Annotated in this window: 54 protein-coding genes (2 of these 54 running past the window's edge); 41 read left to right on the plus strand and 13 right to left on the minus strand. The window is 64.8% G+C overall.

Features of this window, described 5'->3' with window-relative positions; genetic code table 11:
* Positions 1 to 229 carry the end of a TetR/AcrR family transcriptional regulator gene (locus tag RFA01S_RS15640; RefSeq protein ID WP_052060846.1) on the plus strand. The gene continues 419 nt to the left of window position 1, outside the view, so the window shows 229 of its 648 coding nt (coding positions 420-648); its start codon lies beyond the left edge, outside the window; it ends in the stop codon at positions 227 to 229.
* Positions 230 to 296: 67 nt separating this feature from the next.
* On the opposite strand, the gene RFA01S_RS15645 is transcribed toward RFA01S_RS15640, so the two are convergent.
* Complete coding sequence (locus tag RFA01S_RS15645) at positions 297 to 1439, minus strand: NAD(P)/FAD-dependent oxidoreductase (RefSeq protein ID WP_032408169.1); 1143 nt, start codon at positions 1437 to 1439, stop codon at positions 297 to 299.
* Positions 1436 to 1933, minus strand: a complete 498-nt coding sequence (locus tag RFA01S_RS15650) for an Lrp/AsnC family transcriptional regulator (RefSeq protein WP_027496240.1) — start codon at positions 1931 to 1933, stop codon at positions 1436 to 1438. Before RFA01S_RS15650 ends, RFA01S_RS15645 begins: the two co-directional genes overlap by 4 nt.
* A 172-nt stretch (positions 1934 to 2105) precedes the next feature.
* Here RFA01S_RS15650 and RFA01S_RS15655 point away from each other — a divergent pair, with 172 nt between their 5' ends.
* Entirely contained in the window at positions 2106 to 2672 is a 567-nt protein-coding gene (locus tag RFA01S_RS15655; protein WP_032366526.1) for an antibiotic biosynthesis monooxygenase, read from the plus strand.
* 46 nt (positions 2673 to 2718) lie between these two features.
* Positions 2719 to 3243 (plus strand): peroxiredoxin, encoded by a 525-nt coding sequence (locus RFA01S_RS15660; RefSeq protein ID WP_027496242.1) that lies wholly within the window; start codon positions 2719 to 2721, stop codon positions 3241 to 3243.
* A 3-nt stretch (positions 3244 to 3246) separates the two neighbouring features.
* Here the strand turns inward: RFA01S_RS15660 and RFA01S_RS28185 are convergent, their stop codons facing one another.
* Positions 3247 to 3369, minus strand: coding sequence for a hypothetical protein (locus tag RFA01S_RS28185; RefSeq protein ID WP_255032376.1), 123 nt, complete (start codon positions 3367 to 3369; stop codon positions 3247 to 3249).
* 91 nt (positions 3370 to 3460) lie between these two features.
* Between RFA01S_RS28185 and RFA01S_RS15665 the strand changes: the two genes are divergently transcribed.
* On the plus strand, positions 3461 to 4579 hold the full coding sequence (locus tag RFA01S_RS15665) for a class I SAM-dependent methyltransferase (RefSeq protein ID WP_032408046.1): 1119 nt from the start codon (positions 3461 to 3463) through the stop codon (positions 4577 to 4579).
* A gap of 24 nt (positions 4580 to 4603) precedes the next feature.
* On the opposite strand, the gene RFA01S_RS15670 is transcribed toward RFA01S_RS15665, so the two are convergent.
* A complete protein-coding gene (locus RFA01S_RS15670) occupies positions 4604 to 5029 on the minus strand; it encodes a hypothetical protein (protein ID WP_027496244.1) in 426 nt (141 codons plus the stop codon).
* 197 nt (positions 5030 to 5226) lie between these two features.
* Here RFA01S_RS15670 and RFA01S_RS15675 point away from each other — a divergent pair, with 197 nt between their 5' ends.
* Complete coding sequence (locus tag RFA01S_RS15675) at positions 5227 to 6075, plus strand: Bax inhibitor-1/YccA family protein (protein ID WP_032408045.1); 849 nt, start codon at positions 5227 to 5229, stop codon at positions 6073 to 6075.
* Between the two features lie 64 nt (positions 6076 to 6139).
* Here the strand turns inward: RFA01S_RS15675 and RFA01S_RS15680 are convergent, their stop codons facing one another.
* Together RFA01S_RS15680 and RFA01S_RS15685 are read right to left on the minus strand one after the other, a co-directional pair.
* Positions 6140 to 7360 (minus strand): acetyl-CoA C-acetyltransferase, encoded by a 1221-nt coding sequence (locus RFA01S_RS15680; protein ID WP_032371084.1) that lies wholly within the window; start codon positions 7358 to 7360, stop codon positions 6140 to 6142.
* A 72-nt stretch (positions 7361 to 7432) separates the two neighbouring features.
* Complete coding sequence (locus RFA01S_RS15685) at positions 7433 to 8446, minus strand: SGNH/GDSL hydrolase family protein (protein ID WP_032371083.1); 1014 nt, start codon at positions 8444 to 8446, stop codon at positions 7433 to 7435.
* Positions 8447 to 8541: 95 nt separating this feature from the next.
* Between RFA01S_RS15685 and RFA01S_RS15690 the strand changes: the two genes are divergently transcribed.
* On the plus strand, positions 8542 to 9927 hold the full coding sequence (locus RFA01S_RS15690) for a cystathionine beta-synthase (RefSeq protein ID WP_027496256.1): 1386 nt from the start codon (positions 8542 to 8544) through the stop codon (positions 9925 to 9927).
* Between the two features lie 60 nt (positions 9928 to 9987).
* Here RFA01S_RS15690 and RFA01S_RS15695 read toward each other — a convergent pair whose 3' ends face one another.
* A complete protein-coding gene (locus RFA01S_RS15695; RefSeq protein ID WP_032388183.1) occupies positions 9988 to 11160 on the minus strand; it encodes an acyl-CoA dehydrogenase family protein in 1173 nt (390 codons plus the stop codon).
* 81 nt (positions 11161 to 11241) lie between these two features.
* Here RFA01S_RS15695 and RFA01S_RS15700 point away from each other — a divergent pair, with 81 nt between their 5' ends.
* The 12 genes from RFA01S_RS15700 (at position 11242) to RFA01S_RS15755 (ending at position 25641) form a co-directional block, all read left to right on the plus strand.
* The gene (locus RFA01S_RS15700) at positions 11242 to 12414 is read left to right on the plus strand and encodes a cystathionine gamma-synthase (RefSeq protein WP_032365667.1); all 1173 of its coding nucleotides are present in this window, start codon (positions 11242 to 11244) and stop codon (positions 12412 to 12414) included.
* Positions 12411 to 13181 (plus strand): glutamate racemase, encoded by a 771-nt coding sequence (locus RFA01S_RS15705; RefSeq protein WP_032408044.1) that lies wholly within the window; start codon positions 12411 to 12413, stop codon positions 13179 to 13181. Before RFA01S_RS15700 ends, RFA01S_RS15705 begins: the two co-directional genes overlap by 4 nt.
* Positions 13182 to 13265: 84 nt before the next feature.
* The gene (locus tag RFA01S_RS15710; RefSeq protein WP_027496260.1) at positions 13266 to 14498 is read left to right on the plus strand and encodes an MFS transporter; all 1233 of its coding nucleotides are present in this window, start codon (positions 13266 to 13268) and stop codon (positions 14496 to 14498) included.
* 198 nt (positions 14499 to 14696) lie between these two features.
* Positions 14697 to 15968, plus strand: a complete 1272-nt coding sequence (gene mdo, locus RFA01S_RS15715; protein ID WP_027496261.1) for an NDMA-dependent methanol dehydrogenase — start codon at positions 14697 to 14699, stop codon at positions 15966 to 15968.
* Between the two features lie 83 nt (positions 15969 to 16051).
* Entirely contained in the window at positions 16052 to 17089 is a 1038-nt protein-coding gene (locus tag RFA01S_RS15720; protein ID WP_032408043.1) for a MadB family AAA-type ATPase, read from the plus strand.
* Positions 17086 to 18603 (plus strand): MadC family VWA domain-containing protein, encoded by a 1518-nt coding sequence (madC, locus tag RFA01S_RS15725; protein ID WP_032400165.1) that lies wholly within the window; start codon positions 17086 to 17088, stop codon positions 18601 to 18603. The genes RFA01S_RS15720 and madC overlap by 4 nt, the downstream gene beginning before the upstream one ends.
* 186 nt (positions 18604 to 18789) lie before the next feature.
* Entirely contained in the window at positions 18790 to 19977 is a 1188-nt protein-coding gene (locus RFA01S_RS15730) for an iron-containing alcohol dehydrogenase (protein ID WP_027496264.1), read from the plus strand.
* Entirely contained in the window at positions 19974 to 21326 is a 1353-nt protein-coding gene (locus tag RFA01S_RS15735) for a MadS family sensor histidine kinase (RefSeq protein ID WP_032408042.1), read from the plus strand. Before RFA01S_RS15730 ends, RFA01S_RS15735 begins: the two co-directional genes overlap by 4 nt.
* Complete coding sequence (locus RFA01S_RS15740; RefSeq protein ID WP_032371078.1) at positions 21323 to 22003, plus strand: MadR family response regulator transcription factor; 681 nt, start codon at positions 21323 to 21325, stop codon at positions 22001 to 22003. The genes RFA01S_RS15735 and RFA01S_RS15740 overlap by 4 nt, the downstream gene beginning before the upstream one ends.
* 119 nt (positions 22004 to 22122) lie before the next feature.
* Positions 22123 to 24303 carry a molybdopterin-containing oxidoreductase family protein gene (locus RFA01S_RS15745; RefSeq protein WP_032408041.1) on the plus strand — a complete coding sequence of 727 codons (2181 nt, stop codon included), beginning with the start codon at positions 22123 to 22125 and terminating at the stop codon, positions 24301 to 24303.
* A gap of 37 nt (positions 24304 to 24340) precedes the next feature.
* Positions 24341 to 24655, plus strand: a complete 315-nt coding sequence (gene fdxA, locus RFA01S_RS15750) for a ferredoxin (RefSeq protein WP_032408040.1) — start codon at positions 24341 to 24343, stop codon at positions 24653 to 24655.
* On the plus strand, positions 24652 to 25641 hold the full coding sequence (locus tag RFA01S_RS15755) for an NAD(P)/FAD-dependent oxidoreductase (RefSeq protein ID WP_072692113.1): 990 nt from the start codon (positions 24652 to 24654) through the stop codon (positions 25639 to 25641). The genes fdxA and RFA01S_RS15755 overlap by 4 nt, the downstream gene beginning before the upstream one ends.
* A gap of 18 nt (positions 25642 to 25659) precedes the next feature.
* Here the strand turns inward: RFA01S_RS15755 and RFA01S_RS15760 are convergent, their stop codons facing one another.
* On the minus strand, positions 25660 to 26718 hold the full coding sequence (locus RFA01S_RS15760; protein WP_072692114.1) for an AraC-like ligand-binding domain-containing protein: 1059 nt from the start codon (positions 26716 to 26718) through the stop codon (positions 25660 to 25662).
* 217 nt (positions 26719 to 26935) lie between these two features.
* On the opposite strand from RFA01S_RS15760, the gene moaA reads away from it, so the two are divergent.
* Both moaA and RFA01S_RS15770 read left to right on the plus strand, forming a co-directional pair.
* Positions 26936 to 27994 carry a GTP 3',8-cyclase MoaA gene (moaA, locus tag RFA01S_RS15765; protein WP_072692115.1) on the plus strand — a complete coding sequence of 353 codons (1059 nt, stop codon included), beginning with the start codon at positions 26936 to 26938 and terminating at the stop codon, positions 27992 to 27994.
* Positions 27991 to 29241, plus strand: coding sequence for a molybdopterin molybdotransferase MoeA (locus RFA01S_RS15770; protein ID WP_072692116.1), 1251 nt, complete (start codon positions 27991 to 27993; stop codon positions 29239 to 29241). Before moaA ends, RFA01S_RS15770 begins: the two co-directional genes overlap by 4 nt.
* 314 nt (positions 29242 to 29555) lie before the next feature.
* Here RFA01S_RS15770 and mftM read toward each other — a convergent pair whose 3' ends face one another.
* Entirely contained in the window at positions 29556 to 30383 is an 828-nt protein-coding gene (gene mftM / locus RFA01S_RS15775) for a mycofactocin oligosaccharide methyltransferase MftM (protein WP_032408165.1), read from the minus strand.
* A 277-nt stretch (positions 30384 to 30660) separates the two neighbouring features.
* Between mftM and mftA the strand changes: the two genes are divergently transcribed.
* Genes mftA through mftD (RFA01S_RS15800) form a run of 5 tightly spaced genes read left to right on the plus strand, consistent with a single transcriptional unit; the run spans position 30661 to position 34728 of the window.
* Positions 30661 to 30774 (plus strand): mycofactocin precursor MftA, encoded by a 114-nt coding sequence (mftA, locus tag RFA01S_RS15780; protein WP_069973092.1) that lies wholly within the window; start codon positions 30661 to 30663, stop codon positions 30772 to 30774.
* 2 nt (positions 30775 to 30776) lie between these two features.
* A complete protein-coding gene (gene mftB, locus RFA01S_RS15785) occupies positions 30777 to 31061 on the plus strand; it encodes a mycofactocin biosynthesis chaperone MftB (protein WP_032408039.1) in 285 nt (94 codons plus the stop codon).
* Positions 31062 to 31094: 33 nt separating this feature from the next.
* Entirely contained in the window at positions 31095 to 32327 is a 1233-nt protein-coding gene (gene mftC, locus RFA01S_RS15790) for a mycofactocin radical SAM maturase (protein WP_032408038.1), read from the plus strand.
* A 2-nt stretch (positions 32328 to 32329) separates the two neighbouring features.
* Complete coding sequence (gene mftD, locus RFA01S_RS15795) at positions 32330 to 33508, plus strand: pre-mycofactocin synthase MftD (RefSeq protein WP_032365654.1); 1179 nt, start codon at positions 32330 to 32332, stop codon at positions 33506 to 33508.
* The gene (mftD, locus tag RFA01S_RS15800) at positions 33505 to 34728 is read left to right on the plus strand and encodes a pre-mycofactocin synthase MftD (RefSeq protein ID WP_032408037.1); all 1224 of its coding nucleotides are present in this window, start codon (positions 33505 to 33507) and stop codon (positions 34726 to 34728) included. Before mftD (RFA01S_RS15795) ends, mftD (RFA01S_RS15800) begins: the two co-directional genes overlap by 4 nt.
* A gap of 29 nt (positions 34729 to 34757) precedes the next feature.
* On the opposite strand, the gene RFA01S_RS15805 is transcribed toward mftD (RFA01S_RS15800), so the two are convergent.
* From RFA01S_RS15805 to RFA01S_RS15815, 3 genes are all read right to left on the minus strand, one after another.
* A complete protein-coding gene (locus tag RFA01S_RS15805; RefSeq protein ID WP_032408036.1) occupies positions 34758 to 35489 on the minus strand; it encodes an aspartate/glutamate racemase family protein in 732 nt (243 codons plus the stop codon).
* Between the two features lie 10 nt (positions 35490 to 35499).
* On the minus strand, positions 35500 to 37053 hold the full coding sequence (locus RFA01S_RS15810) for an NCS1 family nucleobase:cation symporter-1 (protein ID WP_032386979.1): 1554 nt from the start codon (positions 37051 to 37053) through the stop codon (positions 35500 to 35502).
* A gap of 94 nt (positions 37054 to 37147) precedes the next feature.
* Positions 37148 to 37873 (minus strand): GntR family transcriptional regulator, encoded by a 726-nt coding sequence (locus tag RFA01S_RS15815; protein ID WP_032371147.1) that lies wholly within the window; start codon positions 37871 to 37873, stop codon positions 37148 to 37150.
* A 70-nt stretch (positions 37874 to 37943) separates the two neighbouring features.
* On the opposite strand from RFA01S_RS15815, the gene mftE reads away from it, so the two are divergent.
* The 13 genes from mftE to RFA01S_RS15880 all read left to right on the plus strand — a co-directional run bounded on the left by mftE (position 37944) and on the right by RFA01S_RS15880 (position 54060).
* On the plus strand, positions 37944 to 38630 hold the full coding sequence (gene mftE, locus RFA01S_RS15820; RefSeq protein WP_032383543.1) for a mycofactocin biosynthesis peptidyl-dipeptidase MftE: 687 nt from the start codon (positions 37944 to 37946) through the stop codon (positions 38628 to 38630).
* 126 nt (positions 38631 to 38756) lie between these two features.
* Positions 38757 to 40154, plus strand: a complete 1398-nt coding sequence (gene mftF, locus RFA01S_RS15825) for a mycofactocin biosynthesis glycosyltransferase MftF (RefSeq protein ID WP_027496281.1) — start codon at positions 38757 to 38759, stop codon at positions 40152 to 40154.
* A 3-nt stretch (positions 40155 to 40157) separates the two neighbouring features.
* The gene (mftG, locus tag RFA01S_RS15830) at positions 40158 to 41705 is read left to right on the plus strand and encodes a mycofactocin dehydrogenase MftG (RefSeq protein ID WP_052060844.1); all 1548 of its coding nucleotides are present in this window, start codon (positions 40158 to 40160) and stop codon (positions 41703 to 41705) included.
* Between the two features lie 57 nt (positions 41706 to 41762).
* Positions 41763 to 41900 carry a hypothetical protein gene (locus RFA01S_RS27780; protein ID WP_167326762.1) on the plus strand — a complete coding sequence of 46 codons (138 nt, stop codon included), beginning with the start codon at positions 41763 to 41765 and terminating at the stop codon, positions 41898 to 41900.
* A gap of 109 nt (positions 41901 to 42009) precedes the next feature.
* On the plus strand, positions 42010 to 43305 hold the full coding sequence (locus RFA01S_RS15840; protein WP_032408035.1) for a sigma-54-dependent transcriptional regulator family protein: 1296 nt from the start codon (positions 42010 to 42012) through the stop codon (positions 43303 to 43305).
* A gap of 121 nt (positions 43306 to 43426) precedes the next feature.
* The gene (gene exaC / locus RFA01S_RS15845; protein WP_032386983.1) at positions 43427 to 44950 is read left to right on the plus strand and encodes an acetaldehyde dehydrogenase ExaC; all 1524 of its coding nucleotides are present in this window, start codon (positions 43427 to 43429) and stop codon (positions 44948 to 44950) included.
* Positions 44950 to 45489, plus strand: a complete 540-nt coding sequence (locus tag RFA01S_RS15850; protein ID WP_052060843.1) for a DUF779 domain-containing protein — start codon at positions 44950 to 44952, stop codon at positions 45487 to 45489. Before exaC ends, RFA01S_RS15850 begins: the two co-directional genes overlap by 1 nt.
* Positions 45490 to 45602: 113 nt before the next feature.
* Entirely contained in the window at positions 45603 to 46586 is a 984-nt protein-coding gene (locus RFA01S_RS15855) for a cation diffusion facilitator family transporter (protein WP_027496286.1), read from the plus strand.
* Positions 46587 to 46707: 121 nt separating this feature from the next.
* Positions 46708 to 48162 carry an ethanolamine permease gene (eat, locus tag RFA01S_RS15860; protein ID WP_032383547.1) on the plus strand — a complete coding sequence of 485 codons (1455 nt, stop codon included), beginning with the start codon at positions 46708 to 46710 and terminating at the stop codon, positions 48160 to 48162.
* Complete coding sequence (locus tag RFA01S_RS15865; protein WP_032383548.1) at positions 48159 to 49571, plus strand: ethanolamine ammonia-lyase subunit EutB; 1413 nt, start codon at positions 48159 to 48161, stop codon at positions 49569 to 49571. Before eat ends, RFA01S_RS15865 begins: the two co-directional genes overlap by 4 nt.
* Before the next feature lie 59 nt (positions 49572 to 49630).
* On the plus strand, positions 49631 to 50404 hold the full coding sequence (gene eutC / locus RFA01S_RS15870) for an ethanolamine ammonia-lyase subunit EutC (protein ID WP_032408034.1): 774 nt from the start codon (positions 49631 to 49633) through the stop codon (positions 50402 to 50404).
* A 52-nt stretch (positions 50405 to 50456) separates the two neighbouring features.
* The gene (locus RFA01S_RS15875) at positions 50457 to 52073 is read left to right on the plus strand and encodes an AMP-binding protein (RefSeq protein ID WP_174557271.1); all 1617 of its coding nucleotides are present in this window, start codon (positions 50457 to 50459) and stop codon (positions 52071 to 52073) included.
* Positions 52074 to 52104: 31 nt separating this feature from the next.
* Positions 52105 to 54060, plus strand: a complete 1956-nt coding sequence (locus RFA01S_RS15880; protein ID WP_032408032.1) for an acetoacetate--CoA ligase — start codon at positions 52105 to 52107, stop codon at positions 54058 to 54060.
* On the opposite strand, the gene RFA01S_RS15885 is transcribed toward RFA01S_RS15880, so the two are convergent.
* On the minus strand, positions 54036 to 54470 hold the full coding sequence (locus RFA01S_RS15885) for an acyl-CoA thioesterase (protein WP_027496292.1): 435 nt from the start codon (positions 54468 to 54470) through the stop codon (positions 54036 to 54038). The genes RFA01S_RS15880 and RFA01S_RS15885 overlap by 25 nt on opposite strands.
* A 76-nt stretch (positions 54471 to 54546) precedes the next feature.
* On the opposite strand from RFA01S_RS15885, the gene RFA01S_RS15890 reads away from it, so the two are divergent.
* The 3 genes from RFA01S_RS15890 to RFA01S_RS15900 form a co-directional block, all read left to right on the plus strand.
* Positions 54547 to 56004 carry an amidohydrolase gene (locus tag RFA01S_RS15890; RefSeq protein ID WP_032408031.1) on the plus strand — a complete coding sequence of 486 codons (1458 nt, stop codon included), beginning with the start codon at positions 54547 to 54549 and terminating at the stop codon, positions 56002 to 56004.
* Between the two features lie 112 nt (positions 56005 to 56116).
* Entirely contained in the window at positions 56117 to 56560 is a 444-nt protein-coding gene (locus tag RFA01S_RS27785; RefSeq protein WP_051365094.1) for a hypothetical protein, read from the plus strand.
* A protein-coding gene (locus tag RFA01S_RS15900) for a sensor histidine kinase (RefSeq protein ID WP_139278455.1) crosses the window boundary here: on the plus strand, positions 56557 to 57671 show its 5' portion. Its footprint extends 376 nt past the window's final position; only the first 1115 of its 1491 coding nucleotides appear in the window; it begins with the start codon at positions 56557 to 56559; the stop codon falls past the right edge of the window. Before RFA01S_RS27785 ends, RFA01S_RS15900 begins: the two co-directional genes overlap by 4 nt.

Here is a 57671-nt window from a genome sequence, read left to right on the forward strand (position 1 = left end):
CTTCGCGGCCGACGCGATGACACTGTGCCGCGTCACCGATGCGGTGACCGAGCGTCTCGGTGACCACGAATCACGTTCGTATGCACGACTGTTGGTCGAAGGTGCCGGTATGGCCCTGCGCATCGCCTTCGACGACTGGGCGGTACGGATCGACGGCGGGCAGGATGCCGACCTGCTGGACATCTATCGGACGACAGTGCGCGATCTGCGACGCGTCGTCGCCGGCTGAGGTCTCACGTCGTGAGTGGAACTTCGTAGCCCAGGTCGAGTTTCCGCGCACGTGGCGCGCAGCGCCTCTAGCCGAGGCGGCGGGGCGACAGATCCGCTTCGAGAAGGCCGCGCTCGGCCACGTCGGCCGGAACCGGTTCTCCGCGAACGACAGCCGCGCCCACCCGGGCCAGCGCCGCGCACGTCTGGATTCCGTAGCCGCCCTGCCCGGCGCACCAGAAGAAGCCCTCGAGCTCGGGGTCGAACCCGACCACCGGGGTGCGATCGGGAACGAAGCTGCGCAGTCCGGCCCAGGACGAACGAACGTGTCGCGCGGTCAGGGTGGTCACCTCGGCGATGTCGTCGAACGCCCGCGCGATCTCCAGCTCGTCCGGACGGGCATCGCTCGGTTCCACCGCCGTCTCGTCGGCCGGCGAACACAACAGTTGTGCGCCTTCGGGTTTGATGTAGAACTTCTCGTCGATGTCGCTCAGTGTCGCCAGATCCTTTGTGTCCAGATCGTCGGGTGCGGCGACCATGAAGACCGACCTGCGCTTGGGAACCAAGCCGATGTGGCGGGCCCCGGCCATCGCACCGACGACATCCGCCCAGGCCCCTGCCGCGTCCACGACCAGTGGAGCCCGGTGAGTCGTCCCGTCCGAGGTGTGTACGTGCCACAGACCGTTCACGCGCTCGAGCTCGGTCACCGAGGCCTTGGTGTGGATCCGACCGCCCCGCTGTCGCAGCCCTCCGACGAATCCCTGATGCAGAGCATGGACGTCGACCTCCATCGAATGCGGTTCGTACAGAGCGCAATCGATCAGCTCGGGCCGTAGCGGTGGGAAGAATGTGCATGCGTCGGTGGGGGAGATCAGCTGCGCGTCGGGAGTGAGGCGACTGACGTCGGTGTACATCGCTTCGAGGGCATCGCCGCGTCCCGTGGCCGCGAATTGCAACAGTGGACGCGGAGTGAGCAAATCCGACCGGAAGCAGTCGGGTGGGTTCACCAGAAAGTCTCGGCTGGCGGTCGTCAATGCGCGAATCGTGCTGTTGCCGTACGTCTCCAGAAACAGAGCCGCGGATCGACCGGTGGTGTGGAACGCCAGCGTGGACTCACGCTCGAGCAGCGTGACACGGCGGTCGCCGGCGAGTTCGTATGCGAGTGAGACACCGCCGATGCCGCCGCCGATGACAACGACGTCCGAGAGGGCAGGCTGTTCGGTGGCGCTCATGGATGTCTCCTGTTCGGCTTCGGCGTGAACCACTGCGCTCCGGGGCCGACTGCTTCGTCGAAGATCAGCCACGTCCGCGTCGAGAGTATCCCGTCCAGCCCTTGCAACTTGTCGAGTACCAGGTGTCGCAATGCCGAGTTGTCCGGAGCGCGCACGAGGACCAAGGCGTCGAAGTCTCCGCCCATCAGACTGACGTGTTCGACGAAGGGGAACGTGCTGAGGTCGTCGGCGACAGCCCGCCAGGAATCCTGCCGAATCGACAGTGCGACATACGCGGATGCGCCGAATCCGGCTTTCTCGTACGCGATACGGGCGGTGAAACCCTCGATCACACCTTCGTCGACGAGGCGGTCGACGCGAACGTAGGCATGTGCGCGGGAAATGTGGGTGGCCTCGGCGAGGGCCCTCATGGACATGCGCCCGTCTCGGCTCAGTTCGGTGACGATCCGTCGGTCGACGTCGTCGAGTTCGTACTCGGTCTCGCTCGGTGCCATACGTCCACTCCAGACCGATCTCGATGTAAGCTCGTGGACGAATAGTCACACAGCGAGCTTCAGTATGCCATCGGTCTGCAATCCGGTTCCTGATTTGATAGTCGGTCCATTTCGACACAGTCTGTGTAGAACGCACCGACGACGAACCAGCGCAGGAGGGGACCCCATGGCCATGACCGACACGCTCGAGCACGTCACGACCTCGGTCGCACGACGCGTTCGCGAGGGACACGAGGCGGACTTCGTCGAATGGACCGACCGGGGCATCGACCTGGTGCGAACCTTTCCGGGCTTTCTCGGCGGGGGCTGGCTGCGCAGCTCGGCCGAATCCAGTGACTATCACGTGGTGTATCGATTCGAGACGCACGACCATCTCGAGGCGTGGTTGCGTTCGGAGGCGAGGCGCGATTGGCTCGGCCGTGGCCGACCGATAGCGGACGACGTTGTGACACATCGGCTTTCCGGCGTGGAGGGATGGTTCGAGCCACAGTCGAACTTGACCGACGCCGTGCGCGTCGTGGGCGGTCCGCCGCCGCGGTGGAAGCAGGCCGTGTCCATCGGTGTTGCGTTCTATGCCGTCAGCCTGTTGGTGAACCTCGTGATCACTCCACATCTGACCCACCTGAACGTGGCCCTGCGGACTGCGGTCGTAGTGATGATGTGCACTCCGCTGATGGTGTACGTGGTGATGCCGTTCGTCACCGCACGACTGCGAAAGTGGCTCGTACCGCGCGGTTGACGGCCACGGCCCTGCTCGTTGCAAGCCGAGCGGTACCCTCTGCGTCATGCGAATCGGACAGACCGCCCCGGATTTCGAGCTGCCCGATCATTCCGGTGAACGTCGTGCGCTCACCGAGCTCACGGCGTCGGGGCCGGTGGTCCTGTTCTTCTATCCGGCTGCGAACAGTCCGATCTGCACGGCCGAGGCGTGCCATTTTCGGGATCTGGGAGCGGAGTTCGGCAGGTTCGGTGCGCAGCGAGTGGGGATCAGCACCGATACCCGAGACAAGAACCAACATTTCGCGCTGCAGAGGTCGTTCGACTTCCCGTTGCTCTCGGATTCCGACGGTGCGGTGGCCGAACAGTTCGGAGTGCGGCGCGGCGGGTGGTTCGCCCGCAGGCGTCGACTTCGGGATTTCGAGCGCGGCCACTCGAACGTGGCTCGTCGCAGTTATCTACGGCAGTTGTTGTCCGTGAAGCGGACGACGTTCGTGATCGATCGGCACCGAACGGTGCGGATGGTGGTGCAGAGCGAGCGCGGTCACGTACACGCGACCAAGGCGCTGGAGTACCTGCGGTATCTGTCGTGAGCGTCAGTCGTTGGCACCGCTGAAGAGGGCCGTGTAGACGGCGGGCTTGGTCGCTTCGGCCGAGGCATCGGTCGATGCGTCGTCGGGGTGGCTGAAGAGCGCCTCGTTCTTGTCTTTGTGTTCCATTCCCCGAGCATGCACCTCATCGGTCGCAATAGCCACTTGCCGCGCGGAACGACCGCGCTCGGCCGGTCGCGTTCGGTGGAATACTGCCCGGGTGTCCGATGAAACGTTGTTCGAAGCTCTGCGGCGTGAGCCCGATGCCGAGGCACCCAATCTGCATGCGGTCGACGCGGCAGATCGTCTGCTGCTCGATACCGTCGACGAACTGGGGGTCGACCGCACGGCACCGATTGCTGTGATCGGTGATCGCTACGGCGCTCTGACTCTGGGTGCGGCGGCCCTGGGGTTCACCGACGTGCGAGTGCACCAGGACGCTGTTACCGGCGTACGCGCTCTGGAGCTGAACGCGGCGCGTGTGTCGATGGTCGGCACGTACACCCACCACGGGCTGGGTGCGGAACTGCTCGACGGCGTCGGCACCGTGTTGATGCAGTTGCCGCGAGGTCTGGCCGAGCTCACCGAGATCGCCGAGCACATCGCGGCGCATGCGCTCCCGAACGTCGTCGTCCTGGCCGGCGGCCGGGACAAACACATGACGCCTGCGATGAACGACATCCTCGGGCGGTCGTTCGAGACCGTCACGGCGGGTCGGGGACGGCAGAAGGCGCGGGTACTGACCGCGACCGGGGCAGTGGCGTCGGAGATGACGTATCCGGTCGACAAACGAATCGACGACCTCGGCCTGACGGTCGTGGCTCACGGCGCGGTCTTCGCCGGGGCCGGCCTCGATATCGGGACGAGATTTCTACTGGGGTTCGTGCCTAAGATGGCACCTCGCGCAACCAACGCCGTCGATCTGGGGTGCGGCAGTGGAATTCTCGCGACCGAATTGGCTCGAACCAGGCCCGGTCTCGAGGTGATCGCGACGGACCGATCCGCCGCGGCCATCGCGTCGGCCGCTGCCACCGCCGAAGCGAACGGGACCACGATCTCGGTGGTGGCCGACGACGCGATGTCGACGTTCGAGTCCCGGTCGGTCGACCTGATCGTCTGCAACCCGCCGTTCCACGAGGGCGCTGCGGTACACACAGGCGGGGCAGGCAAGTTGTTCGAGGCCGCCGGACGCGTGCTGCGGCCGGGCGGACAGCTGTGGACGGTGTTCAATACGCACCTGAACTATCGTCGGGCTCTCGCCGACGCCGTCGGGCCCACCGATCCGATGGGACGCAACACCAAGTTCACCGTCACTCGCTCGGTGCGCCCGAGCGAGTGACAGTGAAGACCAGATGCGAGAGCGTCAGGTGACGGGGCCGCCGTCTTCCGGGGTGCCGTCGATCTGGCCCCTGTCGCGCCCACGATCCTCGACGAGAGTCCCTTCGACGATCTCGGCCTGACGCTGGCCTTCCGCGTAATCGATGTCGGGATCCTCGTCGGACTCCTCGATGACGTGGTCGACCAGTTCTTCGGTCAGTTCGTCGTCCGGGGTCTCGGTGATCGGGCGGTCGAGATCCTCCTCGACGGCGATGTCGGGTTCTTCCTCGCTGAGCTTGAGGTCGAGGCTCTCACCCTCGGCTGCTTCACGGGCGGTCGTGCCGAAACTGTTGGCTTCGCTCCAGTGGTCCGGGGGATCGACCACGGTGTCGCCGTCGTCGTTGCGCACCTCGTCGGAGTCGAGGCTTTCGCTTTGGTCCAAGGTCTGGTCGGGTCCGTCTTCGATTGCCATTTCCTCATAGTGCCCGTTTCGATTCGGTGTCACACACGCGGTCGTGGCTGCCTGTCGAGGGGCGACCCGGTAGAGTCCGGTTTGTCCGACGTAGAGGTTCTCGTCACGGGAACTTTTGTCCGGATGTCGAACGTTCTACTGATGACCGACGGGGAGATCCCCGGTGGGGATCAGAACTTACGAAGGGAAGAGACACGGTGCGCACCTCCAGCAACCCGGTGTTCCGCAACCTGCCCAAGCAGCAGGGCGGCGGATACGCCACATTCGGATCTGCGACGGCTGGAGCCTCGCAGGCCGCAACGTTCGGCCAGCATCCCGGAACACAGGCCGACCCGTACACCACGCAGCCCGCTCAGCGGGCCATGACGATCGACGACGTGGTCACCAAGACCGGCATCACCCTCGGTGTGCTCAGCGTCACGGCGATCATCTCGTACTTCCTGGTCTCGGGTAGTCCGGGCTTGGCCATCCCCTTCGTGATCGGCGGCGGCCTCATCGGCTTCGGCTTGGTCATGTTCGCGACGTTCGGTCGCAAGATGGACAACAAGGCAATCGTGCTGGCCTACGCCGCGGCGGAAGGTGTGTTCCTCGGCGCGCTGTCGCTGATGTTCACCGACGTCTCGTTCGGCGGAGTCGGCGGATCGGCACTGATCGGCCAGGCCATCCTCGGCACGTTCGGCGTGTTCTTCGGCATGCTGATCGTCTACAAGACCGGCGCTATTCGCGTCACGCCGCGTCTGACTCGCATGATCGTCGGTGCCCTCATCGGTGTCGTCGTGCTCATGCTCGGCAACCTCGTCGCCAGCTTCTTCATGGACGGTGGATTCGGGCTGCGTGACGGCGGACCCATCGCCATCATCTTCAGCCTCGTCTGCATCGGCATTGCGGCGTTCAGCTTCCTGCTGGACTTCGACCAGGCCGATCAGCTGATCCGCGCACAGGCTCCCGAGAAGGCAGCCTGGGGCGTCGCCCTCGGTCTGACCATCACGTTGGTCTGGCTGTACGTCGAGATCCTGCGTCTGCTGAGCTACTTCCAGAACGACTAGTACTCACGCGAAAAGCCCCGCCCTCCGATTCGGAGGGCGGGGCTTTTCCGTTGTGCGTCTCGGATCAGCTGAGACGTTCGAGCACCATGGCCATGCCCATGCCGCCGCCGACACACATGGTCTCGACACCGAACGTCTTGTCCTGTGTCGTCAGGTTGTTCAGCAGAGTCGTGGTGATGCGGGCACCGGTCATGCCGAACGGGTGGCCGATCGCGATGGCACCGCCGGAGACGTTGAGCTTGTCCTCTTCGATGCCGAGGTCGCGTGCCGAGCCGAGGACCTGCACGGCGAAGGCCTCGTTGATCTCGAACAGGTCGATGTCGGAGATGGACATGCCCGCGATCTTCAGCGCCTTACGGGTGGCCTCGATCGGCCCCAGGCCCATGATCTCGGGAGACGTGCCGGTGACGCCGGTGGACACGATGCGAGCCAACGGGGTCAGGCCCAGCTCCTTGGCCTTGGTATCGCTCATGATGACGAGCGCTGCTGCGCCGTCGTTGAGCGGGCATGCGTTACCGGCGGTGATGGTGCCGTTCGGACGGAAGACCGGCTTGAGCTGGCTGATCTTCTCGTACGTGGTGCCGGCGCGAGGGCCGTCGTCGGTGGTGACGACGGTGCCGTCGGGCAGGGTCACCGGGGTGATCTCCCGCTCGAAGAAGCCGGCGTTGATGGCCTCTTCGGCGCGGTTCTGGCTGCGGACGCCCCAGCGGTCCTGGTCCTCACGGCTGATGCCGGTGAGCAGGGCGACGTTCTCGGCCGTCTGGCCCATCGCGATGTACGCGTCGGGCAGCTCGCCGTTCTCGCGGGGATCGGTCCAGCTGTCCGCGCCCTCTTCCTGTGCCTTCTTGGTACGGGCCTCGGCGTCGGCGAAGATCGGGTTGTGGCTTTCCGGAAGCGAATCCGAGCTGCCGTGGATGAAGCTGGACACGCTCTCGACGCCTGCGGAGATGAACACGTCACCCTCGCCTGCCTTGATCGCGTGCAGCGCCATGCGGGTGGTCTGCAGCGAGGACGAGCAGTAGCGCGTGATCGTCGTTCCGGGCAGCGAGTCGTAGCCGAGCTGAACCGCGACGATGCGCGCGAGGTTGTTGCCCTGCATGCCGCCGGGCAGGCCGCAGCCCAGGAGCAGGTCGTCGATGTCCTTCGGGTCGAGCGAGGGCACCTTGGCCAGCGCAGCGGCGACCATCTGAGCGGTGAGGTCGTCGGGACGAATGTCCTTGAGCGACCCCTTCATTGCCCTGCCGATGGGTGAGCGCGCGGTGGCGACGATGACTGCCTCTGGCATGAGATCTCCTTCGATATCGATACTGCTTACCTGCTCTGTTACCGCCGAGTAGGCGATGTCTCCTGATCGAACTTACAACCCTGCCTGACGGCCATCTCCACGACGTAGGAGATCCTCCGCCGCGCTGTCGATCTCGGCGTCGAGCTCGGCAGTTCTACGCCGGAGAAAGCGGTCCACTGCGGCGGTGGCGCGGGGTATGGCTCTGCGTGATTCGGCGGCGGCGGACACCGTCGGCAGTTCGGGCAGTGGACCGCCGTGCCAGACGCCGAGGGCCGAGGCGAGCACCGGCAGAATCTGTTGCGCGGCCAGCTCGTACCCCGCAGCGGACGGGTGGAAGCGGTCCGCCGAGAACATCGTGTCGGGGGCGGCCAGAAACTCCGGTGCCAGCAGATCCGCCAGGGCAACCGGATGCCCGCCGGCGCCGAGAGTCCTGGCCGTCTGGGCATGGGCCAGCCGCCGACCCCAATTGCGGACGACGGTACGCAGCGGTTGCGGAATGGCCGTCACGACACCGAGATCGGGGCACGTTCCCACGGCGACGACGCAGCCCTTGGCCGTCAATCGTTCGACTGCATCGCCCAGCCTGGCCGCTGACGCCGGAATGGAGAACTTCTTCGTGACGTCGTTCGCGCCGATGAAGATCACCGCGGCGTCGGGCGGCGGGCCCGCGACGAACATGGCGTCGACCTGACCTTCGAGTCCCTTGGACGTGGCACCGGCAATTGCTTTGGTGCTCAAGCGAATTCGTTGACCGGTTTCCTCGGCCAACCCGCGGGCGAGCAGGACACCCGGGACCTCGTCGGCCACAGTGCAACCCACGCCTGCCGCGGTGGAGTCGCCGAAGATCATCAGATGAATATCTGCTGAACTTCCCATGCGCCACCGCTCAGGTGCTGCGCAGCCGGCGGTGTAGACCCCGTCGGCCTCGGGTGGCTTGGCAATGTTGCGTCCGATGACACCGCGAGCCGCGGCGGCCTGCCCCATCAGATGTCGATACGCGGCCCAGGACGCAGTCCCTGCTCCTGAGCCTGCAAGTACCGTCGCGGCGCTCGCTTTCGCGGCGGTGCGCCATCCGCTCGCCGTCACAGATCGATCCCTCTCGTCGTGCCCCCTCACCATCGTATGCGGGTGTCGACAGCCGTGGCCGTGAGTCCGATACCTGCATCTGGGAAGATGGAGCAATGCGCATCGCACAGCACATCACCGAACTCATCGGCAACACCCCGTTGGTGAAGTTGTCCTCCGTCATCGGCGACGGCGCCGGCACGGTCGCAGCCAAGATCGAGTACCTCAACCCGGGTGGTTCGTCGAAGGACCGCATCGCCGTCAAGATGATCGACGCAGCCGAGGCCTCGGGCGAGTTGAAGCCCGGCGGCACCATCGTCGAGCCCACGTCCGGTAACACCGGCGTCGGCCTCGCGCTCGTCGCTCAGCAGCGTGGCTACAAGTGTGTGTTCGTGTGCCCCGACAAGGTCGGTGAGGACAAGCGCAACGTGCTGCGTGCCTACGGTGCCGAGGTCGTCGTCTGCCCCACGGCCGTCGCGCCCGAAGACCCCAACAGCTACTACAGCGTCTCCGACCGACTCGTCCGCGAGATCGAGGGAGCGTGGAAGCCGAACCAGTACGCCAACCCGGCCGGCCCGGCCAGCCACTACGAGACCACCGGGCCCGAGATCTGGGCCGACACCGACGGCAAGATCACGCACTTCGTCGCAGGCGTCGGCACCGGCGGCACCATCTCCGGCACCGGCAAGTACCTCAAGGAGGTCTCCGGCGGCAAGGTCAAGGTCATCGGCGTCGACCCCGAGGGATCGGTGTACTCCGGTGGCACGGGACGTCCGTACTTGGTCGAGGGTGTCGGTGAGGACTTCTGGCCGACCGCCTACGACCCGTCCATCCCGGACGAGATCATTGCCGTGTCCGACAACGACTCGTTCGACATGACTCGTCGCCTCGCTCGCGAGGAAGGCCTGCTGGTCGGCGGCTCGTGCGGCATGGCTGCTGTCGCGGCCATTCAGGTTGCCGAGCGCGAAGGCCCCGACGCGTTGGTCGTCGTCCTGCTGCCCGACGGTGGCCGCGGCTACCTGGCGAAGATCTTCAACGACTCGTGGATGTCGTCGTACGGATTCCTGCGTTCGCGCTTGGACGGCACCACCGAGGAGACCTCGGTCGGCGCAGTGCTGCGTGGCAAGTCCGGCGCTCTGCCCGATCTGGTGCACACCCACCCGTCCGAGACCGTGCGCGACGCCATCGAGATCCTGCGCGAGTACGGCGTCTCGCAGATGCCCGTCGTCGGAGCCGAGCCGCCCGTCATGGCAGGCGAGGTCGCCGGCAGCGTCACCGAGCGCGATCTGCTCAGCGCCGTGTTCGAGGGTCGCGCAGCGTTGGCCGACCCGGTCGCCAAGCACATGAGTGAGCCGTTCCCGCTGATCGGTGCCGGCGAAACCGTCTCCGACGCCACCAAGGCCCTCGGGGAGTCCGATGCGCTGATGGTCGTCGAAGAGGGCAAGCCCGTCGGCGTCATCACCCGCCACGATCTGCTCGGATTCCTCAGTAAGGGTGCCTAGGCATGTGAGTGGAACTTCGTAGCAGGCTACGAGGTTCCGCTCACAAGCGGCGCAGCCGCCTTATCGGAAAGCGCTGGAGCCCGTCAGCGCCTGCCCGATCACGAGTTGATGGACCTCGGATGTGCCCTCGTAGGTGAGGACGGATTCGAGGTTGTTGGCATGCCGGAGTACGGGGTATTCCAACGTGATTCCGTTGGCGGCCAGGATGGTTCGGCATTCGCGTGCGATCTTGATGGCTTCACGCACATTGTTGAGCTTGCCGAGGGACACTCGCTCGCCCGGTAGCTCTCCCTTGTCTTTCAGCCGGCCCAGATGCAGCGCGAGCAGTTGACCCTTGCCGAGTTCGAGCGCCATGTTCGCGAGCTTGGCCTGGGTGAGCTGGTATCCGGCCAGCGGCTTGTCGAACACCGCGCGGGTCTTGGAGTACTCGACGGCCGACTCGATGCAGTCCCGAGCCGCCCCCATCGCGCCGAACACGATGCCGAAACGGGCCTCGTTGAGGCAGCTCAACGGTCCGCTCAGGCCGCGGGCCTCGGGCAGCATCGCGTCGGCAGGAAGCCGGACGTCGTCGAACACCAACTCGCCCGTGATCGACGCGCGCAGAGACAGCTTCTTCTTCACCGTGTTCGCGGTGAATCCGGGGGTGTCCGTGGGGACGACGAAACCCCTGACCTTGTCGTCGGTTTGAGCCCACACGACGGCGACGTCGGCGACCGGACCGTTGGTGATCCACATCTTGCTGCCGTTGAGAATCCAGTCGTCACCGTCGCGCTTGGCGCGGGTGAGCATGCCGCCGGGGTTGGACCCGAAGTCGGCCTCGGTGAGACCGAAGCAGCCGATGAGCGAACCCTCGGCCATCCCCGGAAGCCACTGCTGCTTCTGTTCCTCGGACCCGTACTTCCAGATTGCGAACATCGCCAGCGAGCCCTGCACCGAGACCAGTGAGCGGATGCCGGAATCGATGGCTTCGAGTTCGAGGCAGGCCAGCCCGTACGCCGTCGCCGATGTTCCGGCGCAGCCGTAGCCCTCGAGGTGCATGCCGAGCAGGCCGAGCGAGCCCAGCTCCTTGGCGAGTTCACGTGCGGGAACGGTGCCCTCGTCGAACCAGTCGGCGATGTGTGGTCGGATGCGTTCGTTGCCGAACTTGCGGACGGTGTCCCGGATCTGACGTTCTTCGTCGTCGAGGAGGGAATCGATCGCGAACAGTTCGTCGACGCTCTGGGAGTTGGCCACGGTGCCTCTTTCCGCTGGGGGTTGTCTTCGCAGGTTACCCACGCCCCTGCCGGGCGACGCAGGCCGATTAGTGTGGAGGCCATGAGTGAGCAGCGCAGCAAGGCAGACAACACCTCCTGGCAGGGCTTTTCCACGAAGGCGGTCCACGCGGGTTACGAGCCCGATCCACTGACCGGCGCGGTCAACGTGCCGATCTACGCCAGCTCCACCTTCGCGCAAGACGGGGTCGGCGGAATGCGTAGCGGATTCGAGTACGCGCGCACCGGCAACCCGACGCGTCGGCCGCTCGAGGCCAACCTCGCAGCCATCGAATCCGGTACCTACGGTCGCGCTTTCTCGTCGGGCATGGCCGCTACCGACTGCATGCTGCGGTCGGCGCTGCGTCCCGGTGACCACCTCGTCATTCCCAACGACGCCTACGGCGGCACGTACCGATTGATCGACAAGGTCTTCACCCAGTGGGGCATCGAGTACTCCGTGGCCGCGGTCTCGAACGTCGACGAGGTCCGCGCCGCGATGCGTCCGAACACCAAGCTGGTGTGGGTCGAGACGCCCACCAACCCGTTGCTCAACGTCGGTGACATCGAGGCGCTCGCGGGCGTCGCGCACGAGGGCGGGGCCAAGCTGGTCGTCGACAACACGTTCGCGTCTCCCTACCTGCAGCAGCCGTTGTCCCTCGGTGCCGACGTGGTGTTGCACTCGACGACCAAGTACATCGGTGGTCACTCCGACGTCGTCGGCGGCGCTCTGGTGACCGACAGCGAAGAACTCGATACCGCGTTCGCATTCCTGCAGAACGGTGCCGGGGGCGTTCCCGGACCGTTCGACGCATTCCTGACCTTGCGCGGCATCAAGACCCTCGCGTTGCGGATGGAACGGCACAGCGACAACGCGGAGAAGATCGTCGAATTCCTCGACGGGCATCCGGCCATCTCGCAGGTCATCTACCCCGGCCTCGAGTCGCACCCGTCTCACGCGGTGGCCGCGAAGCAGATGCGACGGTTCGGCGGCATGGTCTCCGTGCGGCTGGCCGGCGGCAAACAGGCCGCTCTCGATTTCTGCGCGAAAACCGAGATCTTTACTCTCGCAGAGTCTTTGGGCGGCGTCGAGTCGCTCATCGAGCATCCCGGCGCGATGACGCACGCGTCGACTGCCGGTTCGCTGCTCGAGGTCCCGGACGACCTGGTGCGTCTGTCCGTCGGTATCGAGGACGGTGCCGATCTGGTGGGCGACGTCGAGCAAGCACTGGCATGATCGTCGCACTGATCGACTCGGGGTTGGGAATGCTCCCGACGGCTGCTCACCTGCGTGAGTCGCGTCCCGAGCTCGATCTGGTGCTGATGATGGATCCCGACAACGCTCCGTGGGGTCCGAAGCCGGATGCGTGGGTGATCGAGCGGGTGGTCGGTACCGCTCGGCATGCCGTCGAACTCGGTGCCGAGGTCGTGGTGCTGCCGTGCAACACGGCCAGTGTGACGGCGTTGAGCCAGGTGCGGGCTGCGCTCGGTGATGCGATCCCCGTGGTGGGGACGGTCCCGGCGATCAAGCCCGCAGCGGCGGTCAGTGATCGGATCGCGATCTGGGCGACGGCGGCCACGACGGCAAGTGCGTACCAGGCCCGGTTGATCGACGAATTCGCCTCTCGTCGGACGGTGACCAGCGTGGCCTGCCACGGCCTGGCCGATTCGATCGATCGCGGAGACTCGACCGGAATACGTGCGGCCATCGACGCTGCGGTGGCCGCCACTCCCGACGACGTCGAGTCCATCGTGTTGGGGTGCACCCACTACCCGTTGGTGCTGGACGAGATCGTCGCGCGTCTGCCGGACGGCGTGACGATGTTCGACAGCGCGGCGGCCGTGGCCAATCAGACGGTGCGGCGCGCGGACGAGGTCGGTTCGGCGCGGGCCGGCACCGGATCGGTCTCGGTGTGGCTGAGCGGGATCGAAGGCGTACTACCGGACAGTGCACATCGTTACCGCGAGGCAGCGGTACTGCTCGACGGTGCGCGGGCCCGGTAGTTCCGCGCCGCCGGGGAATGCCCGGTGCGTTCGTGCGTTGTCCTTCACTGAGGTAACGGTCGTTGCGGTGGAGGGAATGAGCACATGGTCGGTGTCGACACGCGGGACGTTCAGGGCAGAGCAGCGGCGCGGATTCCGCATCGGTACGCCTTCTGGGTGGTCGGCGTCGCCTTCATCGTCCTCATGGCGTCCTCCGCTGCACCGTCGCCGCTGTACCCGGTGTACCAGCAGTCGTGGGGTTTCAGTGCGATCACCCTCACGGTCGTCTTCGCCGTCTATGCGCTGGCGCTGCTGCTGACTCTGCTCACGGTAGGAAGTCTGTCGGACCACATCGGACGCAAACCGATTCTGGTCGCGTCACTGCTGCTGTTGATCGTCAGTCTGGTGTTGTTCATCGTGGCCGACAGTGTTCCGGTATTGATCGCTGCTCGCGTCGTGCAGGGAATCGCAGCAGGCGCGGCGACGGGGGCCATGAGTGCGGCCATCATCGATCTGCAGCCCACCGTGTCGACCGGCCCGCTGCTCAACAGCGTCGCCCCCTCCTTCGGTCTGGCGGCAGGCGCGATCGGGGCCGGATTGCTGGTGCAGTTGGCACCGGCACCCGAAATTCTCGTGTTCGCCCTGTTGATCGCCGCCGCGGCAGTACTGGCCGTGGCCCTGCTGTTCGTGCCGGAGACGTCGGCGATGCGCGGCTTCGATTCCCGACGTCACCTGGCGTCGACCCTGCTGCCGCGAGCCTCGCTGCCTAAGTCGGTGCGGGCACCGTTCGTGGTCATTGCCCCTGCCCTGTTCGCGACCTGGTCGCTCGGCGGGTTCCACCTCTCGCTGGGCCCGTCGATCATCGGCACCGTCTTCGGTATCGACAACTACATCGTGGGCGGCCTGGAGATCTTCTCGCTGTTCGCCTCGGGCTCGGTAGCAGCTGTCGTCGTGCGCAACGGGCTTCCTCGCACGGTGATGATGATCGGCGCGTCGGTGCTCGCAAGCGGCGTCGCGCTGACCTTGGTGTCGGTCGAAATCGGCTCGGTCGCGCTGTATTTCGTCGGCGCGGTCGTCGCAGGATCGGGCTGGGGAGCAACGTTTCTCGGCGCGATGCGCACACTCGGTTCGTTGGTCCCCGCTGCGGAGCGAGGTGGCGTGTTCGCCACGACATTCGTCATCAGCTACCTCGCCTTCAGCCTGCCTGCGGTGATCGCCGGACTCGCCGTGCACCGGCTCGGATTGAGCACCACGGTCGAGGTGTACGGGGCGTTCGTCATTGCTCTTGCATTGATCTCGGTCGTCGGGTTCTCGGTTGTGCAGCGACGAAATCGATAGCGCAGCAATCACTCCTCGATCTCCCCTCCCGAGGACGGGCACCATGTACTGCCCAATCGGATAGTCCGGCAGCGGTGTTGGAACGGTTCTGCCCTGCAGGTGTTCCGATCTCCTCTCGGTGCGGCCATGGTGGTCATCAGTGAGACGCCGATCACACACCCCAGGCGTTTCCTGACCACACTCACCGAGGAGACACCGATGGCAATCGAGCTCAATCAGATCTGGGAATTCCCCATCAAGGAGTTTCACCCGCTGCCCCGCGCCAAGCTGGGGGTCGGCGCTCACGACATGATCGGCGTCGAGGCGAAGGAACTCGGATTCAAGCGTGCCCTGCTCGTCACCACCGGACTGCGCGGATCCGGGATCATCGAGGAACTGATCGGCAAGATCGAATACCAGGGCGTCGAGGTGGTTCTCTACGACAAGGTCGAGTCGAACCCCAAGGACTACAACGTCATGGACGGTGCCGCGCTCTACCAGAAGGAGAAGTGCGACAGCGTCATCTCCGTCGGTGGCGGCTCCAGCCACGACGCGGCCAAGGGCATCCGCGTAGTCGTTGCCCACGACGGCCGCAACATCAACGAGTTCGAGGGATTCTCCAAGTCCACGAACAAGCAGAACCCACCGCATATCGCCGTATCGACCACCGCCGGAACGGGTTCGGAGACGTCCTGGGCGTACGTCATCACCGACACCTCGGACATGGAGAAGCCGCACAAGTGGCTCGCCTTCGACGAGGCGTCGACACCGACTCTGGCACTGGACGATCCGCTGCTCTACTACACCTGCCCCCAGCAGTGGACCGCGTTCTGTGGCTTCGACGTTCTGGCGCACGGTGCCGAGCCGTACGTGTCGCGTCTCGATTTCGCGCCGTCGCTGGGCAACGCGATCTACTCGATCGGCCTGGTGTCCAAGCACCTTCGCGAGGCCGTCTACGACCCGGGCAATCTGAAGGCTCGTGAGGGCATGATGAACGCCCAGTACATCGCCACGCAGGCGTTCAACTCCGGCGGACTCGGTGTCATCCACTCGATTTCCCACGCGATCAGTGCGTTCTACGACAGTGCTCACGGCCTCAACAACGCCATCGCTCTGCCGCGCGTGTGGGAGTACAACCTGCCCTCACGCTACGAGCGCTACGCGGAGATCGCCGTGGCCATGGGCGTCGACACGAAGAACATGACCACCGTCCAGGCGGCCGACGCGGCAGTCGAAGCCGCCATCAGGCTCGCGAAGGATGTCGGCATTCCCGACAACTTCGGGTCGATCCGTTCTGCGACGTACGACAAGAACCGGATGAACACCGGCAAGTACGCCGGTAAGGGCGACGTGATCAAGGGTGACGAGAAGTCGGTACTCAAGATCTCCGAGCACATCCAAGAAGACTGGTGCACCCCGGGTAACCCCCGCGAGGTCACCGTCGAGTCGATGATTCCGGTCGTCTCGCACGCGATCAACGAGTCGTACTAACCGCCACCCATGTGAGTGGAACTTCGTAGCAGGGTACGAAGTTCCGCTCACATGCGGCGCAGCCGCTCTTCGAAGGGAAACACATGACCTCGCTGTCGACAGTGCGTAGCGACGACACCGACACCGTTCGATTCACCGACGCTGCCGATCTGCGGAGGGCGCTCGCCGAGCAGGACTACATCGCCGACGACGACCTCGCCACCGTGGTGCATCTGGCGACAGCGCTCGATCGCCCGCTGCTGCTCGAAGGGCCGGCGGGTGTGGGAAAGACAGAGCTCGCCAAATCGCTTGCTGCGGCGAGCGGCCGCAAGCTGGTGCGCCTGCAGTGCTACGAGGGCCTCGACGACAACCGGGCCCTGTACGAGTGGGATTACGCCAAACAGCTTCTGCACGTGCAGATGCTGCGTGAACACATCGGTGCGCTGACGCAGCACGTCACCGACATCGACGACGCCTCGAAAATGCTCGCCGCCAAAGACTTCGGTCTGTATTCCGAGCCGTTCCTGTCGGTGCGTCCGCTGCTGGAATCGATCCTGTCCGAGGAGCCGGTGGTTCTTCTCGTCGACGAGGTCGACCGCACCGAGGAATCCATGGAGGCGCTGCTGCTCGAGGTTCTCGCCGAGAAGCAGGTGACCATTCCCGAGGTGGGCACCTTCACCGCACGAAGTGATCCGTGGGTGATATTGACCTCCAACGACACTCGCGAGCTGTCCTCCGCCCTCAAACGCCGCTGCCTGCACTTTCATCTCGACTACCCCTCTGCCGAACGGGAACGTGAGATCGTCACCGCCCGCGCTCCGGAGGTACCCGATCGGGTCGCAGCCGACATCGTGGCGCTGGCAACCGAACTGCGGGCGCTGCCGCTGCGCAAGAGCCCATCGATCTCGGAGGTCATCGACGCGGCTCGTATCGCGTCGGTCCTCGGCCACACGGAGAACACCCGCAAGTATCTGCTCGCCGCGCTGGTCAAATACTCCTCGGACATGAAGATCGCGATGGCAGGCCCGGCGACGGAGACAGCCTCTGCAGCACCATCTCTCGGAGCCGTCGTCAACACGACCGCGACGGCGTTCCGGGGTCATGGTGGACGGGACAAGGGCGGCATCGGGATTCGACGATGACTGCGGTCGAGCCGTTCGCTCCGTCGGTGGTACTCGACGTGCTGTCGGCAGTGTTCGGCCGGACGCTGCGGCGGTTCGGAGTGGCGGCGTCGCCGGCCGAGGTCATCGAAGTCCGACGCGTGCTCGGGCTCCTGGGGGCACGTGACCTGACGGTTCTCCGCACGGCGTTACGCGCCACGTGCGCGAAGTACGATCACGAACAGCAGGGATTCGATCTCGCGTTCGACTCGCTGTTCGCAGTCGGCTCGAACACTGTTGTCCACGAACACACTTCGCCGGTAGGCGCGCAGGTGGCGGGTGGCCTCCCGACCGACCTCGACGTGGGAGCCGACCAGGAGGCGGCGAAGTACGCCGAATACAACGAGCGTGCCGTCGAGATCGGAGATCTGCTCGACGCCCCCGAGGCCGACAAGGGCTTCAACCCGCACAAGGACGACGACGACATCAGTCTGTCGTCGGAGGATCACGATCTGTCCATCGATACCGATGGCGACATGGGTCGACGGGGCGTGACCTACACCGTCGATCTGGAGCGTTCCGGTTCGACGGCGGCAGGGGAGTTGGCGTCGAGCACGAGCGGAGCGGTTGCAGGGCAACTGAACTGGGAGGATCCGGCCAGTATCCTGGCATGGTTCGATGCCTACGATCCCAGTAGCGTGTACGGCGATGGCGGAGATTCTGGGCCGCTGAGCGCGGCGATGTTGGACAGGATCACCGATGCCGTCGAAGCCTTCGTCGCAGCTCTGGGTGAGTTGACCGGGACGATGTCGTCACCGGTGCCGGTCGACGGCGCAGGGCGGGGGATCGACAGCCATGCCGAGATCGAGCGCGCAAGTCACGAAGTGTTGCGGCACATGCGCGGGACTCCTCGGCCGCGGCCTCGCGAACACTCTCGGGGCCCGCTGGACATGCGTCGCACGGTTCGGTCGAGCCTGCGCACGGACGGCATTCCGTTTCGGTTGGTCACCAGGACACCGGTTCCGGACAAGGTTCGATTGTTGGTGCTGGCGGACGTCTCGTTGTCCGTTCGCCCGATCACCGCATTCACGCTCAGACTTGCCCAGGCGATGCACTCGCGTGCGCACCGCTGCACTGTGATGGGCTTCGTCGATTCTCCGGTGGACGTGACGACCACCTTGCTCGGGAGCACGGGCGACGGAGCTCTGGCTGCCGTACTCGCAGATGCGCGATTGGACCTCGAAGCGAGCAGCGATTACGGCAAGACCTTCGCGGACCTGCTGGACTCGCACGGGGAGGTGTTGAACAAGCGCACCGCGGTGATCATCGTGGGGGACGGTCGGTGCAACGGACGGCCGCCCGGACTCGATGCGTTGGAGAAGATTCGCTCCAAGGTGCACCGCATCGCCTGGATCACTCCCGAAGCTCGTCGCTACTGGGCGCAGGCCGCGTGCTCGATGGAGGAGTACGAACAATTCTGCGACCAGGTGGTCGTGGCGCGAGACGGGGAACAGTTGACGGCGCACGCCGCCGATTTGGGGCATGCGCTGTCCTGACCCGACCCATCACACCACGTACCTGCCCGATCGGGTAGGTAGGAACCTGGCCCGGTGCTGGTGGGAACGGACCGACTGTGCTCGTAAGGTTGTAACCTGAATCACAGGTCCGGATCGTGTTCGGATCGAAGGACAGCGAGGGTGTGAACGGTGGACCAGGCAGCTACTGCGAACGTCGGCAAGGCGCTGCACGATCTCGATACTCGGCGCAGCCGAGCCGAGACGCCACGTGTCCTCAAGTTCCATGCGCCCGAGATCGTGTTCGGTCCGGATTCGCTCGGAGAGGTCGCGCATGCGACGCGTCGTCTCGGTGGGGTACGGCCGATGCTCGTCACGGACGCCGGCTTGATCGAGAGTGGCTGGGCCGGGCAGCTCGTCGACCTCCTTCTTGCGCAGGGGCTCGAGCCCCAGGTCTGGAGCGCACTGACGCCCAATCCCAAGGACGTCGAAATCGAGGCCGGCCACGGTTACTATGCGGACTTCGGCTGCGACGTGTTGGTGGCGATCGGGGGAGGGTCGGTGATGGATGCGGCGAAAGGGATTGCCGTCCTCGCCGGCAACGGCGGTCGAATCCTCGACTACGAGGGGGTGGATCGGGCCACCCGGCCGATTCCGCCTCTGGTGATGGTGCCCACGACATCCGGCACCGGAGCCGACGTCTCGCAGTTCTGCATCGTCACCGATACCGCGCGCTCGACGAAGATCACCATTCTCGGCCGAGCCCTGGTACCGGACATCACGGTGATCGATCCGATGTTGCTCACCACGATGCCCGAATGGCTGAACGCCGCAACCGGTTTGGATGCTCTGACGCACGGGATAGAGGCGTTCGTGTCGTTGGGCCACAACCAGCTCACCGACCATCATGCGCTCCGAGCCATCACCATGGTGATGTCACAGTTGGCTCGCACCATCGACGAGCCGACCGACATGGTTGCACGAGGGTCGATGGCGCAGGCGAGTCTGGAGGCCGGCCTGGCATTCACGAACGCGATACTCGGTGCGACGCACGCGATGAGCCACCAGGTGGGCGGGCTGCTCGATCTCCCGCACGGGGTGATCAACGGTGTGCTGCTGCCGCACGTCATTCGTTTCAACGCTGCCGAGGATCCGTTGCCGTACGTGGCCATCGCGACGAGTCTCGGGCTACCCGAGGGCAGGGCCAGGCCGGAGGAGGCCGCCATGGCCGTGGCCGATCGGGTGGACCGCCTCGCTCGTCAGGTCGGTGTTCCCGCCGGCCTGGCCGAGATCGGCGTCAGCGAGTCCGATCTCGATGTGTTGGCCACCAACGCATTACGCGATGCGTGCATGTCCACCAACCCGCGCTCGGCCACGCACCGCGAGATGGTCGATCTGTTCAGGACCGCACTGTGACAACCGGACCCGACCTCTCGTTGCTGACGGGACTGCGTTCGGGCAAGAACACGTTCTACCCCCAGTATCGCGGCGCGGCAGAACGTTTGGAACGCGTTGTCTATGCGCTGGAACTGATTTCGCGAGCGCTGGTGCGCACGGTCGACGGTCCGGAAACGCTGGTGTGCGCTGTGGCCGAGGCGGCACGAGCCCATCTGAGTGCGCGTTGGGTCGTGTTCGCTCTCGCCGACGGGGCGTTCCCCGACGCCGGTCCTCGCAGGTTGGTACTCGGACCCGACGCCACTCCGTTTCTGGTCGACAACGTCGAAGGGCCACCGTTGCCGGACGACGTGGTCGACTGCCTCGAGTCGATCCGACAGTCGACGTGCGGCGACGGGCTGACCCCGGTGATCTCCGCCCATCACGCCTTCGTGCCGATCGCGTACGACGGGGGTGTCGTGGGCGCTTTTGCAGCGTGGACCGGTGAGCAACGTGTGCTGGACGCCACCGACGCCGCGGTGCTCAGCATCCTGGCCAGCCAAACTGCGGTGGCCCTGCAGAATTCGGCTCTGTTCCAGAGCCGAAGACAACTCCTCGAGCGCACCGAGAGTGCCTACGCCGAAGCGAATCGAACAGCGGCCGACCTCGCAGCCCGCAATGCCGAACTCCTGCTGACGCAAAGACAATTGGGTGCCGCGCATCGGCATCAGGTGCTCGACGACGAACGGCATCGCATCGCGCGCGAACTGCACGACAGCGTGACCCAGGCCGTGTTGTCGGCCGGTATGCAGATCGAGGTCTGTCGCAGCGACATCTCGGCCGACGAGCGCAGTGACAGGCTGGATCTGGCCAAGGATCTGACGCGTCGGGCAGTGGATCAGCTGCGGTCGGCGATCTACGCGCTCAATCACCCTCAGGACGCCGACCGAACGTCGCTTCCCGAAATGCTCGAACAGCTTTCGGTGGTCCACATGCCCGACGAGTTGCAGGTCTCGCTGCGGGTGGAGGGAACTCCCGTCGAGTTGAGCAGCGAATGCGAGCATGCTTTGCTCCGCATCGCCGGAGAGGCGTTGTTCAACACTGCAGTGCACGGACATGCATCCCGGGCCATTCTTCGATTGAGCTATTCGCTCGATCAGGTACAGCTGTCGATTGCCGATGACGGTGACGGCGATCCGGCGCACTTGCGCATGATGCTGCACATGGCCGAGTCCACCGACGTCGACGGCCGCCACCGCGGGTTGGCGAACATGGCGGCGCGCGCCCGCGAACACGGCGGGGTCTTCGAGATCCGCCGTGCCCGCACCGGGGGCGTGCGAGTGGCAGTGCGTATACCGCTCGACCCGAATTCCACGAAGGGCACAGCATGAGCGTCACAGCGGTACGAGACGGTTCGCCTCAGGCGGCGCCGCCCAGGGTTCGGATCGTCCTGGTCGACGACCACGCGATCCTGCGCGACGGGCTGCGTTCGGTACTCGAGCGTGAATCGGATCTGACGATCGTGGGGGAGGCGTCGACCCGAGAGGAGGGGTTGGCCGTCGTCGCTCGGGTCACACCCGACATCGTGCTGATGGACCTCAAGCTCTCTGCCAGCTCCGATTACGAGGGTCTCGCCCTGTGTGCGCAGTTGTCCAAGGCACACAACGGAATCGGTCTACTCGTCTTGACGACGTTCCTCGACGATCGTCTGGTGGTGGAGGCCGTGCATGCCGGTGCCCGGGGATATGTGGTCAAGGACGTCGACACCACCGAGTTGGTTCGCGCGATCCGCGCGGTGTCGCGCGGTGAGAGTGCGTTCGATTCCCGGAGCGCGTCGGCCGTCGTTCGTTCTCTCAACGGCACACCGAGCAGCATCGAGCGGCTGACCGAGCGTGAGCTCGAAGTGCTCCGGCTACTGGCAACGGGTCTGTCCAACAACATGATCGGAACGCGGTTGTTCATCTCGGCGACGACGGTGAAGTTTCACGTCAGCAACATCATGCGCAAACTTGCGGTGTCCCGCCGTGCCGAGGCCGTCTATGCCGCGAGTAAACAGGGATTGATCTGAGCGATGAGCCTTCGGGCACAGAGTGCAAAGTAGACGGCGCTCGGCGTCCTGTCGGGAGCGTCCTCGCGGTGCAGGCTACGGATAACGCATACCAGTGATATCTACGCCGAGGAGCACCCATGACGACTGTTCAGGAAGATACGCGCTCACACGACGCCCCGGCCGACCGCCCGACGGAACTCACCGTTCTCGGAGCGTGTGCGCAGGATTGTCCGGATTCGTGCTCGATGGTGGTGACCGTCGAGGACGGGGTGGCGACGAGCGTCAGCGGGAGCAAGACCAACCCGTACACCAACGGTGGCCTCTGCGTGAAGGTGGACAACTATCTCGACAAGGTCTACAGCCCGGACCGAGTGCTGTACCCGCTCAAGCGGTCCGGGCCCAAGGGCTCAGGAGAGTTCGAGCGGATCTCGTGGGACGAGGCCGTGGCCACCATTGCCGAGAAATTCACCTCCATCGCCGAGGAATTCGGCCCCGAGGCGATCATGCCGTGCAATTACCTCGGCACCCAGGGCATTACGCAGGGTCTCAATGTCGGGGATGCATTCTTCAACCGACTCGGGGCGACGGTTGCCGAGCGCACCTACTGCGATGCGGGCTCGTGCACGGCCTACGCGATGACGGTGGGCGACACGGCAGGCGTCGACCCCGAGAGTTTCGTCCACTCCAAGTTCATTCTGATCTGGGCGGCGAACACCATGAGCACCAACCTGCACCTGTGGCCGTACGTGGCCGAGGCGAAGAAACGCGGGGCCAAGGTGGTGGTGATCGATCCGGTCAAGACCAGAACCGCCAAGGCCGCGAGCTGGTACATCCCCATTCGTCCGGGCACCGACGGCGCTCTCGCCCTGGCGATGATGCACGTGATCATCGACGAGGGATTGACCGACGCGGATTACATCGAACGCTTCACCATCGGTTTCGACGAATTGGCCGATCGGGTGCAGCAGTACACCCCGCAATGGGCGTCCGAGGAGACGGGTATTCCCGTCGAGGACATCTACACGCTGGCAAGGGAATACGCACAGAGTCAGCCCTCCGTCATTCGGATCGGCGTCGCCATCGAGCGCAGTGCCGGTGGCGGGCAGAGCGTCCGAGCCATCTCCTGTCTACCGTCGTTGGTGGGGGCCTGGCGTAAGCCCGGCGGCGGCATCCTGCAGCTGCCGCTGTGGGCGTTTCCGGTGAACTGGCCCGAGTTTCTGCAGACGGATCTGCAGACTCCGGGTACACGCGTGATCAATCTGTATCAGCTGGGTGAGGCGCTGACCGGCGGGTTGAATCTGGACACGCCCCTCAAAGGTCTGATGGTGTACAACTCGAACCCGGTGGTGGTGTGTCCCGATCAGAAGCGCATGATCGACGGGCTCAGCCGGGAGGATCTGTTCACGGTCGTCAGCGACCATTTCATCACCGACACTGCCGATTACGCCGATATCATTCTGCCCGCCACGACACAGCTGGAACAGGACGACATCAACTTCTCCTGGGGACACCTGTTCGTCACGTACAACAACCGGTCGATCGAGCCCCTCGGGGAGGCCGTCCCCAATACCGAGCTGTTTCGCCGATTGGCCGCCGCGATGGGCTTCACCGAACCGGTGTTCTCACGAACCGATGAGGAGCTCCTCGCCCTCTCCTACGACTGGAATGCCCCGGCAATGGAGGGCATCACGATCGACTCGCTCAAGAAGCTCGGGTGGCAGCGACTCAACCTTCCCGGTCCCGACGAGTACGCACCGCACGCAGAGGGGAATTTCCGGACGCCGTCCGGGAAAACGGAGTTTCTGTCCTCGGCCGCGGCGGGCGGCAACTTCGTGCTGCCGCTCTTCCGGCAGGGATCGAACGATCACCAGCCGGGACAACCGGTGGATCCGCTCCCGCACTACATTGCGCCGCGCGAGTCATCGAGGACCAATCCTGGACTGGCAGAAAAGTATCCACTCAATCTGCTCACGCCCAAGTCACACGCATACCTGAATTCGAGCTTCGGGAATCTCGACATGCACCGCAAAGTGCAGAAGGAGCCGACGTTGCTGATCAACCCTGTCGACGGCGAACGGCGGGGAATCGCTTCGGGTGACGTGGTGCGAGTCTTCAACGATCGCGGCGAATTCACCGTCGTTGCCAAACTCGACAAGTCGGTCATGCAGGGTGTCACCGTCTGTGCGATGGGCGCATGGCGCAAGAACATGCTGTCGCTGTCGACTCCGGCCTCGCTCAATCCGACGGTGTTCGCGGACCTCGGGAACGCTCCGACGTTCTCCGACACCCTCGTCGAGGTCGCGGCGCTCGACGCCTGACAACTCTTTCTCCTACTACGAACAAGAGGATTCCGATATGGCCTACGTCGTGACCGAAGCGTGCATCGACCTGCTCGACAAGGCATGCACCGAGGAGTGCCCCGTCGACTGCATCTACGAGGGCGGTCGGATGATGTACATCAATCCCGACGAGTGCGTCGACTGCGGCAAGTGCATGCCCGCCTGTCCCAACGACGCCATCTTCTGGGAGCACAAGATCCCGGAGGAACAGAAGCATTTCGTCGACATCGCCGTCGAATTCTGTGAGGACGCAGATGCTTCCGGTGGCGCGGAAGATCTCGGCCCGGTCGGGCACGACCATCCCTCGATCGACGAAGTGGCGAAGAAGTGAGTGCCGCAACGGTTTCCGAGAGTGATCTGATCATCGTCGGTGCCGGACCGGCCGGGCTGTACGGTGCGTACTACGCGGGTTTCCGGGGCATGACGGTCACCGTGATCGACGCTCTGCCCCATCCGGGCGGGCAATTGGCGGCCCTCTACCCCGAGAAGAAGATATTCGACGTCGCCGGTTTTCCGGCGATCAAGGCGCAACATCTGGTCGACGCATTGGTCGAACAGGCGGATCAGGCGAAGCCGACGTATCTCATGGGACACGTGGCGACCGAACTCGAGGAATCCGAGAACTTCGTGCGGGTCACGACGGACAAGGGCGAGACCGTCGTCGGCAAGGCCGTTCTCGTGGCCGCAGGTATCGGTAAGTTCACGCCGAGGCCATTGCCGGCCGGAGCCGAGTTCCACGACCGAGGCCTACGGTATTTCGTGCCGAAACTCGATGATCTCGCCGGCGAACGGGTGATGATCGTCGGCGGCGGAGACTCGGCAGTCGACTGGGCGTTGAGCCTGGAGCCGATTGCGAAATCGGTGGTGCTGGTGCACCGGCGCAACGACTTTCGGGCCCACGCTCACAGCCTCGGTTTGCTGGAGCGGTCCGGTGTCGATGTCCTCACGCCGTTCGAGGTGGAGGAAATCCTGGGCGTGGACTCCGTCGAATCGGTGACGATCGTCGACGGCACCGGAGTCGACCGCCGACAGCTCGAGGTATCGAGTGTTGTTGCCGCACTGGGGTTCAAGGCCGCACTCGGCCCCATCGCCACGTGGGGACTGGACAAGTACCAGCGCGATATCGCCGTCGGACGGACGATGCGCACCAGCCGAAGGCGAGTCTTCGCGGCGGGCGACGTCGCCGGGCACGAAGACAAGGTCAAGTTGATCGCAGTCGGGTTCGCCGAGGCCGCGACAGCGGTCAACCACATCGCCCCGCTCGTCGACGGCTCGGCAGCGATCGTGCCCGGCCACTCGAGCGACTCGCTCCACTGAGGAGAAACCCGTAGGAGCTCAGTTCGACCGACGAGGACCGTGAGCAGTGCCGACCTCGGGCTGCTCACGGTCGGTCGGCCACATCGGGCGAGTGACCGCTCGTGGGTCGTCGGATTGCGCGCACGCGGCCGCGCGGTACTGACGCGGGCTCATCCCGTACTGCTCGCGAAAGGCGCGACTGAACACTGCGGAGTCCGCGAAACCCCATCGCCGACTGATCTGGCCGAGCGAGCGGTTCACCGCGACGCTAGCGATGATCTCGCGTCGGCAGCGCTCGAGCCGTTTGACCCGAATGCTGCGCGCCACCGTAGTGCCACTGGCCGCGAACAGACGGTGCAGTTGGCGGGTGGAGACGAGCATGGCCGACGCGACCGTGCTGGGCGACAGATCTGGGTCTGCGAGGTGTTCCTCGATATACCGTTGCGCCGTCCGAACGAGGGCGGTACCGGGGGAGTCCAGCGCCGGGCTGGTGGTGGTGTTCCTCGCGATGACGCTGACCAGATCTCCGACCTCGTCTACGATGGCCTGTGCGCCCGCGGTACCCAGCGTCGACCGGGTCGACCCCAGGTCGTGCAGAAATCGGCTGAGGAGGCCGCTGAAGCCGGCCGAGCCGTCGAATGCCATGGCCGTCAGGTCGCTGGATTCACGCTCGTCGAGTCGCAGCATGTGACGGGGCCAGGTGAATACTTCGAGCTCCCATTGATCATCGTCGGGGTGACCGTCGATGATCCAGTCGAAGGGACGAGACGTGTCGTAGATGGCGAAGTCGCCGCGGAAGAGCACGCATTCGCGTCCGTCCTGCACCACGATCGCGCGGCCTCGACGGATCATACCGATCTGAACGTATTCGATTCGGTCCTTCTCGATGAGCGAGTCGGTTCGCGCGATGCGTTGAGTCGTCGATCGGACAGTCGACACCTGCAGGTGCGCGAGAGACATCGATCGGACGGCTCCGGTGAATCGGCTGTCCGCCACGTCGGCTACGTCCAGGGCGACGAAGTGTTCGTTCAACATGTCGGACCAGTCGCCGCGGCTGGTCGTTCGAGTCGGAATGGAGAATCCGGATCGAGACAGCATGGGGACCCCTTGTCGTAGACGCTCACGGCGATGCAGGAGCTTTCTTCGAGATTAACCCGCAATGTTTCCGGTTGATTCACTGTTCGTAACTTTGCCGGAAAGTCGTGAGGCAGGGTCGTGCGCTGGTCGCTGCACGTCAACTACCGGGCGCGCGCGGTCAAGTGTGAGGCACTGCCGTCCGCGATTCTGGTGTTCGACCGAGTGAAAGGACTACTCCGTGGGTGACCCCGTTCGAGCAGTGCGCAGCCATCCGACCGACCTCGATTCGGGGACGGTGGACGCTCGGGGACGGGCACTTCGGGATCTCCGTATCTCGGTCACCGACCGGTGCAACTTCCGCTGTGTCTACTGCATGCCTCGAGCCGAGTTCGGTCCCGATCACCGATTCCTCGACACCGGCAGGCTGCTGTCCTTCGACGAGATCGACAGAGTGGCGCGGGCCGCGGCGACGATCGGGATCCGAAAGATCCGTCTGACGGGTGGTGAACCGTTGCTGCGGGCCGGAATCGCCACGCTGATCGAACGATTGAGCGCCATCGACGGCGTCGATCTCGCGATGACCACGAACGGGTCGTTGCTCGCAGCCCAGGCCGCATCGTTGTACGCGGCCGGTCTGAAACGCGTTACCGTCAGCTTGGATTCGATCGACCCGACGACGTTCGCGCGGATGAGCGACACGCGCGTACCCGTCCGGACCGTGCTCGACGGTATCGACGCGGCAGTTCGCGCCGGGATGTCACCCGTCAAGGTGAATGTGGTGGTGCGACGGGGCGTGAACGGTGATTCGATTCTCGACCTGGCCGAACGGTTCCGAGGGACCGGCATCGTCGTGCGGTTCATCGAGTACATGGATGTCGGGGCGACGAACCGGTGGGAAATGGCGCAGGTGACGGACGTCGACTCCATTGTCGACATCATCGGGGCAGCCCATCCGCTCGAGCGGATCGAGTCGATGTACGAAGGCGAGGTCGCGACGCGCTATCGGTATCGCGACGGGAGCGGAGAAGTCGGGGTGATCGGCTCGGTGTCGAAACCGTTCTGCGGCAGCTGTACTCGGGCCAGGCTGTCGGCGGACGGGCAGGTGTACACGTGCCTCTTCGCTTCAGCGGGAACCGATCTGCGCGCGCTGCTGCGTTCGGGGGCATCGCAGGATGCTCTCGTGGCGCGGTTGTCGGCGCTCTGGAACAGCCGTGACGATCGATACTCCGAACTGCGAGCGGGATCGGGGGACACCCCGGCCGGCGAGCGGATCGAGATGTCCTACATCGGCGGATGAGGCGGACCGTAAACGCGACTACCCGTTCGGTCGACGAACACCGTTGTGTAATAGCAGATCTCGGATTGGCAGCCCGAGTGCGGGCGGTACCCATCGGATCTGCGGTCGGCGCAGTTCTCGCCGAGGATGTCGTTGCCGAGCGCGTTCTGCCGGCGTTCGACAATTCTGCAGTCGACGGGTTCGCTGTGCGCCGTACCGATGTGATCGGTTCCCGACGACTGCCGGCCACACTGACCGTCTCGGCGCGTAGCGTTGCCGGACGGTCGAGTACCGAGCTGAGCGTGGCACCGGGTGAGTGCGTACAAATCATGACCGGTGCAATACTTCCGCGAGGGGCCGATCTGGTGGTGCCGGTCGAACAGACCAGCGGATTCGTCACGTCGTTCGGTTCCGATACGGTGACCATCTGTTCGAGTGGTTCCAAGAGCAACATCCGCCGTCGTGCTTCGGATTTCGATGCCGGTGACGTGGCCATCAGGGCCGGTACGGTGCTGACTCCCGCTCAGGTCGGACTGCTTGCGGCACTCGGACGAACGCATGTCAGGATCGGTTCGACATTGACCGTGGCTGTGTTGTCCACCGGATCCGAAATCCGCTGTGCTGAAGAAACTCCGACGCTCGGCGAGTGTTTCGACGCCAACTCTCCGATGATCGCAGCCGATCTGCTGCGGTGTGGTGCCGATGTGCACCTCGAATCGGCGGTATCCGACGATGCGGAGGCGTGCAGAGCGGCCCTTGCTCGCTGCGCTGCGGTAGCCGACGTCATCGTCACGACCGGTGGAATCAGTGCAGGAACCGAGGAGGTGGTCCGGCTTGCGCTGGCGGATCACGACGTCACCTTCGCCTCGGTTGCGGTCAGGCCGGGAAAACCGCAGGGCTGCGGACGATTCGATGAAATTCCGATCATCTGCCTGCCCGGGAATCCGGTGAGTGCGCTGATCTCGTACGAACTGTTCGTCCGGCCGGTCGTGGCATCCGCCCTGCAGGATCCGGCGGCAGAGCGAACGGTGAGAACAGTGCGGGTCCGCGGCGACGTGACCTCGGCGTCGAGCACACCTCGGGTTCTCTTGGGATTCATCGACGGCGCGGATGCGGAGGTCACGCAGTCACATTCGATGAGAGCATTGGCAGCCGCGAACGGATTGGTCGTCGTTCCCCCATGCGACTCACTCCCACAGGCAACAGGGCACTATCCCGCGTGGACCTTCGATTCACGTACGGCATCGAGACCGGGCCGGTACGTATGACCGCCACTGCCGCTTCCCCGGCTGCCACCGATCCGCGGCACGCTGCCAAAACGACCACGTGATCCCGTTCGACCACGCCAATCCACTCGGCGGCTGGACCACCGTCAACAACTTCCAATGCCTCTGCGAATACCACCACAGCGTCAAAACCGCCGGCTACACATCCCCACCCAACCCAGACGATCCGGCATCATCGACTACCCCGACCCACCCGACGACCCGACACCCGAACCAGAACCGAGCGACGAGGAAGCCGACACAGCACCACCGTTCTAGTACTCCTGCGGATCCCATGCCTGGAGTATCGAGACTGTTCAAACGAGTTGTGGTGCCGTCGTCTTGTCGATCACGAGCCAACCGCCGTGGTAGGTCGAGGTCTCGAAGGGCTGCCCCGTCGATAGTCCCAGCTCGGCCAGCGCCGTCTCGTCGAACGTGCGGATGTGTCCGTGGCAGACGGTGGTCTCGGTCTCGAACGGTACCGCGATGACGACGCGGCAGCGCGCCACACGGAGTGCCTCCGCGACGATGGCAGAGCCCGTTTCGGCATCGACGTGTTCGAGCAGGTGCAGAGCGGTAACGGTATCGACACTGTTGTCGTCGAACGGGATTCGGGCTGCATCGAACACTGCCGTGTCGAGTCTCGCGCCGAGGTGCGGAGCGACAGTCGCAAGCAAATCCATGGTTCCCGCTGACTGGTCGGTCGCGGTGACCGAACAACCCTGCATTGCCAGCCGCAACGGGAAGAAGCCGAAGCACGAACCCAGATCGAGTACCGAACCGCGGACCGACGCGGCGGCACGCTCGTGCACAGGAGCGAACTCTGCTCGACCGGAGAGGAGATCATCCAACGAGTTTCGGTAGTACGTCGTCCATGCCTCGACCGGATCGGCGACAGTGGTGCGCACGATGCCGACCAGCACGTGCTCGAACTCGCGTTGGGACAGCCCGATGTGGCGCGCCTGTTCGGTGATGAGCGGCACGATGCCCTCACCGATCTCACCCGCAGCGAGGCAGTGGTTGACCTGCACCGTCGATCCTGCACGCACGGCGTCGAATCGAAGCCCGGGAGTGTGCCGGACGACGACGTTCTCATGAGCCCAAACCCCGTCGGGTCCGGGGGCCAATGCATCGATCTCGGTCATGAAAGTCTTCTTCTGTCGTTTCTGCAGCGATCGTCCGTTCCGGTGAGCGTTCCACAGCGAAGTGCGCCACAAGGCGCATCGACCGCTGGTCGGTCCGCTCGGACGCCGCTCACCCCGCAGGCCGGACGGGCCGGTACCTACCCATCTGGACGGTTGATCGCGACGGCCGACCAGTTCCTGCGCCATGACCCGTCGGAAACCTCGACGGCCGTTAGCGTGGTGATCCTGAACACAGTCGATCGGATTGTGGCCGAACAGATTTCGTAGGAGGAATCAGATGTCGAAGAAGAGTGAGAACGCTGTGGTCGGTACGTCGGTTGTCGAGTCCGATCTGGTGGAGGAGTCGTTGGTGGAGGAAGTCTCGATCGACGGCATGTGCGGCGTGTACTGATCATGACTACTGCTGTGCAGAACACGCTCGATCTGGACGTGCGGTGGATTCTGCATCCGCAGGTGGCGCTGCGTCCCGAGTCGTTCGGGGCGCTGCTCTACCACTTCGGGACCCGCAAGCTGTCGTTTCTGAAGAACCGCACGATCGTGGCGATCATCGAGTCCCTTCCCGACCACCGGGATATGCGGTCGGCGATCGCGGCCGCAGGGATCAGCGATTCGGCATCGGCTCCCTACGTGAGAGCGCTCGAGACGTTGGCGGACTCGAACATGATCACTCGCCCGTAGAACCTGACCCATTCGTAGAAGAGGACGGCCCCTATGACTTCCACCCTCGAAAGACCAGCTCCGGTAGGGAAATTGGTCGATCAGTTCGAGCTCGGTCTCGATGCTCCGATTTGTCTGACGTGGGAGTTGACCTACGCCTGCAATCTGTCGTGTGTGCATTGCCTGTCGTCGTCGGGTCGTCGTGATCCGCGTGAGCTCTCCACCGAGCAGTGCAAGTCGATCATCGACGAGTTGCAGAAGATGCAGGTGTTCTACGTCAATATCGGTGGCGGTGAGCCGACGGTCCGCAGCGACTTCTGGGAGTTGGTCGATTACGCGACGGCGCATCAGGTGGGGGTGAAGTTCTCCACCAACGGGGTCAAGATCGACAAGAAGGTCGCCGCGCGGCTCGCTGCGTCGGATTACGTCGATGTGCAGATTTCCATCGATGGGGCGACGGCGGAGGTCAACGACGCGGTCCGCGGACCGGGTTCGTTCGACATGGCGTGCCGGGCGTTGGAGAATCTGAAGGAGGCCGGCTTCCGGGATGCGAAGATCTCCGTAGTCGTCACCCGTCACAACGTGAGCCAGCTCGACGATTTCAAAGCTCTGGCCGACAAATACGCTGCCACACTGCGGATCACGCGGTTGCGGCCGTCGGGTCGCGGCGCGGACGTATGGGATGATCTGCACCCGACTGCCGGTCAGCAGCGCGAGCTCTACAATTGGCTCGTTGCGAACGGTGAAGGTGTGCTGACGGGGGATTCGTTCTTCCACCTCTCGGCGTTCGGTGACGCTCTGCCGGGGCTGAACCTGTGCGGTGCGGGGCGGGTGGTGTGTTTGATCGATCCGATCGGTGATGTGTATGCGTGCCCGTTCGCCATTCACGAGAACTTCCTCGCCGGCAACATCGTCCGAGACGCGAAAGACGGTATGGGCGGTTTCCAATCGGTGTGGCAGACCTCGGAGTTGTTCCAGGAGTTGCGGTCTCCGCAGACCTCGGGTGCGTGCACCAAGTGTGCTCATTTCGATGCGTGTCGGGGTGGGTGTATGGCGGCGAAGTTCTTCACCGGTCTGCCGATGGACGGTCCGGATCCCGAGTGCGTGATCGGCAACGGTGAAATGGCGTTGGCAGCGGCGGGGGAGATCCCCAAGTCCAGTGTCGATCATTCGCGTACCGGTCAGCGCAAGACTCCCCGTAAATCGGTGCCGTTGACATTGATGATGCGTCCACCGACGAAGATCTGCGACGAAAATCCGCTCGCCGGAATGGAACAGGAAGCGTAGTCATGGCAAAGAGTGCGTGGTTCGAGACCGTTGCCGAGGCGCAGCGGCGGGCGAAGAAACGTCTACCGAAGTCGGTGTACGCCGCGCTGGTGGCCGGCTCCGAACGCGGCATCACCATCGACGACAACATGGCGGCGTTCGGTGAGCTCGGGTTCGCCCCGCACGTGGCGGGGTTGTCGGACAAGCGGGACTTGTCGACGACGGTGATGGGGCAGCCGCTGTCGTTTCCGGTAATGATCTCCCCGACGGGTGTGCAGGCGGTGCACCCGGACGGTGAGGTTGCGGTGGCGAGAGCTGCTGCAGCGCGCGGCATTCCGATCGGCCTGTCCTCGTTCGCGAGCAAGTCCGTCGAGGAGGTGGCGGCAGCGAATCCGCAGACGTTCTTCCAGATGTACTGGGTCGGCTCGCGCGAGATCTTGTTGCAGCGGATGGAGCGGGCCCGCGCAGCCGGTGCGGTCGGGTTGATCATGACGCTGGACTGGTCGTTCTCCAACGGCCGCGACTGGGGTAGCCCGTCGATTCCGGAGAAGATGGATCTCAAGGCGATGGTTCAGTTCGCTCCCGAGGGTGTCATGCGTCCGAAGTGGTTGTGGGAGTTCGCGAAGACCGGCAAGATCCCGGATCTGACGACCCCGAACCTGACCCCGCCGACCGGTGGTCCGGCTCCGACGTTCTTCGGTGCGTACGGGGAATGGATGGGGACACCGCTGCCGACGTGGGAGGACGTGGCGTGGCTGCGGGAGCAGTGGGGTGGGCCGTTCATGCTCAAGGGAGTCATGCGGGTCGATGATGCGAAGCGGGCTGTCGACGCCGGCTGCACGGCGATCTCGGTGTCCAACCACGGAGGCAACAATCTCGACGGCACCCCGGCACCGATCCGCGCTCTTCCCGCGATCGCCGAGGCCGTCGGCGATCAGGTCGAGATCACCCTCGACGGCGGCATCCGGCGCGGCAGCGATGTGGTGAAGGCGTTGGCGTTGGGTGCTCGGGCGGTGTTGATCGGTCGGGCGTACCTGTGGGGTCTGTCGGCCGGCGGTCAGGCCGGGGTGGAGAACGTGCTCGACATCCTGCGTGGGGGAGTCGATTCCGCGGTGTTGGGACTCGGGCACACCTCGGTGCACGATCTGTCACCGTCGGATGTGGTGATGCCCGCCGGATTCGACCGGAAGCTGGGTGTGTGACCGACTGGTTCGAGACTGTCGCCGAAGCGCAACGGCGAGCGCGTAAGCGACTTCCGGCATCGGTGTATTCGGCACTGATGGCGGGGTCCGAACGTGGTCTGACGGCGGGCGACAACACCGCTGCCTTCACCGAGCTCGGGTTCGCCCCACACGTGGCCGACCTGTCGGATTCGCGGGAGTTGTCGACGACACTGATGGGGCAACCGCTGTCATTCCCGGTGATGATCTCCCCGACGGGTGTGCAGGCCGTGCACCCCGACGGTGAGGTCGCGGTCGCGAGGGCGGCGGCGGCGCGCGGTGTGTCGATGGGTTTGTCGTTGTTCGCGAGCAAGCCGATCGAGGAGGTCGTCGCAGCGAATCCGCAGACGTTCTTTCAGGTGCATTGGGTGGGTTCGCGGCAGTTGTTGGCGCACATGCTCGATCGTGCACGTGCTGCGGGGGCGGTCGGGCTGATCGTGACGATGGATTGGTCGTTCTCGGAGGGCCGCGATTGGGGGAGTCCGGTGATACCGGAACGCCTCGACGCCAGGGCAATATTCCGGTTGGCACCCGAAGTCTTGGCCCGTCCACGGTGGCTGGCGCAGTGGGCGCGGTCGGGGACATTTCCGGATTTGACGGCACCGAATCTTGCTGCGCCCGGGAAATCGGCGCCGACGTTCTTCGCCGCGTATCGGGAGTGGATGTCCACCCCGCTGCCTTCATGGGAGGACATCGCGTGGCTACGCGCGCAGTGGGACGGTCCGTTCATGCTCAAAGGTGTGTCCCGGGTCGACGATGCATTGCGGGCGGTCGATGCCGGTGTCACGGCGATCTCGGTGTCCAATCACGGGGGCAACAATCTCGACGGGGCTCCGGCGTCGATTCGGATGTTGCCGGCGATTGCCGAGGCGGTGGGAAATCAGGTGGAGGTCACCCTCGACGGCGGGATCCGGCGGGGCAGCGACGCCGCGAAAGCACTCGCCCTCGGCGCGCGGGCGGTGCTGATCGGGCGGGCGTATCTGTGGGGTCTCGCCGCGAACGGTCAGGCCGGTGTGGAGAACGTGCTCGACATCCTGCGCGGCGGCTTGGATTCGGCGGTCCTCGGTCTTGGACACTCGTCGGTGCACACCCTCGAACCGACCGACGTCGTTGCACCGCATGACTTCACCCGTGCGAATCAGCTCCCCGGTTTGGAATATCCGACGCCGATCGGAGTCCGGGATACGGAACCGAGGAGCTGATTCGATCGACGACCCAGCGCAGCTGACGCTCAGGCCCTGCTGAATCCGTCGAGCATGCCGGTGTACAGCTTGGGCGGAGGAGTCGCGAACTCTCCACGCTTGCCGGTGCCGAGTCCCAGGGTGACGAGGGATTGCACGAACAAGGTTCCCGCTGCAACCCCGTCGACGACGGGTACGCCGATTTCGGACGAGATGTGTCGGCAGAGATCGGCCATACCGGCGCAGCCGAGGACCACGGCATCGCTACCGTCCGTCTCTACCGCGATGCGGCAGGCCTCGGTGACGATCTTGCGAGCGTCGGGGTCGGTTTCGAGATCGAGGACGGGCAGGTCGCACGCATGGATGCCGAGGCACTGCCGTCCGAAGCCGTAATGGTCGGCCAAATCTTGTGCCCGTCCGATCGTGCGCGCGAGCGTGGTGACGACGCTGAAACCGCGGCCGAGGAAACTCGCGGCATGCATGGCCGCTTCCGCGATCCCGATGACGGGCCCCGATGCGAGCTCGCGGGCCGCGTCGATGCCGGGGTCGCCGAAACAGGCGATGACGTAGCCGTCGACCCCGGCGGCCTCGCCGCGGGCGATCTCGGCGAGAATGCCTGGGACACTGAGGGCTTCGTCGACGTGGCTTTCGATCGACACCGGCCCCATGGATGGGCTGACCGCATCGACGACCGTGCCCGGGCCGACTACGGCCCGGGCACAGTCACCGATCGTTGCGGTCATCGAACTCGTGGTGTTCGGATTGATGACCTTGATGAGCACGTGCGAGATCCTATGCTTTCACTGGAGTGTCGAAGTTGGTGACGGCCAGCTTGGTCCGCGTTGCGAGGTAGAAGTACATCGCGAATCCGATGCCGCATCCGATGAACCAGCTGTACTTGGACGCCGTCGACATTCCGGCGATCTGCATGCCGTCGATGGCTCCGTTGAACAGCACGGTGAACATGGCCACCAGCGCGCCGACGATGGTGGAATACACCGCAGCCGGGTTGTATCCCTTGGAGTACCAGTACAGACCCGTCGTCGACATCGAGAACAGCTCGTCGACGACGACCTTCTGCTTGCGGACGAGGTAGTAGTCGGCGATCAGAATGCCGAACAGTGGTCCGATGAATGCGCCCAGAGTTTCGAGGGTCAGGTGGATGACGTCGGGGTTGTTGTACAGGTTCCACGGGGTGATCAGCACCGAGCCGATGGCGGCGATCATTCCGCCTGCGCGCCAGCTGATGCGCTGCGGGCTGACGTTGGAGAAGTCGAACGCGGGGGAGATGAAGTTCGCGACGATGTTGATACCGATGGTGGCGATCGTGAACGTCAGTGCACCGAGAACGATGGCGAACGTGCTGTCGATTCGAGCGACGGTCTCGACCGGGTCGGTGATCAGCTCACCGAACACCGGAAGCGTCAACGACGCCGTGACGACCACCAGGATCGAGAAGACCAGGAAGTTGACCGGAAGGCCGAGGAAGTTGCCCTTCTTCACCGCGGAGTAGGACTTGCCGTAGCGGGAGAAGTCGCCGAAGTTGAGCATGGGGCCGGAGAAGTACGAGACCACGAGGGCGATGGCTCCGAGCATCACCGGAATCGAGCTCAGGCCCGTGTGCTCGACCTCGCCGAGGTTGAGATCGATTGCGCCCCAGCCTGCTTTCCAGATCAGGTAGCCACACAGCATGAACATCACGACGTAGACGGCGGGCCCGCAGAAGTCGATGAACTTGCGGATCGATTCCATGCCGCGCCAGAAGACCGCTGCTTGAACGACCCAGAGGAACAGGAAGCTGGCCCAACCGAGCAGGGAGAGACCGGCGAAGCCGTAGTCGGCGGTGACGGCGTACGGGGCCAGTGACGGGAACAGCTTGATCAACACGATGTCGAGGGCTGCCGATGCCAGGAACGTCTGGATGCCGTACCAGGCCACGGCGATCAGACCGCGAATGATGGCGGGGATGTTGGCACCGAGGACGCCGAACACGCTGCGGCAGATGACCGGGTAGGGCACCCCGGAGACCTGGCTCGGCTTGGCGACGAGGTTGCAGAAGAAGTACACGATGGTGATGCCGACGAGCAGCGCGATCAGCACCTGCCAGCTCGCCAACCCGAGTGCGAAGAGGCTGCCGGCCGTGACGTAGCCACCCACCGAGTGCACGTCGGACATCCAGAAAGCGAACAGGTTGTAGGACGTCCAGGTCTGCTTCTTCAGCGGAGCGAGGTCTTCGTTGGTCAGCCGTGGGTCGTAACTGTCCTTGATCAGGCCTCCACCGACGGGGTGGCCCGCGGCTTCCACGAGATCTCCCGTTTGGGCGGGACCGTGCGCTGTATCTGTCATCGATGCTCCTGACGGCCGGGCAATGAATGGAACGATTGAATGGGGAAAAGCTAGCGGCGAAGTATTGCGCCCTCGTGACGTGAGCGATATATCTTCAGCCCGGCGTTTCCGTGGGTGGATCGGCAAACAATCCGTGATCGTTCGACAATGTCGAAATGACCGAATTGAGACGCGTGTGATGGTGCTGGGCAGCGCGCAACAGTGCGTCGGAGTCGCGATCGAGGAAGGCGGCGATCATGTCGGCGTGGTCGTCGTGCAGTGACGCCCGATCGGATCCGGCGACATGCACCATCGGTTGCACGGGTTCGGTGATGTTCCAGGCGGATTCGAGCATGTGCAGGAGTCGGTGCATCCGCGAAGGCCGGGTCAGCGACAGGTGGAATTCGCGAGAGAGGCGGTGGTACTCGCGTGAGTCGTCCTCGGTCAACGAGGCCTCGAGCTGCCGGTTGATCTCGATCAGGTGCGCGCGATCGGCATCGGTGGCCTGTTCTACCGCGATCGGGAGTGCAGCAGTTTCGAGAACCTCACGCACGATGTACATTTCGCGCAGTTCAGCCGCTGTCAGCTGCGCCACTCGGTAGCCGAGATTGGGTCGATGGTCGACCAATCCCTCGCCGATCAGAGTCTTCAGAGATTCGCGTACCGGAATGCGGCTCACACCGAACAATTCCGCGACCTCGTCTATCGGAATGGGTGTATTCGGAGGAGCGTCACCGGCAAGGATGACGCGTCGGAGCTCGTCCAGAATTGTCGGCTGCGGGCCACCCGGTGCCGATATGGACAATTGCGAGAGCAATATCGACCGACGGCGGGGTGGCACGAATCGAAGATTATCGGCCGTGTGTTTCGTCCGCGTGACGGCTCGGTTCCGTCCGATAGCATCTGCACTCATGGCCACTGACACGCTCGGTACCCAGTACTGGCCGGACATCGTCGGACCGAAGCTTCTCGTGGTTCCGGTCGGCTCGCTCGAGCAACACGGGCCGCACCTACCTCTCGATACCGATACCCGCATCGCCGACGCCGTCGCGCGAACGGTTCCGAACGCTCTCGTGGCACCCGCGGTGGCGTACGGTTCCAGCGGCGAGCACGAGGGCTTCGGCGGCACCGTGTCCATCGGGTCCGCCGCGCTCGAGGCGCTGTTGGTGGAATACGGGCGCTCCGCGTGCCGGTGGGCAGAGAGGATCGTCTTCGTCAACGGCCACGGCGGCAACGGTCCCACCCTGCGCTCGGCGGTGACGCTGTTGCGTTACGAGGGGCGCGACGTCGTATGGTTCCCGTGCTCGGTGCCGGGAGCGGATGCGCATGCCGGACGCACCGAAACATCGCTGCTGCTGCATCTTTCGGCCGACGTGGTCGACATGACGAAAGCGGCACCGGGAAACACCACCGAGATCGCGGCTCTACTGCCCGAGCTGCGCGCCGGCGGCCTGGCGCCCGTCACGGCCAACGGTGTGCTCGGCGATCCCCTCGGGGCCACCGCCGAGGAGGGACGGCTCATTTTCGAGCAACTGCGGGAACGCGTGCTGGGTGCGGTGCAGAGATGGAGTCCGTCCCCGCACGGCGTCATCGTGTGAGCGATCGCGGTACAGAACCGGCGGAAAGCCTGTTCGAGGCCTCGAACAGAAACGGGGAGCAGGTATGTTCCGACCGATTTACCGGGTGGCCGACACACCGACCGTTTGTCCGCTTACGATGCCCTGATGGGTGAAGGTCGGTTGCCTGACGGCTTCGGGGTGCGAGTGGATCCACGCGTACGCACATTCTCCGAGGGACGCGTTCTGATCGGTGGTTCACCGATGCGGATGCTCACGTTGGCACCGACGGCCGCGGCAATGATCGGTGACGGTTTCATCGAGGTGACCGATTCGCAGTCCGCCCTCGTGGCGCGCAAATTGCTCGACTCGGGGGTGGGCAACCCGCGGCCCATGTCCATCCCGTCGCCCAGTGATGTCACCGTCGTGGTGCCGCTGAAGAACAACGAGGCCGGGCTCGCGCGGCTGATCACGGCGATGCACGGCATGCACGTGATCATCGTCGACGACGGATCCGACGTCCCGGTGGCGGTTCCTGCCGTGTCGTGGAGCGTGGGCAGCGTGACGGTGCTGCGGCACGAGACCTCACGCGGGCCGGCGGCCGCACGTAATACTGGACTACGTTGCGCTACAACGGATTTCGTTGCTTTTCTGGACTCGGACGTGGTGCCGCGCAAGGGCTGGCTCGAGGTGATGCTCGGGCACTTCTCGGATCCGGCGGTGGGCCTGGTGGCACCCCGAATCGTCGCGCTGGAGCCCGAGGGCAGCGCACTGGCCCGCTACGAGCACGCCCGCTCCTCGCTCGACCTCGGACGCAAGGAAGCGGCGGTGCGCGCAGGGAGCGCGGTGTCGTACGTACCCAGTGCCGCCATGTTGCTTCGCCGGTCTGCCGCGGTGGAATGCCACGGGTTCGACGAGTCGATGCACGTGGCCGAGGACGTCGATCTGTGCTGGCGTCTGCAGGAGGCGGGCTGGCGACTGCGCTACGAGCCCGTGGCCCACGTGGCGCACGAGCACCGCGTCGCCTTCGTCGAATGGTTCGCCCGCAAACTGTTCTACGGCACCGGTGCCACGCCGTTGTCCGCGCGTCATCCGGGCATGGTGCCACCGATCGCGATGTCGCCGTGGACGTTGGTGACGTGTCTGCTCGCCGCCAGTCTGACGCGTATTGGATTGCTCGGCGCTCTGGCCAGTTTCGGGGTCACGGTCGTCCGGCTGCGCAAGATGTTCGTCGGTCTCGATCAGCCCACCCGCATCGCGGCCGTTCTCGCTGCCGAGGGTTTCGTGGCGGGGTTGTGGCAACTTGCCTCGGCGCTGTGTCGACATTATTGGCCGATCACGTTGCTCGCGGTGTTGTTGTCCAGCCGTATCCGGAAGATCGCGCTCGGTATGGCTGTGGCAGAAGCGTGTTCGGATTGGTACAAGCATCGTGAACTGGGCGGGCTCGATCCGGTTCGATACATCTTCTTCAAACGCGCCGACGACATCGCGTACGGAACCGGGCTGTGGAGCGGTGCGCTGTCGGCTCGTTCCATCGAGGCGTTGAAGCCCCGCCTGGACGGCTGACCCGTGCGCCGGGAAAGCCGGGCAGACGACGAGGGAAGTCCACTCGACGCCGACGTCATCGTCGTCGGAGGTGGGTCGTGCGGCTGTGTCGTCGCCGCGCGACTGAGCGAGAATCCCGACCGCTCAGTTTTGCTGCTCGAAGCCGGGCCGGCATCTGCGGGGGTCGACGACATTCCGCGCAGCCTGGGCGACTCGACGACGCTCCCCATCGGTCCGGACAGCCGGTGGGTGAGCCGCTACACCGCCGAACTCACCCGCGACGTCACGCGCACGGTGACGCGAGGCCGAGTGCTCGGTGGATCCGGTGCCGTCAACGGTGGCTACTTCGTCCGGGCGATCCCCGCCGACTTCGAGGCGTGGCCACAGTCGAACTGGTCGTTCGATCAGGTGCTGCCGTTCTTTCGTCGTTCCGAGACCGATCTCGACGTCGATGCCGCCGGCGGTACCGGCGTCGACCGTCGATGGCACGGATCGGACGGGCCGATGCCGATCACCCGACCACCCGCGCGGGCCTGGCATCGGCTGACGGCCGCGTTCGTGGACTCGGCGACGAACGCCGGGATCGGCTATCGCGAGGACCTGAACGCTCCCGATGCGGGGGCGGGCGGAGTCGGTGCTGTTCCCTCGAACGTTCTGGGCGGGCTGAGGGTGAGCGCGGCCCGGGCATACCTCCTGCCGAATGCCGACCGGACGAACCTTCGTGTTCAGGGTGATACGACAGTGGTGTCGTTGAAGTTCAACGGCAGCAGGGTGATCGGAGTCGAGATCGTCGTCGGCGGAGTGCGCAGTATCGTCCGAGCCGATACCGTGATCGTGGCGGCCGGGTCCGTGCACACGCCCGCGCTGCTGATGCGGTCGGGTATCGGTGACCCCGAAAATCTTGTCCCGCTGGGTATCTCGATGGTGGTTGCCAGTCCGGGTGTGGGTCGCGGATTCTCCGACCACCCCGAGGTCGCCGTTCCCGTCGTTCCGAAACGTTCCCCCGAACATTGCCCCGATGATCGGTTGTCGTCTCCGCTCGAGGCGGTGCTGCATGCGGGCGATGCGGAAATCCGGCCGTACACGAGGCGGTTCGACGAATTGATACCCGGACTGGACGTGGGGCCGCACTCGTTCGGCGTCGGTCTGATGCGTTCGACCGCGCGAGGACGCATCGTGTTGCGCACGGCGGACGCGTTCACTCCTCCCGCGGTGAACTACCACTACCTCGAATCGGAACAGGACCGTCGGGCGATGCGAGACGGGGTCGAACTCGCCGTCGACCTGCTCCGATCCCCGGCCATGGCGTCGGTCGTGGACGTTCCCGCCATCGCAGATCCGCTCGCGCCACTCGGTACGTCGCTGCACCTGTCCGGAAGCGCTCGAATGGGGCCAGAATCTGATCCGGGGTCGGTTCTGGACGACCATTGTCGGGTGCGTGGGATCGACGGCGTGTACGTCGTCGACACCTCGGCGTTCCCGGTAGTGCCCAGCAGAGGGCCCCACGCAACGGCCGTCATGTTCGCCGAACGGGCCGCGGCGCTGATCGATCAGCACGATCGCGGCGCATGAGGCGTAGCGTTCGTGGTCTGGGGACCGTTCAGGTTCCCCAACAGATGGGTTTCTGCCATGTCGGACAAATCGCCCCGCAACACGATGACCAAGAAATCCGGCAAATCGCTCAAGGACAAGCGCGCCGACAAGCGAGCGAAGTCGAGTGGCGACACCAGCAACGACATCATCACCTCCGCCGTCAAGAAGAAGTAGCCGGTCGTCGTCGGCGGGACCGGCCCCGGTCGCACCCGTCGACAGCGGCTGTATCCTTGCCTGTGAGCTGGGTTACAAAGATGTGGACAGGTCACGGAGGAAGCGTCGAATGGCAAGCCGATCGGACAGTGGCGGCAACCCCTGGGTCGCAGTGCGTCCCGGTGAGGATGTCACTGTGCTGGCGCGCCAAATGTCCAGTGCCCATCAGTCTTTCGTCGACGACATCCGTACTCACGGCTCGGCGGTGCGGTCGGTCGTACTCGACTCGTGGATGCGAAGTCGAACCAAGGGCGTCGACCCGGACGGCGGTAGTCAGGCACCGGCCCTGAGCGGACCGGACCTCGACCGCTATCGCAACGGGCATCCGATGGCACTCATCCGCCCGGTGATCCGCAAACTGCTCGTCGAGGACGCCTCCGACACCGGTCTGCTCGTCGCGATCTCCGACGCGGAGGGCCGCCTGCTGTGGGTCGAGGGCGATTCCTCGGCCAAGGACCGCGCGCTGACGATGGATTTCGCCGAGGGCGTCGACTGGAGCGAGGAAAGCAAGGGGACCAACGCTCCGGGGACGGCACTCGCCGTCGATCACAGCGTGCAGATCTTCGCGTCCGAGCACTTCTCGCGATCGGTCCACGAATGGAGTTGCTCGGCAGCACCGGTCCATCACCCCACCAGCGGCCACATCCTGGGAGCCATCGACATCACCGGCGGGCCGCGGGTGGCCGTGCCCGAGGTGCTCTCGCTGGTGCGGGCCACCGTCGCAGCCGCCGAGTCCGAGTTACGCCTGCACCTGTTGAATTCGCCGAAATCGCTGGGCGACACGGCTCCTCGTCTCGAAGTTCTCGGATCCGGCCGGCCCGGAGTGGTGCGCGGCTCGGGCCGAACACCTATGTCGCAGCGGCACGCCGAGATCCTCCTGTTGCTCGGCGATCATCCGGAGGGGCTCAGTTCGGACCATCTCGCCGTCCTGCTCGACGAGCAGGAACTCGACTCGGTGACCATCCGCGCAGAGATGTCGCGGCTGCGTAAGTCTTTCGGCACCGCAGGCCTAGCGTCCCGGCCGTACCGATTGGTCGGCGAGTTGTCCTCCGATGTCGGCGACATCCGACGAGCTCTGGACCGCGGCGACGTCGAGGCGGCTCTACGGATCTACACTGGACCGGTGTTGCCCGGCTCGTCCGCCCCCGGCATCGAGGAGATTCGCGAAGAACTGCGGTCTCGTATGCAGGCGGCGCTGTTGCGGCTGGGGGATCCGGTGTTGCTCGCCCAGTGGACCTCCTCCATCCACGGCCGATCCGACGTGATCGCGTGGGAGGCCTATCGCGCCACGCTGAGTCGCGATTCAGCGCTCTACGGCCAGGTCAGCGCACGTATCGATCTCCTCGACCGAGATCTGGGGATCTGACGCACCCGTTGCTGCGGTGCCGTCGGCACGACGGCAACGTAGTTGCAACGTTGCACCCCCTAGTGTCCTGAATCACACACCGCATCAGCAGTGCAGCACGTGTCGATCAGGAGGATTTTCAATGTCCGTCTATGCCCGTCCAGGTACCGCCGATTCCGTCATGTCGTTCCAGTCGCGCTACGACAACTGGATCGGCGGCGAATGGGTGCCACCGGTCAAGGGCCAGTACTTCGAGAACCCGACTCCGGTCACCGGTGAGAACTTCTGCGAGGTTGCCCGTTCCACGTCCGAGGACATCGAACTCGCCCTCGATGCTGCGCACGCCGCCGCTCCCGCCTGGGGCAAGACGTCTGCGGCCGAACGCGCCGTGATCCTGAACAAGATCGCCGACCGCATCGCCGAGAACCTCGAGTCGATCGCTCTGGCCGAGTCCTGGGACAACGGCAAGCCGATTCGCGAGACCCTCAACGCCGATATCCCGCTCGCCATCGATCACTTCCGATACTTCGCCGGCTGCATCCGAGCGCAGGAAGGATCGCTCTCCGAAATCGACAGCGACACCGTCGCTTACCACTTCCACGAGCCGCTGGGCGTCGTCGGGCAGATCATCCCGTGGAACTTCCCGATCCTCATGGCCGTGTGGAAGCTCGCGCCCGCGCTCGCTGCGGGTAACGCAGTGGTGCTCAAGCCCGCCGAGCAGACCCCCGCGTCGATCCTGCACCTGATCTCGATCATCGGCGATCTGCTGCCCGCAGGCGTGCTCAACATCGTCAACGGATTCGGCGTCGAGGCAGGCAAGCCGCTGGCATCGAGCCCGCGTATCTCCAAGATCGCGTTCACCGGCGAGACCACGACCGGACGCCTGATCATGCAGTACGCGTCGCAGAATCTGATCCCGGTGACACTGGAGCTCGGTGGCAAGAGCCCCAACGTCTTCTTCTCCGACGTGCTGCAGGCCAACGACGACTACCAGGACAAGGCACTCGAGGGCTTCACGATGTTCGCCCTCAATCAGGGTGAAGTGTGCACCTGCCCGTCGCGCTCGCTGATTCAGGCGGACATCTTCGACGAGTTCCTGGCCCTCGCCGCGATCCGCACCAAGGCTGTGCGACAGGGAGATCCGCTCGACACCGAGACGATGATCGGTGCGCAGGCCTCGAACGATCAGCTCCAGAAGATCCTCTCGTACATCGAGATCGGCAAGGGTGAGGGCGCACAGGTCGTCACCGGCGGCGAGCGCGCACAGCTCGGCGGCGACCTCAACGGCGGCTACTACATGCAGCCCACCATCTTCACCGGCAAGAACAACATGCGCATCTTCCAGGAAGAGATCTTCGGGCCGGTCGTCTCGGTCACGTCGTTCACCGACTACGACAACGCCATCGAGATCGCCAACGACACCTTGTACGGGCTCGGCGCAGGCGTCTGGTCGCGGGACGGCGGTATCGCCTACCGCGCCGGCCGCGATATTCAGGCCGGTCGCGTGTGGACCAACACGTACCACCAGTACCCCGCGCACGCCGCGTTCGGTGGCTACAAGCAGTCGGGTATCGGCCGCGAGAACCACAAGATGATGCTCGATCACTACCAGCAGACCAAGAACCTGCTCGTGAGCTACGCCCAGAAGGCGCAGGGCTTCTTCTGATGGAGAACGCTCGGCCGCCCGCGCGGCTGAAGACAACCGCCGAGGCGATAGATCTTCTCCGTCGCCTCGGCGGTATCCACGGCGAACTGATGATGCATCAGTCCGGCGGATGCTGTGACGGCTCGTCGCCGATGTGTTATCCCGCAGGCGAATTCATCGTCGGCGATCGCGACGTTCTGCTCGGGTACATCGACCTCAGGCTCGGAGTGGGCGAGATCGCCCAGGACCTCCCCGAGGGTGTCGACGGCGTACCGGTGTGGATCTCGGGTTCGCAGTTCCAAGCGTGGAAACACACCCAACTCGTACTCGACGTGGTGCCGGGCCGCGGCGGCGGATTCTCGCTCGAATCGCCCGAAGGCGTGCGGTTCCTGAGCCGTGGGCGCGCGTACACCCCGGAGGAGAACGAACTTCTCGCCGCGCATCCACCTCTCGTCGGAGTCGACTGGGAAGAGGGCCGACGACCGCCGGTACCCGACGACCCACTCGTGGTCGCCGAGGCCGTCGACGCCTGTCCTGTGCCGGGAATGCTCCAGGGCTGAGTGCCTACGGCAGTGGTGCGGCTCCGCTTCCGGGTCGTTCCGCGGGCTACACTCCCGTGTGCCCCAGGCGGCACATAGCCGCACCACTGCGCGCAGCGCATACAGTGCGAACGATGAAGAGCTCATCGAAAACCGACGCGGCCGACGGCGGCGACAGCCTGCGCACCGTGGTGATCGCGTTCGTCGCCAACCTCGGTGTAGCCATTGCCAAAACGTTCGCGGCGGTGTTCACCGGGTCTGCGTCGATGGTCGCCGAGGCCGCGCACTCCTGGGCCGATACCGGCAACGAGATCTTCCTGCTCGTCGCCAATCGGCGCGGGGCGCGCGGCCCCGACGATCGCCGCCCGCTCGGGTACGGACGAGAGACGTATTTCTGGTCGACGCTCGCCGCGATCGGTTTGTTCGTCGCCGGCGCGGCGGTGTCGGTGTGGCACGGCATCACTTCGTTGCTTGCCGGCGAGTCCAGCAGTGAGAACTACCTCGTCGCCTACGTCGTGCTCGCCATCGCCTTTCTGCTCGAGGGCGTGTCCTTCCTGCAGTCGGTACGGCAAATACGCGGCGAGGCAGCGCAATACGACAAGGACTTTCTCGATTACGCGTTGGAGACCTCGGATCCGACGCTGCGAGCAGTGTTCGCCGAGGACAGCGCGGCTCTGATCGGCATCGTGATCGCCGGTGCGGGAATCGGTTTGCACCAGCTCACCGGTTCGGCGGCGTTCGACGCCATCGGCTCGATTCTGGTGGGCGTTCTACTCGGGATCGTGGCGTTCGTGCTGATCGATCGAAACCGCCGATTCCTTACCGGGGAGCCAGGATCGAGAGCATTATGGAACGCGGTAGTGCAGCGAATCGAGCTACTCCCCGAGGTGGCGTCGGTCCGGTTCGTTCGCATCGAGTTCGTCGGTCCCAAACAGATCTACGTGGTGGCGAGTGTCGATCTCGTCGGTGACTTCGCAGAGTCACGCATCGCGCACACGCTCCGGCGGCTGGAGCGTGAGCTGGAAACCAACAGAGCTGTGGTGGACGCAGTACTGACAGTCGCAGAACCGGACGAGGGAGATATCGGTGACGTGAATGCGGTTGCACAGCAGCCGTAATTCGCCCGTCATTCACCGATGACACCCCGCTTACATCACGGACCTATCGTGAACCGGTTCGCGCGCCCCACACACCCGAATGGGCGTCCCCTCGCGAGGGACCTGGTACGAGAGGCTTGCAATGTCCGTGAAAGATCCACAGTCGCCTCACCCGAAATCCGGCTCCTACGAGGGCACACAGTCGCACGTCGAGGGCGGTGACTACCTGGCCAAGAGAACCTTGAAGAAGGGGACCGCCGGGTGGGTACTTCTCGCGGGCCTCGGAGTCAGCTACGTCATCTCCGGTGACTACTCGGGCTGGAACCTCGGTCTCGCCGAAGGCGGCTTCGGTGGTCTGCTCATCGCCGCGATCATCATCGCGGGCATGTACCTGGCCATGGTCCTCGGAATGGCCGAGATGTCCTCGGCACTGCCCGCTGCGGGCGGCGGCTACACCTTCGCCCGTCGTGCTCTCGGACCGTGGGGCGGGTTCGCCACCGGCACAGCCATTCTCATCGAGTACGCCATCGCTCCCGCCGCCATCGCCACGTTCATCGGCGCGTACGTGGAATCGCTCGGACTGTTCGGAATCACCGACGGGTGGTGGGTGTACCTGGTGGTCTATGCCGTGTTCATCGGAATCCACCTCTCCGGCGCAGGCGAAGCCCTCAAGATCATGTTCGTCATCACCGCTGTCGCCTTGGTCGGACTCATCGTGTTCGCCATCGCTGCCCTCGGACAATTCGATGCGAGCAACCTGACCGATATCGCGCCGACCGACGCAGCCGGAGCCTCGGGATTCCTGCCGTTCGGCTACCTCGGCATCTGGGCGGCTGTGCCGTTCGCCATCTGGTTCTTCCTCGCCATCGAGGGCGTGCCGCTGGCCGCCGAGGAGGCCAAGGATCCGACCAAGAACGTCCCGCGCGGCATCATCGCCGCCATGGGCGTACTGCTCGTCACCGGTGCCGTCGTCCTGTTCCTGGTGACCGGAGCGGGCGGGGCCGACGCCGTCAAGGAATCGGGAAACCCGTTGGTGGAGGCGCTCGGTGACGGAACTGCGAGCAAGATCGTCAACTACATCGGCCTGGCCGGACTGGTCGCGTCCTTCTTCTCGATCATGTACGCGTACTCGCGTCAGCTCTTCGCGCTGTCCCGTGCCGGCTACCTGCCGAAGACGCTGTCCATCACCAACTCTCGTAAGGCCCCTACGCTCGCGCTGATCGTGCCCGGCGTCATCGGATTCCTGCTCTCGCTGACCGGTCAGGGCGGAATGTTGCTGAACATGGCCGTGTTCGGTGCGGCACTGAGCTACGTTCTGATGATGGTCAGCCACATCGTGCTTCGCCGCAACGAGCCGAACATGGAACGGCCGTACCGAACCCCCGGGGGCGTTGTGACCACCGGATTCGCGTTGATCATCGCGGCACTCGCCGTCGTCGCCACCTTCGTCGTCGATTCCACTGCGGCACTGTGGTGTCTGGCAGTGTTCGTCGCGTTCATGGCCTACTTCGGCATCTACAGCAGACATCATCTGGTCGCCAACTCGCCCGACGAGGAGTTCGCCGCACTGGCCGAGGCCGAGGCCGAACTGGAATGACGATCTACACCCAGCAGGTATCCGGGACCACCTACACGTTCGACGGTCTGGTCGACCTGATGGCCAAAGCGACACCGCTGCGATCGGGTGACGAATTGGCCGGCTGCGCGGCCGAATCCGATGCCGAACGGGCTGCCGCGCAGTGGGCGTTGTCCGAGGTCTCCCTCGATGTCTTCCTGCACGATCTGCTCGTTCCGTACGAAACCGACGAGGTCACCAGGCTCATCATCGATTCGCACGACCGCATCGCGTTCGGGGCCATCTCACACCTGACCGTGGGAGGTCTTCGGGATTGGCTGCTGCAGGTGACAGCGGGGCCCGATGCGGCCCAGACACTGCGATCGGTCGCGGCCGGATTGACACCCGAGATGGTCGCGGCGGTCAGCAAGATCATGCGGAACCAGGATCTGATCGCGGTGTCGCGGGCCGCGCAGGTGACGTCGGCGTTCCGGACGACGATCGGCCTACCCGGGACTCTCACCACGCGTCTGCAACCCAACCACCCGACCGACGACCCGCGTGGCATCGCCGCGGCCACACTCGACGGGCTGCTCCTCGGGTCGGGTGACGCGGTTATCGGAATCAATCCCGCGACCGACTCACCTCAGGCCACCGCCGATCTGCTGCATCTGCTCGACGAGATTCGGCAGCGTTTCGAGATCCCGACACAGTCGTGCGTCCTCTCTCATGTGACGACGACGATGGAATTGATCGACAAAGGAGTTCCGGTCGATCTGGTGTTCCAGTCCATCGCGGGAACCGAGGGTGCCAATTCGAGCTTCGGAGTGAACATTTCGTTGCTGCGTGAGGCCAACGAGGCAGGCAGATCGTTGCACCGCGGAACCGTCGGGAACAACGTCATGTATCTCGAGACGGGTCAGGGTTCGGCGCTGTCGGCGGGAGCGCACATCGGCACCGGCGACCGGCCCGTCGATCAGCAGACACTCGAGACGCGTGCGTACGCGGTGGCCCGTGATCTCGAGCCGCTGCTGATCAACACCGTAGTCGGATTCATCGGGCCCGAGTACCTGTACGACGGCAAGCAGATCATCAGGGCAGGCCTCGAGGATCACTTCTGCGGCAAGCTCCTCGGACTGCCGATGGGAGTGGACGTCTGCTACACCAATCACGCCGAGGCCGATCAGGACGACATGGACACGTTGCTCACGCTGCTGGGTGCGGCCGGCGTCGCGTTCGTCATCGCAGTGCCGGGAGCCGATGACGTCATGCTCGGCTACCAGTCCCTGAGCTTCCACGATGTGCTCTATGTGCGACAGGTCCTCGGTCTGCGGCCCGCACCGGAATTCGAGTCCTGGCTCTCGCGGCTGGGGATGGCGGACGCCGACGGCCGAGTCCTCGACGTCGATGCCGCGGGATCGCCGCTGCGGGCCTTGATGAGTGCGCGATGAGCACGCCTGCGGAACGACCCGAGGCAGGAGTGGAGCCTGCGGAACGACCGGATTTGGGAGTGGAGCCTGCGGAACGACCCGAGGCAGAGTTCTGGGGTGAGTTGCGGGCGAGTACCCAAGCTCGGATCGGTCTGGGGCGTATCGGCGATTCGTTGCCGACGACGCGGGTGCTCGAGTTTCGCTCGGCGCACGCCGCGGCCCGAGATGCGGTGCACATGCCACTCGAGGTCGACGAGTTCGTGCGTCGGGTTGAGCAGGTGGGGCTTGGTGCACCCTCGGTGGTGACGTCGTTGGCGACGAGCCGGGCCGAGTATCTGCGTCGTCCGGACCTGGGTCGTCAGCCGAGGGATTTGTCGGCGATTGCCTATTCGGACGACGAGATAGGCATCGTGCTGAGCGACGGACTGTCTCCCCGGGCGCTGGCGGATCACGGTGTGGCCATGGTGGAAGCACTGAAAACCGAACTTGCCGAGCGGTATTCTATTGCTGCACCGGTCATTGCGACCGAGGCCCGAGTGGCGCTCGGTGATCACATCGCGGCGGCGATGGGCGTGCGGACGGTACTGGTTCTCATCGGGGAGCGACCCGGCCTGTCCGTCGCGGACAGTCTCGGCATCTACTTGACGCACCTCCCCAAGCCCGGCCGTACCGACGCCGATCGCAACTGCATCTCCAACATCCACCCGCCCGAGGGGCAGGGGTACGCGCAGTCGGCCCGCATCGTGGCAGGTCTGCTGGCCGGAGCCAGGAAGCTCGGACGGTCCGGCGTCGCGCTCAAGGACACGTCGCGCGCCGAGGTGCTCGAGGCTGCGGACGTCATCACACTCGAGTAGGACCCCCATTCGGGGGTGGCCGGCCGTGACCGGCGTCACTACCGTGAGGCTCATGGACAGTTACGCCCGCGGAGATTCGGACACAGCGATACTCGACGACACGATCGGCCGAAACCTGCATCGCACCGTCGAGCGGCACGCCGAACGCGATGCCCTCGTCGATGTCGCATCGGGCAGGCGGTGGACCTACTCGGAGTTCGCGGCGGACGTCGAGTTGTTGGCGGCGGGGCTCCTCGTGGCCGGAGTGCAAGTAGGCGATCGAGTAGGGATCTGGGCACCGAACTGCCCCGAATGGACGCTGGCGCAATATGCGACGGCGGAGATCGGGGCAATTCTGGTCAACATCAATCCGGCGTACCGCTCGCACGAGCTGCAGTTCGTGCTGAGACAGGCGGGTGTCTCGGTGCTGTTGTCGGCCACCGAGTTCAAAGGGTCCGACTACACGGCCATGATCGACGACGTGCGACCGGAGGTGACAACTCTGCGCGAGGTCCTCTTCATCGGAAGCATTCAGTGGGAAGCAATGACCGATCGAGGGCACCGAGCGTTGGCGAAGACTCCGCGGATGGTCGCCGACGTGTCGAGCACACTTCGCCCGGACGACGCGATCAACATCCAATACACCTCGGGTACAACGGGTTTCCCGAATGGTGCGACGCTCAGTCATCGAAACATACTGAACAACGGCTTCTTCGTCGGCGAGCTCTGCCATTACACCGAGAACGACAGGGTCTGCATTCCGGTGCCGTTCTACCATTGCTTCGGCATGGTGATGGGCAATCTCGCGTGCACGTCGCACGGAGCAACGATGGTCATCCCCGGTCCCGCGTTCGACCCGGTGGCGACGTTGACGGCCGTGGCCGATGAGAAGTGCACCTCGCTCTACGGCGTACCGACCATGTTCATCGCCGAGTTGGCACTGGAGAACATCGGCGCATTCGATCTGAGCAGCCTGCGTACCGGAATCATGGCCGGATCACCCTGTCCCACAGAGGTGATGAAGCAGGTCATCGAACGCATGGGAATGGCAGAGGTGTCCATCTGCTACGGCATGACCGAGACGTCGCCGGTATCGCTGCAGACTCGCAGCGACGACTCGATAGAGCAGCGAGTGTCCACTGTCGGTCGTGTGGGTCCGCATCTGGAGGTGAAGATCGTCGACCCCGTTCTCGGTGAGACACTGCCGCGAGGCGAGGCGGGTGAACTGTGCACCCGTGGCTACTCGGTGATGATCGGTTACTGGGAGCAGCCCGACAAGACCGCAGAGGCGATCGACAGCGACGGGTGGATGCACACCGGCGACATCGGGGTCATGGACGGTGACGGCTACGTCGCGATCACCGGGCGCATCAAGGACATGGTGATTCGCGGCGGCGAGAACATCTATCCCCGCGAGGTCGAGGAATTTCTCTACACCCACCCCGACATCCTCGACGCTCAGGTGATCGGTGTTCCCGACGAGAAGTACGGCGAGGAATTGATGGCGTGGATACAGCTCAGAGACGGTGCCGCACCGCTGGATTCGGACGCGGTGCGGCAGTTCTGCGACGGTCGCCTCGCGCATTACAAGATTCCGCGCTACGTGCACATCGTCGACGAGTTCCCGATGACCGTCACCGGCAAGGTGCGCAAGGTCGAGATGCGTGAACGCTCGCTCGGATTGATCTGAACCCAGCCGTTGGGCTGACATACTGACGTCCATGACCAGTGCGCTGTGGACGCCCACCGATACCGATGTCGAGCACGCTCGGGTTACCGAGTTCACCCGGTTCGTCGAGGAGCGCCACGAGGTGATGCTGCCCGACTACGCAGCGTTGTGGCGGTGGTCGATCGACGACATCGAATCGTTCTGGACAGCGGTGTGGGACTACTTCGACATTCGCTCCACCATCGAGCCGGCGTCGGTCCTCGAGGGCCACGGTATGCCGGGGGCGCAGTGGTTCCCGGGTGTCGAGCTGAATTACGTCGATCAGGTCGTCCGGCACGCTCGAGGAGATCGAGCCGCCATTGTTCATGCCTCCGAGGACGGTTCGACGCGGACCGTCACGTGGTCCGAGATGATTGCTCAGGCCGGTGCGTTGGCGGGCACCCTGTCCGACGCAGGCGTTCGACGCGGCGACCGCGTCGTCGGATACCTGCCCAACGTGCCCGAGGCGATCATCGCCTTCCTGGCGACAGCAAGTCTCGGCGCGGTATGGGCTGCGTGTGGGCAGGACTACTCGGCGGCTGCGGCGCTCGACAGACTGGGGCAGCTCGACCCCACGGCGTTGATCACCGCGTCCGGGTACGTCTACGGAGGGGCCTTCCGCGACAAAGGTGCGGACGTGAACACTCTCGCAGAGGGATTGCCGACGGTACGCACCGTGGTGACCATCGGCGACGCTGTGGGGACCGCGGGGACGGCGCTGAATTGGGCGGACGCGACCGCGACACCGCGCGAGCTCGCTCCGGTCGCAGTGCCGTTCGATCACCCGTTGTGGGTCGTGTTCTCGTCGGGGACCACGGGACGGCCCAAGGGGATCGTGCACGGCCATGGTGGCGTGCTGCTCGAGCATCTCAAATCCGTTGCACTGCACTCGGATCTAGGACCCGACGATGTGTTCTTCTGGTACACGAGCCCGAGCTGGATGATGTGGAATTTCCAGGTGGCCGGTCTGCTCGTCGGGGCCACGATCGTGTGCACCGACGGAAATCCAGCGTTCCCGAGAACGGATGCGCTGTGGGGCATTGCGGCCGCGCAGGGCGTGACGTACCTCGGTACCAGCCCCGGGTACGTCCTCGCGTGCATCAAGGCGGACGCACACCCCGGTGCCGATCACGATCTCTCGAGCCTGCGCGCCATCGGGATCACCGGGTCTGCGATGCCCGCGACGTCGTCGATCTGGTTGTCGGAGAAGGTCGGAGCCCACGTACCGGTGTTCTCGATCTCCGGTGGTACCGATGTGGTGTCGGCGTTCGCCGGGGGAGTGCGGACCGTGCCTGTCTGGGCGGGCGAGTTGTCGGTTCCGTTCCTGGGCGTTGCGCTCGATGCCTACGACGAGGCAGGCAACTCGGTGCACGGCGCAGTGGGCGAACTGGTCGTCACCGAACCGATGCCGTCCATGCCGGTGCGGTTCTGGAACGATCCCGACGGAACCCGTTATCGGGACGCGTATTTCGATACCTATCCGGGCATCTGGCGGCACGGCGACTGGATCACCGTGACCGAACGCGGCAGCGTCGTCGTGCACGGTCGTTCCGATGCGACGCTGAACCGCAACGGGATTCGAATGGGAAGCGCAGACATCTATCAGGCCGTCGAATCTCTCGACGAGGTCACCGAGGCCCTGGTGCTCGGCATGGAACAGCCCGACGGGGGATACTGGATGCCGCTGTTCGTGGTGGTCCCGGACGGGCTCACCATGGAGCTACGCGAGCGCATCGTTGCCGTCATCAGGACACAGGCATCCCCGCGGCACGTTCCCGACGACATCGTCGCAGCGCCCGCGATCCCGCACACGCGGACCGGTAAGAAGCTCGAAGTGCCGCTCAAGAAAATGTTCCAAGGTGCTGCCGAGACAACTGCTCTCGACACCAGTGCCGTCGACGATCCGGAGGCGGTGCGGTGGTTCGCAGATCGCGCGGCGGAGTATCAGCGAGTCCAGCGCGCGAGGTAGGCCTTCTCCTCGGGCGCTATCCGGCGCAGAGTCTCCGCCCCGACGTCGACCATCGCCATGCGAGTGGTCGCCACCACCGCAGGCGGCGAATCCGGGGCCGCGCCCGCTGCCCGTACCTCGTAGCCGATGGTGAAATCGACCGCACGTACCTTCTCGAACCAGAGTGTGACGTCGAGCGGACCGTCCGAGTGCCGAAGCGGCTTCTTGTACGCGATGGTGACGTTCGCGATCAACGCACTCTTGATCAGGCTTTCGTTGGCCTCGCCCTCACTGAGCAGCCATTCGATGCGCGCCTCTTCGAGCAGAGTGACCATCCGGGCGTGATTGATGTGCGCGAATGCGTCCATGTCCGACCACCGCACCGTGACGGTCGCGTGATATCCGACGGGGTCGGTCCGATCTGTCTGCATCGCCACAGGCTCTGTCTTCATTGCTAGAGGATGGCATGCGCGCCTGCGTCGGGGGCGACGCTCTAGAGTCCCAGGAGTGATTATCGCCAATGTCGCACTGGATGATTCCGGCGTGCTCTTCGACATCGAACTCGTCGGCTCGACCATAGGGTCCATCACCCCGGCCGGTAGCGATCGCACCCGCGGCGTCGAGGTCGTCGACGGCGCGGGGGGAGTGGCCCTACCGGGTTTCGTGGACAGTCATGTTCATCTGACGCAATGGGCAGCGGCGCGGCGGCGTATCGATGTCGGGCCGGCCTCGTCGGCGGCCGATGCCGTGGCACTGGTGTTTCCCTATGCGCGCACAGCAGGCGATTCCGTAGTGCGCGCCAACGGTTTTCGGGACGCGCAGTGGTCCGACGAGCCACACAAGGATCTGCTCGAGAACGCGCTGCCCGGTGTGCGTGTGGCGTTGACGAGCATGGACCTGCACACGCTGTGGCTGAGTCCGGCGCTGCTGCGCGATCTCGGTATCGACCATCCCACCGGAGTGCTTCGTGACGTCGACGGTCTCGAGGCCGTCATGGCGCTGGAGGCATTGGAGGACCCGGCCGAGTTGGACCGAGCTGTGCTCGACGCCACCGCGGCACTGGCGGTCCGCGGAGTGACCGGCGTCGTCGATTTCGAGTTCGCGGACAACCGGACGGTCTGGGATCGACGCCTGTCGGCCGGATCTCCCGCAGTGCGCGTCGACACCACGGTGTGGCCGCAGTGGCTCGACGAAGCGCTCGATCGTGGGGAGCGCACCGGCGACGTCTCGGCCGTCTCGGACATGATTCGGCGCGGACCGCTGAAGGTCATGCTCGACGGCTCGCTGAACACCAGAACGGCCTGCTGTCACGATCGCTACCCGGGCGTCGACGGTGACAACGCCTACGGACTGTTGCTCGAGACCCGCGACGGACTGTTCGAGCTCGTCGCTCGCGCGGCTCGCGGCGGCATCACCTCTGCTGTCCATGCGATCGGTGACCGGGCGAACGGCGTTGCGCTCGATGCATTCGAGCGGGCCGGTTGCGGAGGTCGTATCGAACACGCGCAGCAGCTCGTCCCCGAAGACATCGCACGCTTCGCGGCGCTGGGCGTTGCGGCGTCGGTGCAGCCGCAGCACGCGATGGCCGACCGCGACATCGCCGAGGATCTGTGGGCAGGTCGGCGCTCGGTGGCCTACGGCTACGGGTCGCTCCATCGAAGCGGTGCCACGCTGCTCTTCGGCTCCGACGCTCCGGTGAGTCCACCGGAGCCATTGGCAGGCGTTGCGGCGGCGGTATTCCGAACGAACGACGACCGGCCGCCGTGGCATGCCGAGGAATCGGTTCCTCTCGACGCGGCACTACAGGCGGCGAGCGGCGGCCGCGGTGCGCTCCGCGTCGGGGACGTCGCGGACATCGTCGTTCTCGAGGAGCACCCGGTGCATCGCTCGGCGCACGATCTGGCGGAGACGGAGATCAGGGCAACGGTCTGTGCAGGCACGCTGACACACGCAGCTGCGGTATAGCACCCGGCTCGGCGGGACCCGAATGCCGTCGAGGTTCGGTCCGATCGCGGACATGAAAACTTACTCATGTCGCCTTCATCGTCGTCTCACGCACCGGAGGGAGTGTGGCGGTGTGAAGTTCGCACCCAAGATTGCAGTCCTGGCGGCTGTGGTGATCGTGCCGGTAGGCGTCGCGCTCGCGAGCACCGTGCTGGCCGACACCCCTCAGCCACCGAGCTTCGAGCCGCGCGTCACCGTCGGAGTCGCGACGTCGAGCGGTGCACCTCAGACGTCGGGCGCAGCCAGATCGACGACTGCTGCCCCGTCGACAACCGCAGCCCCACCGGCGACCGCAGCCCCACCGGCGACCGCCGCCCCACCCATCACCGCAGGCGCTCCTACCGACACGGGGCCGTCGGTCGGGAATGCTCCAGCCGTTCCACCATCAGCACCGCAATCCATCGTCGTGCCGGCCCCGCCGCCCGTGGTGGTTCTGCCGGACGGGGATGATGACGACGACGTCGGCAACCAGGACGATGTGGGTGGCGACGACGATGCGGAAGATGACGACGGGTGAACTCGACCGAAAAGGTGATCGACGGAAGCAACGCCCGCACCGAGGTGCTCGCGCCGACGGGACTCGAGCCCGAGCCTGCGATTCGTCGCCCCCGGGTGGGAAGCCGAGTTCCGGCACGGGTGCGCATCCTCGGCTGGCTGTTGTTCGTCATGGCGTTGGCAATGCTGGCCGTCGGCGTTGCAGTGCGAACGATCCTCCTCGCGGACGTCGAGCGAGACACCGCAGTGGCGCTCGAGCAGGAGATCAGCGAGTTCAGCGAGTTCGCGGCGACCGGCCGTGACCCGGACGACGGTCTGCCGTTCGGCAATGTGGCAGATCTGCTCCAGTTGCACCTGCAGCGTCAATACCCGGACGACGACGAGATCTTGTTCGGATACACCGATCGACTCCTGCGTCAGGAGCGCGGCGGTCCGGGGGATCTGGTCGCCGACGCCGCTGTCGTATCGGCCATCGTGGACTCACCCGACAGCGTGGGATCGACACCGACCTCGGAGGGAGAAGTCGCCTGGGCGAAACAGGTGGCCGAACCTTCCGGCGGGGGCCAGGCCGGGACGTTCGCTATCGGAATCCTGGTCGACCGTGAGCGCGCAGACGTGTCCAACACCATTCGTGTAGTTGTCGGGGTATCGCTCATGGCACTTCTGTTCACCGGCGGTATCGCTTGGGTGGTGGCCGGGCAGATTCTTGCGCCCGTACGTCTCGTTCGCCGGACCGCGGCCCAGATCACCACCGACGATCTGTCCAGGCGGATCGAGGTGGAGGGCCGCGACGACGTCGCCGAGCTCGCGGACACGTTCAACGACATGCTCGACCGGCTGGAGTCCGCGTTCGCCGCGCAGCGACAATTCGTGGACGACGCGAGCCATGAGCTACGTACGCCGATCACGATCGTCAGTGGGCATCTGGAACTGATGGGTGAGGACCCACACGAGCGTGAAGAGACGGTTCGGCTCGTCACCGACGAGTTGGACCGGATGAACCGGATCGTGGAGGACCTGTTGATCCTTGCCAAAGCCGAGCGGCCGGATTTCGTCCGCAAGCAACCGGTCGATCTCGAGATCCTCACGCGCGACATCGACGCCAAGGTGCGAGCGCTCGCCGACCGCGATTG

Origin of the sequence: Rhodococcoides fascians NBRC 12155 = LMG 3623, from assembly GCF_001894785.1 — a bacterium.
In the GTDB taxonomy this organism is placed as follows: Bacteria; Actinomycetota; Actinomycetes; order Mycobacteriales; family Mycobacteriaceae; genus Rhodococcoides; species Rhodococcoides fascians.

Bases quoted from the DNA above. Each gene is read 5' to 3' on its own strand.
- RFA01S_RS15700 (WP_032365667.1), top strand. From the start codon at position 11,242: ATGAGTGAGCAGCGCAGCAAGGCAGACAACACCTCCTGGCAGGGCTTT.
- eat (WP_032383547.1), top strand. From the start codon at position 46,708: ATGTCCGTGAAAGATCCACAGTCGCCTCACCCGAAATCCGGCTCCTAC.
- mftM (WP_032408165.1), bottom strand. From the start codon at position 30,383: ATGACCGAGATCGATGCATTGGCCCCCGGACCCGACGGGGTTTGGGCT.
- RFA01S_RS15760 (WP_072692114.1), bottom strand. From the start codon at position 26,718: ATGCTGTCTCGATCCGGATTCTCCATTCCGACTCGAACGACCAGCCGC.
- RFA01S_RS15865 (WP_032383548.1), top strand. From the start codon at position 48,159: ATGACGATCTACACCCAGCAGGTATCCGGGACCACCTACACGTTCGAC.
- RFA01S_RS15855 (WP_027496286.1), top strand. From the start codon at position 45,603: ATGAAGAGCTCATCGAAAACCGACGCGGCCGACGGCGGCGACAGCCTG.
- RFA01S_RS15670 (WP_027496244.1), bottom strand. From the start codon at position 5,029: ATGGCAATCGAAGACGGACCCGACCAGACCTTGGACCAAAGCGAAAGC.
- RFA01S_RS15810 (WP_032386979.1), bottom strand. From the start codon at position 37,053: ATGACAGATACAGCGCACGGTCCCGCCCAAACGGGAGATCTCGTGGAA.
- RFA01S_RS15720 (WP_032408043.1), top strand. From the start codon at position 16,052: ATGACCTCGCTGTCGACAGTGCGTAGCGACGACACCGACACCGTTCGA.
- RFA01S_RS15740 (WP_032371078.1), top strand. From the start codon at position 21,323: ATGAGCGTCACAGCGGTACGAGACGGTTCGCCTCAGGCGGCGCCGCCC.
- exaC (WP_032386983.1), top strand. From the start codon at position 43,427: ATGTCCGTCTATGCCCGTCCAGGTACCGCCGATTCCGTCATGTCGTTC.
- RFA01S_RS15655 (WP_032366526.1), top strand. From the start codon at position 2,106: ATGACCGACACGCTCGAGCACGTCACGACCTCGGTCGCACGACGCGTT.
- RFA01S_RS15745 (WP_032408041.1), top strand. From the start codon at position 22,123: ATGACGACTGTTCAGGAAGATACGCGCTCACACGACGCCCCGGCCGAC.
- RFA01S_RS15650 (WP_027496240.1), bottom strand. From the start codon at position 1,933: ATGGCACCGAGCGAGACCGAGTACGAACTCGACGACGTCGACCGACGG.
- madC (WP_032400165.1), top strand. From the start codon at position 17,086: ATGACTGCGGTCGAGCCGTTCGCTCCGTCGGTGGTACTCGACGTGCTG.
- RFA01S_RS15880 (WP_032408032.1), top strand. From the start codon at position 52,105: ATGACCAGTGCGCTGTGGACGCCCACCGATACCGATGTCGAGCACGCT.
- RFA01S_RS15705 (WP_032408044.1), top strand. From the start codon at position 12,411: ATGATCGTCGCACTGATCGACTCGGGGTTGGGAATGCTCCCGACGGCT.
- mftA (WP_069973092.1), top strand. From the start codon at position 30,661: ATGTCGAAGAAGAGTGAGAACGCTGTGGTCGGTACGTCGGTTGTCGAG.
- mftC (WP_032408038.1), top strand. From the start codon at position 31,095: ATGACTTCCACCCTCGAAAGACCAGCTCCGGTAGGGAAATTGGTCGAT.
- mftD (WP_032365654.1), top strand. From the start codon at position 32,330: ATGGCAAAGAGTGCGTGGTTCGAGACCGTTGCCGAGGCGCAGCGGCGG.
- RFA01S_RS27780 (WP_167326762.1), top strand. From the start codon at position 41,763: ATGTCGGACAAATCGCCCCGCAACACGATGACCAAGAAATCCGGCAAA.
- mftE (WP_032383543.1), top strand. From the start codon at position 37,944: ATGGCCACTGACACGCTCGGTACCCAGTACTGGCCGGACATCGTCGGA.
- RFA01S_RS15645 (WP_032408169.1), bottom strand. From the start codon at position 1,439: ATGAGCGCCACCGAACAGCCTGCCCTCTCGGACGTCGTTGTCATCGGC.
- RFA01S_RS15840 (WP_032408035.1), top strand. From the start codon at position 42,010: ATGGCAAGCCGATCGGACAGTGGCGGCAACCCCTGGGTCGCAGTGCGT.
- mdo (WP_027496261.1), top strand. From the start codon at position 14,697: ATGGCAATCGAGCTCAATCAGATCTGGGAATTCCCCATCAAGGAGTTT.
- RFA01S_RS15690 (WP_027496256.1), top strand. From the start codon at position 8,542: ATGCGCATCGCACAGCACATCACCGAACTCATCGGCAACACCCCGTTG.
- RFA01S_RS15850 (WP_052060843.1), top strand. From the start codon at position 44,950: ATGGAGAACGCTCGGCCGCCCGCGCGGCTGAAGACAACCGCCGAGGCG.
- RFA01S_RS28185 (WP_255032376.1), bottom strand. From the start codon at position 3,369: ATGGAACACAAAGACAAGAACGAGGCGCTCTTCAGCCACCCCGACGAC.
- RFA01S_RS15885 (WP_027496292.1), bottom strand. From the start codon at position 54,470: ATGCAGACAGATCGGACCGACCCCGTCGGATATCACGCGACCGTCACG.
- mftB (WP_032408039.1), top strand. From the start codon at position 30,777: ATGACTACTGCTGTGCAGAACACGCTCGATCTGGACGTGCGGTGGATT.
- RFA01S_RS15680 (WP_032371084.1), bottom strand. From the start codon at position 7,360: ATGCCAGAGGCAGTCATCGTCGCCACCGCGCGCTCACCCATCGGCAGG.
- fdxA (WP_032408040.1), top strand. From the start codon at position 24,341: ATGGCCTACGTCGTGACCGAAGCGTGCATCGACCTGCTCGACAAGGCA.
- mftF (WP_027496281.1), top strand. From the start codon at position 38,757: ATGGGTGAAGGTCGGTTGCCTGACGGCTTCGGGGTGCGAGTGGATCCA.
- RFA01S_RS15770 (WP_072692116.1), top strand. From the start codon at position 27,991: ATGAGGCGGACCGTAAACGCGACTACCCGTTCGGTCGACGAACACCGT.
- RFA01S_RS15660 (WP_027496242.1), top strand. From the start codon at position 2,719: ATGCGAATCGGACAGACCGCCCCGGATTTCGAGCTGCCCGATCATTCC.
- RFA01S_RS15875 (WP_174557271.1), top strand. From the start codon at position 50,457: ATGGACAGTTACGCCCGCGGAGATTCGGACACAGCGATACTCGACGAC.
- RFA01S_RS15710 (WP_027496260.1), top strand. From the start codon at position 13,266: ATGGTCGGTGTCGACACGCGGGACGTTCAGGGCAGAGCAGCGGCGCGG.